Origin of the sequence: Lentzea indica (assembly GCF_012184385.1) — a bacterium.
GTDB lineage: Bacteria > Actinomycetota > Actinomycetes > Mycobacteriales > Pseudonocardiaceae > Lentzea > Lentzea indica.
In genome coordinates, this window is sequence record NZ_VSRL01000035.1 from 1 (window position 1) to 56,853 (window position 56,853).

General features: G+C 68.5%; 53 protein-coding genes and 2 pseudogenes (1 of these 55 only partly in view). 27 read left to right on the forward strand and 28 right to left on the reverse strand.

Annotated features, from left to right (window positions below):
- From rhaD to FXN61_RS12635, 7 genes are all read right to left on the reverse strand, one after another.
- Positions 1 to 1,336 (reverse strand): bifunctional rhamnulose-1-phosphate aldolase/short-chain dehydrogenase (gene rhaD / locus FXN61_RS12605; RefSeq protein WP_167973477.1); only part of this gene is annotated, 1,336 nt, incomplete at its 3' end.
- 1 nt (position 1,337) lies between these two features.
- Entirely contained in the window at positions 1,338 to 2,492 is a 1,155-nt protein-coding gene (gene rhaI / locus FXN61_RS12610; RefSeq protein WP_167973479.1) for an L-rhamnose isomerase, read from the reverse strand.
- Between the two features lie 17 nt (positions 2,493 to 2,509).
- Entirely contained in the window at positions 2,510 to 2,821 is a 312-nt protein-coding gene (locus FXN61_RS12615; protein ID WP_167973481.1) for an L-rhamnose mutarotase, read from the reverse strand.
- Position 2,822: 1 nt separating this feature from the next.
- A complete protein-coding gene (gene rhaS, locus FXN61_RS12620) occupies positions 2,823 to 3,884 on the reverse strand; it encodes a rhamnose ABC transporter substrate-binding protein (protein ID WP_223165411.1) in 1,062 nt (353 codons plus the stop codon).
- Positions 3,881 to 4,840: an ABC transporter permease gene (locus FXN61_RS12625; RefSeq protein WP_167973483.1), complete on the reverse strand. Its 960-nt coding sequence runs from the start codon at positions 4,838 to 4,840 to the stop codon at positions 3,881 to 3,883. The genes rhaS and FXN61_RS12625 overlap by 4 nt, the downstream gene beginning before the upstream one ends.
- Complete coding sequence (locus FXN61_RS12630) at positions 4,833 to 5,867, reverse strand: ABC transporter permease (protein ID WP_167973485.1); 1,035 nt, start codon at positions 5,865 to 5,867, stop codon at positions 4,833 to 4,835. The genes FXN61_RS12625 and FXN61_RS12630 overlap by 8 nt, the downstream gene beginning before the upstream one ends.
- Entirely contained in the window at positions 5,864 to 7,363 is a 1,500-nt protein-coding gene (locus FXN61_RS12635) for a sugar ABC transporter ATP-binding protein (protein WP_167973487.1), read from the reverse strand. The genes FXN61_RS12630 and FXN61_RS12635 overlap by 4 nt, the downstream gene beginning before the upstream one ends.
- Positions 7,364 to 7,556: 193 nt before the next feature.
- On the opposite strand from FXN61_RS12635, the gene FXN61_RS12640 reads away from it, so the two are divergent.
- Positions 7,557 to 8,273, forward strand: coding sequence for a LacI family DNA-binding transcriptional regulator (locus tag FXN61_RS12640; RefSeq protein WP_376770637.1), 717 nt, complete (start codon positions 7,557 to 7,559; stop codon positions 8,271 to 8,273).
- A pseudogene (locus FXN61_RS56275) lies at positions 8,156 to 8,509 on the forward strand (substrate-binding domain-containing protein); the annotation flags it as partial. The gene FXN61_RS12640 and the pseudogene FXN61_RS56275, both read left to right, overlap by 118 nt.
- On the opposite strand, the gene FXN61_RS12645 reads toward FXN61_RS56275, so the two are convergent.
- Together FXN61_RS12645 and FXN61_RS12650 are read right to left on the reverse strand one after the other, a co-directional pair.
- Positions 8,502 to 8,978, reverse strand: coding sequence for a hypothetical protein (locus FXN61_RS12645; RefSeq protein ID WP_167973489.1), 477 nt, complete (start codon positions 8,976 to 8,978; stop codon positions 8,502 to 8,504). The pseudogene FXN61_RS56275 and the gene FXN61_RS12645 sit on opposite strands and share 8 nt — an antisense overlap.
- 21 nt (positions 8,979 to 8,999) lie before the next feature.
- Positions 9,000 to 9,380, reverse strand: a complete 381-nt coding sequence (locus FXN61_RS12650; protein WP_312877685.1) for a winged helix-turn-helix transcriptional regulator — start codon at positions 9,378 to 9,380, stop codon at positions 9,000 to 9,002.
- Between the two features lie 65 nt (positions 9,381 to 9,445).
- Between FXN61_RS12650 and FXN61_RS12655 the strand changes: the two genes are divergently transcribed.
- The gene (locus FXN61_RS12655) at positions 9,446 to 10,039 is read left to right on the forward strand and encodes an NADPH-dependent F420 reductase (protein WP_167973491.1); all 594 of its coding nucleotides are present in this window, start codon (positions 9,446 to 9,448) and stop codon (positions 10,037 to 10,039) included.
- A gap of 77 nt (positions 10,040 to 10,116) precedes the next feature.
- Positions 10,117 to 11,223 carry a serine/threonine-protein kinase gene (locus tag FXN61_RS12660; RefSeq protein ID WP_167973493.1) on the forward strand — a complete coding sequence of 369 codons (1,107 nt, stop codon included), beginning with the start codon at positions 10,117 to 10,119 and terminating at the stop codon, positions 11,221 to 11,223.
- A gap of 4 nt (positions 11,224 to 11,227) precedes the next feature.
- Here the strand turns inward: FXN61_RS12660 and FXN61_RS12665 are convergent, their stop codons facing one another.
- On the reverse strand, positions 11,228 to 11,458 hold the full coding sequence (locus tag FXN61_RS12665) for a hypothetical protein (RefSeq protein ID WP_167973495.1): 231 nt from the start codon (positions 11,456 to 11,458) through the stop codon (positions 11,228 to 11,230).
- Between the two features lie 235 nt (positions 11,459 to 11,693).
- Here FXN61_RS12665 and FXN61_RS12670 point away from each other — a divergent pair, with 235 nt between their 5' ends.
- Both FXN61_RS12670 and FXN61_RS12675 read left to right on the forward strand, forming a co-directional pair.
- Positions 11,694 to 11,942 (forward strand): hypothetical protein, encoded by a 249-nt coding sequence (locus FXN61_RS12670; RefSeq protein WP_246291379.1) that lies wholly within the window; start codon positions 11,694 to 11,696, stop codon positions 11,940 to 11,942.
- Entirely contained in the window at positions 11,939 to 12,142 is a 204-nt protein-coding gene (locus FXN61_RS12675; protein WP_167973497.1) for a cold-shock protein, read from the forward strand. The genes FXN61_RS12670 and FXN61_RS12675 overlap by 4 nt, the downstream gene beginning before the upstream one ends.
- 3 nt (positions 12,143 to 12,145) lie before the next feature.
- On the opposite strand, the pseudogene FXN61_RS12680 reads toward FXN61_RS12675, so the two are convergent.
- The 4 genes and pseudogenes from FXN61_RS12680 to FXN61_RS12695 form a co-directional block, all read right to left on the reverse strand.
- Positions 12,146 to 13,736 (reverse strand): annotated as a pseudogene (locus FXN61_RS12680) (CocE/NonD family hydrolase).
- Positions 13,733 to 14,311, reverse strand: coding sequence for a TetR/AcrR family transcriptional regulator (locus FXN61_RS12685; RefSeq protein ID WP_167973499.1), 579 nt, complete (start codon positions 14,309 to 14,311; stop codon positions 13,733 to 13,735). Before FXN61_RS12685 ends, FXN61_RS12680 begins: the two are co-directional and overlap by 4 nt.
- Positions 14,312 to 14,358: 47 nt before the next feature.
- Positions 14,359 to 15,282, reverse strand: coding sequence for a sphingomyelin phosphodiesterase (sph, locus tag FXN61_RS12690; protein ID WP_167973501.1), 924 nt, complete (start codon positions 15,280 to 15,282; stop codon positions 14,359 to 14,361).
- A gap of 76 nt (positions 15,283 to 15,358) precedes the next feature.
- On the reverse strand, positions 15,359 to 16,051 hold the full coding sequence (locus FXN61_RS12695) for a FadR/GntR family transcriptional regulator (protein WP_167973503.1): 693 nt from the start codon (positions 16,049 to 16,051) through the stop codon (positions 15,359 to 15,361).
- Positions 16,052 to 16,128: 77 nt separating this feature from the next.
- On the opposite strand from FXN61_RS12695, the gene FXN61_RS12700 reads away from it, so the two are divergent.
- The 4 genes from FXN61_RS12700 (at position 16,129) to FXN61_RS12715 (ending at position 21,027) form a co-directional block, all read left to right on the forward strand.
- Positions 16,129 to 17,307 carry an ABC transporter substrate-binding protein gene (locus FXN61_RS12700; protein ID WP_223165412.1) on the forward strand — a complete coding sequence of 393 codons (1,179 nt, stop codon included), beginning with the start codon at positions 16,129 to 16,131 and terminating at the stop codon, positions 17,305 to 17,307.
- Positions 17,308 to 17,391: 84 nt separating this feature from the next.
- Entirely contained in the window at positions 17,392 to 18,219 is an 828-nt protein-coding gene (locus FXN61_RS12705) for a carbohydrate ABC transporter permease (protein WP_167973505.1), read from the forward strand.
- Position 18,220: 1 nt separating this feature from the next.
- Positions 18,221 to 19,030 carry a carbohydrate ABC transporter permease gene (locus FXN61_RS12710; RefSeq protein ID WP_167973507.1) on the forward strand — a complete coding sequence of 270 codons (810 nt, stop codon included), beginning with the start codon at positions 18,221 to 18,223 and terminating at the stop codon, positions 19,028 to 19,030.
- A complete protein-coding gene (locus FXN61_RS12715; RefSeq protein WP_167973509.1) occupies positions 19,027 to 21,027 on the forward strand; it encodes an alpha-galactosidase in 2,001 nt (666 codons plus the stop codon). Before FXN61_RS12710 ends, FXN61_RS12715 begins: the two co-directional genes overlap by 4 nt.
- Positions 21,028 to 21,239: 212 nt before the next feature.
- Here the strand turns inward: FXN61_RS12715 and FXN61_RS12720 are convergent, their stop codons facing one another.
- Positions 21,240 to 21,830, reverse strand: coding sequence for a bifunctional 4-hydroxy-2-oxoglutarate aldolase/2-dehydro-3-deoxy-phosphogluconate aldolase (locus FXN61_RS12720; protein WP_167973511.1), 591 nt, complete (start codon positions 21,828 to 21,830; stop codon positions 21,240 to 21,242).
- 72 nt (positions 21,831 to 21,902) lie between these two features.
- On the opposite strand from FXN61_RS12720, the gene FXN61_RS12725 reads away from it, so the two are divergent.
- The 16 genes from FXN61_RS12725 (at position 21,903) to FXN61_RS12800 (ending at position 39,847) form a co-directional block, all read left to right on the forward strand.
- The gene (locus tag FXN61_RS12725) at positions 21,903 to 23,915 is read left to right on the forward strand and encodes a DUF8189 domain-containing protein (protein WP_167973513.1); all 2,013 of its coding nucleotides are present in this window, start codon (positions 21,903 to 21,905) and stop codon (positions 23,913 to 23,915) included.
- A 10-nt stretch (positions 23,916 to 23,925) separates the two neighbouring features.
- Complete coding sequence (locus tag FXN61_RS12730) at positions 23,926 to 24,606, forward strand: SDR family NAD(P)-dependent oxidoreductase (RefSeq protein ID WP_167973516.1); 681 nt, start codon at positions 23,926 to 23,928, stop codon at positions 24,604 to 24,606.
- Entirely contained in the window at positions 24,603 to 25,745 is a 1,143-nt protein-coding gene (dgoD, locus tag FXN61_RS12735) for a galactonate dehydratase (RefSeq protein WP_167973518.1), read from the forward strand. The genes FXN61_RS12730 and dgoD overlap by 4 nt, the downstream gene beginning before the upstream one ends.
- A gap of 114 nt (positions 25,746 to 25,859) precedes the next feature.
- Entirely contained in the window at positions 25,860 to 26,948 is a 1,089-nt protein-coding gene (locus tag FXN61_RS12740) for an FAD-dependent oxidoreductase (RefSeq protein ID WP_167973523.1), read from the forward strand.
- A gap of 37 nt (positions 26,949 to 26,985) precedes the next feature.
- Positions 26,986 to 27,555 (forward strand): XRE family transcriptional regulator, encoded by a 570-nt coding sequence (locus FXN61_RS12745; protein ID WP_188134987.1) that lies wholly within the window; start codon positions 26,986 to 26,988, stop codon positions 27,553 to 27,555.
- Between the two features lie 91 nt (positions 27,556 to 27,646).
- Entirely contained in the window at positions 27,647 to 28,384 is a 738-nt protein-coding gene (locus FXN61_RS12750) for a class I SAM-dependent methyltransferase (RefSeq protein WP_167973527.1), read from the forward strand.
- Entirely contained in the window at positions 28,381 to 29,457 is a 1,077-nt protein-coding gene (locus FXN61_RS12755; RefSeq protein ID WP_167973531.1) for a DUF1684 domain-containing protein, read from the forward strand. The genes FXN61_RS12750 and FXN61_RS12755 overlap by 4 nt, the downstream gene beginning before the upstream one ends.
- A gap of 10 nt (positions 29,458 to 29,467) precedes the next feature.
- Entirely contained in the window at positions 29,468 to 30,010 is a 543-nt protein-coding gene (locus FXN61_RS51975) for a ribonuclease FAU-1 family protein (protein ID WP_167973534.1), read from the forward strand.
- A gap of 76 nt (positions 30,011 to 30,086) precedes the next feature.
- Positions 30,087 to 30,935 carry a helix-turn-helix domain-containing protein gene (locus tag FXN61_RS12765; protein WP_167973537.1) on the forward strand — a complete coding sequence of 283 codons (849 nt, stop codon included), beginning with the start codon at positions 30,087 to 30,089 and terminating at the stop codon, positions 30,933 to 30,935.
- A complete protein-coding gene (locus tag FXN61_RS12770; protein WP_167973540.1) occupies positions 30,910 to 31,083 on the forward strand; it encodes a DUF397 domain-containing protein in 174 nt (57 codons plus the stop codon). The genes FXN61_RS12765 and FXN61_RS12770 overlap by 26 nt, the downstream gene beginning before the upstream one ends.
- 196 nt (positions 31,084 to 31,279) lie before the next feature.
- Positions 31,280 to 37,177, forward strand: coding sequence for a hypothetical protein (locus FXN61_RS12775; protein WP_167973542.1), 5,898 nt, complete (start codon positions 31,280 to 31,282; stop codon positions 37,175 to 37,177).
- Positions 37,171 to 37,584 (forward strand): hypothetical protein, encoded by a 414-nt coding sequence (locus FXN61_RS12780; RefSeq protein ID WP_167973544.1) that lies wholly within the window; start codon positions 37,171 to 37,173, stop codon positions 37,582 to 37,584. Before FXN61_RS12775 ends, FXN61_RS12780 begins: the two co-directional genes overlap by 7 nt.
- Positions 37,585 to 37,704: 120 nt before the next feature.
- The gene (gene arsM / locus FXN61_RS12785) at positions 37,705 to 38,478 is read left to right on the forward strand and encodes an arsenite methyltransferase (protein ID WP_167973546.1); all 774 of its coding nucleotides are present in this window, start codon (positions 37,705 to 37,707) and stop codon (positions 38,476 to 38,478) included.
- 39 nt (positions 38,479 to 38,517) lie between these two features.
- A complete protein-coding gene (locus tag FXN61_RS12790) occupies positions 38,518 to 38,847 on the forward strand; it encodes a hypothetical protein (protein WP_167973548.1) in 330 nt (109 codons plus the stop codon).
- On the forward strand, positions 38,844 to 39,164 hold the full coding sequence (locus FXN61_RS12795; protein WP_223165413.1) for a MerR family transcriptional regulator: 321 nt from the start codon (positions 38,844 to 38,846) through the stop codon (positions 39,162 to 39,164). Before FXN61_RS12790 ends, FXN61_RS12795 begins: the two co-directional genes overlap by 4 nt.
- 347 nt (positions 39,165 to 39,511) lie before the next feature.
- Positions 39,512 to 39,847 carry a YnfA family protein gene (locus tag FXN61_RS12800; RefSeq protein ID WP_167973589.1) on the forward strand — a complete coding sequence of 112 codons (336 nt, stop codon included), beginning with the start codon at positions 39,512 to 39,514 and terminating at the stop codon, positions 39,845 to 39,847.
- Between the two features lie 6 nt (positions 39,848 to 39,853).
- On the opposite strand, the gene FXN61_RS12805 is transcribed toward FXN61_RS12800, so the two are convergent.
- The 13 genes from FXN61_RS12805 to FXN61_RS12865 form a co-directional block, all read right to left on the reverse strand.
- Positions 39,854 to 40,555: an ankyrin repeat domain-containing protein gene (locus tag FXN61_RS12805; protein ID WP_167973550.1), complete on the reverse strand. Its 702-nt coding sequence runs from the start codon at positions 40,553 to 40,555 to the stop codon at positions 39,854 to 39,856.
- Positions 40,556 to 40,571: 16 nt separating this feature from the next.
- Positions 40,572 to 41,255 carry a cation efflux transmembrane domain-containing protein gene (locus FXN61_RS12810; RefSeq protein WP_167973552.1) on the reverse strand — a complete coding sequence of 228 codons (684 nt, stop codon included), beginning with the start codon at positions 41,253 to 41,255 and terminating at the stop codon, positions 40,572 to 40,574.
- The gene (cmtR, locus tag FXN61_RS12815; protein WP_167973554.1) at positions 41,252 to 41,596 is read right to left on the reverse strand and encodes a Cd(II)/Pb(II)-sensing metalloregulatory transcriptional regulator CmtR; all 345 of its coding nucleotides are present in this window, start codon (positions 41,594 to 41,596) and stop codon (positions 41,252 to 41,254) included. Before cmtR ends, FXN61_RS12810 begins: the two co-directional genes overlap by 4 nt.
- 66 nt (positions 41,597 to 41,662) lie before the next feature.
- Positions 41,663 to 42,025, reverse strand: coding sequence for a hypothetical protein (locus tag FXN61_RS12820; RefSeq protein WP_167973557.1), 363 nt, complete (start codon positions 42,023 to 42,025; stop codon positions 41,663 to 41,665).
- Positions 42,026 to 42,039: 14 nt separating this feature from the next.
- Complete coding sequence (locus tag FXN61_RS12825; protein ID WP_167973559.1) at positions 42,040 to 43,704, reverse strand: AbeC-like domain-containing protein; 1,665 nt, start codon at positions 43,702 to 43,704, stop codon at positions 42,040 to 42,042.
- On the reverse strand, positions 43,701 to 44,249 hold the full coding sequence (locus FXN61_RS12830) for a hypothetical protein (protein WP_167973561.1): 549 nt from the start codon (positions 44,247 to 44,249) through the stop codon (positions 43,701 to 43,703). The genes FXN61_RS12825 and FXN61_RS12830 overlap by 4 nt, the downstream gene beginning before the upstream one ends.
- A 115-nt stretch (positions 44,250 to 44,364) precedes the next feature.
- A complete protein-coding gene (locus FXN61_RS12835) occupies positions 44,365 to 46,005 on the reverse strand; it encodes a phospholipase D-like domain-containing protein (RefSeq protein ID WP_167973563.1) in 1,641 nt (546 codons plus the stop codon).
- 124 nt (positions 46,006 to 46,129) lie between these two features.
- Positions 46,130 to 46,525: a hypothetical protein gene (locus FXN61_RS12840; RefSeq protein WP_167973565.1), complete on the reverse strand. Its 396-nt coding sequence runs from the start codon at positions 46,523 to 46,525 to the stop codon at positions 46,130 to 46,132.
- Positions 46,526 to 46,718: 193 nt separating this feature from the next.
- Positions 46,719 to 47,714, reverse strand: coding sequence for an RHS repeat-associated core domain-containing protein (locus tag FXN61_RS12845; protein ID WP_167973567.1), 996 nt, complete (start codon positions 47,712 to 47,714; stop codon positions 46,719 to 46,721).
- Positions 47,690 to 51,640, reverse strand: a complete 3,951-nt coding sequence (locus tag FXN61_RS12850; RefSeq protein WP_167973569.1) for a DUF6531 domain-containing protein — start codon at positions 51,638 to 51,640, stop codon at positions 47,690 to 47,692. Before FXN61_RS12850 ends, FXN61_RS12845 begins: the two co-directional genes overlap by 25 nt.
- Positions 51,641 to 52,065: 425 nt before the next feature.
- Positions 52,066 to 53,475, reverse strand: a complete 1,410-nt coding sequence (locus tag FXN61_RS12855; protein WP_167973572.1) for a sensor histidine kinase — start codon at positions 53,473 to 53,475, stop codon at positions 52,066 to 52,068.
- Positions 53,472 to 54,143: a response regulator gene (locus FXN61_RS12860; RefSeq protein WP_167973574.1), complete on the reverse strand. Its 672-nt coding sequence runs from the start codon at positions 54,141 to 54,143 to the stop codon at positions 53,472 to 53,474. The genes FXN61_RS12855 and FXN61_RS12860 overlap by 4 nt, the downstream gene beginning before the upstream one ends.
- A 253-nt stretch (positions 54,144 to 54,396) precedes the next feature.
- Positions 54,397 to 54,786 carry a hypothetical protein gene (locus FXN61_RS12865; protein ID WP_167973576.1) on the reverse strand — a complete coding sequence of 130 codons (390 nt, stop codon included), beginning with the start codon at positions 54,784 to 54,786 and terminating at the stop codon, positions 54,397 to 54,399.
- A gap of 164 nt (positions 54,787 to 54,950) precedes the next feature.
- Between FXN61_RS12865 and FXN61_RS12870 the strand changes: the two genes are divergently transcribed.
- The coding region annotated (locus tag FXN61_RS12870) for an AfsR/SARP family transcriptional regulator (RefSeq protein WP_167973578.1) crosses the window boundary (this coding region is incomplete at its 3' end): on the forward strand, positions 54,951 to 56,853 show 1,903 of its 2,798 nt. The annotated region continues 895 nt past the right edge of the window.

Genomic DNA, 56,853 nt, shown 5'->3' on the forward strand with positions numbered 1-56,853 from the left:
CGGCGACCACCACGCACGCGCCCTCGGCGGCCAGCCGTCGCGCGATGGCCCGGCCGATGCCCGACCCGCCGCCGGTGACCAGCGCGACACGGGTGGCGAGCGGCTTGGGCTTCGGCATCCGTTGCAGCTTGGCTTCTTCGAGCGCCCAGTACTCGATGCGGAACTTCTCGCGTTCCTCGATCGGCGCGTACCGGGAGATCGACTCGGCGCCGCGCATCACGTTGATGGCGTTCACGTAGAACTCGCCGGCGACGCGCGCGGTCTGCTTGTTCTTGCCGAAGCTGAACATGCCGACGCCTGGCACCAGCACGATGGCCGGGTCCGCGCCGCGCATCGGAGGGCTGTCCGCCTCGGCATGACGCTCGTAGTAGGACTGATAGTCCTCGCGGTAGGCGACGTGCAGCTGTTCCAGCCGCGTCACGACGTCTTCGAGCGGTGCGGTCGGCGGCAGGTCGAGCACCAGCGGCCGGACCTTGGTGCGCAGGAAGTGATCAGGGCACGACGTTCCCAGCGCGGCCAGCTCCGGATGCCGTTCGCGCGCGAGGAAGTCCAGCACGACGTCGGTGTCGGTGAAGTGGCCGACCTGGGGGCTGTCCGTGGAGACCAGGCCGCGGATCACGGGCGCGAGCTCGGCGGCCCTCAGCCGTCGTTCCTGCTCAGGCAACGGTTCGTGGATGATCGGACCGAACGGTTCGGAGCGGCCGTGCGCGTCGAGGTACCGTTGCGCGGTCTGGATGATCTCCAGCGATTGAGCCTCGCACTCCTCGCTCGTCGTGCCCCACGCGGTGATGCCGTGCCCGCCCAGGATCACGCCGATGGCCTGCGGGTTGTCGCGCTTGACCGCCGCGATGTCCAGTCCCAGCTGGAAACCGGGCCGCCGCCATGGCACCCACACCACCCGCTCGCCGAAGCAGGCCTTGACCAGCGCCTCGCCGTCGGCGGCGGTCGCGAACGCGATGCCCGCGTCCGGATGCAGGTGATCGACGTGCGCCGCGTCCACGAGACCGTGCATGGCCGTGTCGATCGACGGCGCAGCGCCTCCCTTGCCGTGCAGGCAGAAGTCGAACGCGGCGACCATCTCGTCCTCGCGCTCGACCCCCGGATACACCTCGGCCAGCGCGCGCAGCCGGTCCAGCCGCAGCACCGCCAGCCCGGCCTCGGTCAGCGTGCCGAGGTCACCGCCGGATCCCTTGACCCACATCAGTTCCACCGGCTGCCCGGTCACCGGGTCGAGCTGTTCGCCCTTGGCGGAGGTGTTGCCGCCCGCGTAGTTGGTGTTGCGCGGATCGGATCCCAGCCGGTTCGAACGGTGGAGGAGGGCTTCCACCTGGTTCATCTCACGCACCCCATCCGGCGGCCTCGCCGCCGACTCGTTCACGGACGATCTGCTCGGCGTACCCGGATCGCCGGTACGCGGCCATCGGGTCGGGATCGAGGCCCATTTCCTCGCGCAGTTCACGCAGGAGTGGCCGCACATCGGTGTTGTAGGCGTCCATCAACGCGCCGTTCGCGCCGAGAACGTCCCCGTCCTGCTGCGCCTGGGCGAGTGCCTCGTGGTCGACCAGCAGAGCCTTGGCCGTGGCCTCCTGGACGTTGAGGACCGAGCGGATGATCGCCGGGATCTTCGGCTCCAGGTTGTGGCACTGGTCGAGCATGAACGCGATGCCCGCCGCCGGCTTCAGCGCGTCGGCCAGCACGATCTCGTGCATGATCCGGAACAGCTGGAACGGGTCGGCCGAGCCGACCATCAGGTCGTCGTCGGCGTAGAAGCGCGAGTTGAAGTCGAACGCGCCGAGCTTGTTCGCCCGCAACAGGAACGACACGATGAACTCGATGTTCGTGCCTGGCGCGTGGTGGCCGGTGTCGATCACGACCTGCGCTTTCTCCCCAAGCTGCAGGCAGTGCGCGTACGCCGTGCCCCAGTCCGGGACGTCGGTCGTGTAGAACGCGGGCTCGAAGAGCTTGTACTCCAGCAACATCCGCTGATCGGCGCCGAGCCGTTCGTACGTTTCCCGCAACGCCTCGGCCAGCCGGTCCTGGCGGGCGCGGATGTTGTCCTGGCCGGGGTAGTTGAGACCGTCGGCGAACCACAGCTTCAGGTCCTGCGAGCCGGTCTGGTCCATGATGTCGATGCATTCGAGCAGGTGCCCGATCGCCTTGCGCCGCACAGAGGCGTTCGGGTGGCACACGCTGCCGAGCTTGTAGTCGTCGTCCTGGAAGACGTTGGAGTTGATGGCACCGAGCGCGACCCCGCGGTCCCGTGCGTACTCGGCGAGCTTGCCGTAGTCGTCGACCTTGTCCCACGGGATGTGCAACGCGACCGTCGGCGCGACGCCGGTGAGCCGGTGCACCACCGCCGCGTCGTCGATCTTCTCGTACGGCGTGCGCGGAACTCCCTGCTGCGCGAACACCTTGAACCGGGTGCCCGAGTTGGCGTAGGCCCACGACGGCGTCTCGATCCGCTGTTCTCGCAAAGCGTCTTTCACGCTCATGTGTTTCTCCCCAAAACTCAGTCGAGGTGGAAGACCTCGTCGAGCGGCCGCATCCGTTCGTCGGCGTTGCCATCACCGACGAAGAACTCGGCCATCTCGGCCTGCCAGCGGGCGTTCACCTCGGTACGCGCCATCTCGGCGAGTGCGGCGTCGAAGTCGTCGCACTCGAGGTACCCGATCAGCAGGCCGTCCTCGGCGAGGAAGAGGGAGTAGTTGCGCCATCCCGCCTTGCTGAGGGCGGCCCGCATCTCGGGCCACACCTCGCGGTGCCGTGCCTTGTACTCGTCGATCCGGTCGGGCCGGACCCGCAGGGTGAAGCAGATCCGCATGTCAGAAGTCGAACTTGTCGATGTTGTCCTTGGTGAACACGGTGGGCGGGCCGAGCACGACCTCACCCTTGGCGCCGATCGTGTACTCGCCGAGGTCACCCGCCTTGTACTTCTCGCCTTCCGCACCGGTGATCTGGCCGGACGCGAGCGCGGCCGCGGTGTAGGTGGCGAGGTAGCCGAGCTTGCTCGGGTCCCACAGCGCGAACGACTTCACCGTGCCGTCCTGGACGAACTTGCGCATCTGGTTCGGCGTGCCGAGACCGGTCAGCTGCACCTTGCCCTTGTACTCGCTGGAGCTGAGGTAGCGCGCGGCGGCCGCGACGCCGACGGTGGTCGGCGAGATGATGCCCTTGAGGTTCGGGTGCGCCTGCAGCAGACCCTGGGTCTTCTGGAACGACGTCTGGTCGTCGTCGTTGCCGTACGCGGTTTCCACGAGCTTGAGGCCGGAGTACTCGGGCTTGGCCAGCTCGGTCTTCATGACCTCGATCCACGCGTTCTGGTTGGTGGCGTTCGGGGTCGCCGACAGGATCGCGATCTCGCCGGACCCGCCGATCGCCTCGGAGATCAGCTTCACCTGGCCGGCGGCGATCTCGTTCGAGGTGGCCTGGTTGATGAAGACGTCGCGGGCGTCCGGTGCGGCGTCGGAGTCGAACGTGACGACCTTCAAACCCTGTCCACGCGCCGACTTGAGCGCCGGTGCGACGGCGTTGGCGTCGTTCGCCGAGATCACCAGCGCGTTCTGCTTCTGCTGCGCGGCGGTGTTGATGTAGGTGACCTGCGAGGAGGCCGCGGCGTCGGACGGGCCCGTGGCCTTCACCTCGGCCTTGATCGCCGTGCCCGCTTGTTCGGCACCCTTCTGCGCCACCGTGAAGTACGGGTTGTTGACCTGCTTGGGCAGGAACGTGATCTTCAGGTTCTCCTTGAGGGGTGCGTTCGGGTCGGCCTTGGCGGCGTTGGTCGCGCCGCCGGTCTGCTGGCCCGCGCTGTCCTTCGTGGTGCCACCGCAGGCGGTGAGCGCGACCGCCCCGGACATCACCAGGGCGAGCACTAGACGTGTGTTCATGGCGTGGCCTTTCGCAGAGTCCCGAAGCGTCGGGTGATCGAAGGGGCGAGAACGCTCACCAGCAGCAGGAGGCCGGTGACGATGGTGAGCACCTCGGTGGAGGTGTCCTGCAGGATCAGCAGGTTGCGCAGACCGCCCAGCAGCAGCACGCCCGCGAGCACGCCGAAGAGCGATCCCTTGCCGCCGAAGATGGACACGCCGCCGAGCAGGACGGCGGCGACGACGGCCAGTTCGAGCCCGACGCCGTTGTCCGCGCGGGCGCTGGAGAAGCGGAACGTGTAGACGATGCCCGCGATCGCGGCCACCGCTCCGGCGAGCACGAAGAGGGTCAGCTTGATCCGCTTGACCCTGATGCCGGAGAAGCGCGCGCCCTCTTCGTTCGCGCCGATCGCGTAGACGGACCGGCCGAACGAGCTGGCGTGCAGTGCGACGCCGAACAAGATCGCGAGGACGATCGCGAGCACGATCGGGTAGGGGATGTTCGTGCCGGGCAACGGCGTTGTGCCGAACTCCGTGTAGCTGGAGGGGAAGTCGGCGACGGCCGTGTCGCCCAGCACCACGAGCGCGAGGCCGCGGTAGAGGGCGAGCGTGCCGATGGTGACCGCGAGGGACGGCAGTCCGAGCCTCGTGACGAGCAGTCCGTTGACCGCTCCGCACACCGCGCCCACCACGATGACGGTCGGCAGTATCGTTTCCAGTGACCAGCCCGCGTTCCACAGCCAGCCGATCAACGCGCTGGACAGGCCGAGCACCGAGGCCACCGACAGATCGATCTCACCCGCGACGATCACCAGCGTCAACGGCAACGCGATCAACGCGATCTCGCCGATGTCGAGGCCCAGGTAGAAGAGGTTGCCGCCGGACAGGAACGAGCCGTCCGTGCTGACCTGACCTGTCAGCGCCACGACGATCAGCAGGAACACCAGCGCGGTCTCCCACCGCAGGAGGTTACGCATGGCTGGTCCCTTCCGTTTTGCGCAAGGCCTTCGCCAGCCGGAGCGCGAGGAGCCGGTCGACCGTGATCGCGCTGAGGAGGAGGGCGCCCGCGATCGCCTGCTGCCAGAACGCGGGAATCTGCAGCACCACCAGGCAGCTGGTGATCGTGCCGAGCAGGAGCGCGCCGAGTGCGGCACCGGCCACGGTCCCGGATCCGCCGAAGATCGCGACGCCGCCGACGACCACGGCCGCGACGACCTGGAGTTCGAGCCCGGTGCCCGCCGCCGCGTCGACCGTGCCGTAGCGGGCCACCCACAGCGCGCCGGCCAGACCGGCGATCAGTCCGGAAAGGACGAACGTGGTCAGCGTGCGCTTGGCGACCGGAATGCCGGCGAGCGTTGCCGCTTCCGGGTTCGAGCCGATCGCGTACAGCTCGCGGCCGGACCGGTAGGAGCGGAGGTAGACGGCGGCCACCGCGATGACCACGACGGTGACCAGGACGAGGATCGGGATGCCCAGGATCCGGCTGCTGCCGAGGTCCAGCAGCGCGTCCGGCAGGTTCGCGGCGTTGACCTGCCTGCCTTGGGCCAGCGCGTAGTCGATGCCGCGGAACACATAAAGCGTGCCGAGCGTGACCACGAGGCTGGGCACGTTGCCGAGTGCCACCAGCAGGCCGTTGAGCAGGCCGCACGCCAGGCCGACGACGACGCCGAACCCGATGCCGGCCAGGAGCGGGGTGCCGGGGTGGTCGGCGAACTGTTGCGCGGTGAGGAAGGCGGACAGACCGAGGACCGACCCCACGGAGAGGTCGACGTTGCGGGTGACGACCACGAGGGTCTGGCCCACGGCCAGCAGCGCGACGATCGAGGCGTTGAGCAGGAGATCGCGGAGGCTTTGCGGCTGGATGAACCGCGGGTTCACGATCGCGGTGGGGATGACGACGAGGGCCAGCGCGACGACGATGCCCAGCTCCCGGACTCGCCCGACCCGGTTCGAGAGGCGGCGGGCTGCCGTGCCGCGAGTTGCCACTGCGGTGGCGGCGGTCATCGCGCCACCTGCCCGGCAGCCGCCAGCGCCACCCGTTCCTCGGTGGCCTCATCACGCGAAAGTTCCTCGACCAAACGGCCTTCGTGCATCACCAGCACCCGATCGGCCATGCCGAGCACCTCCGGCAGTTCCGACGAGATCATCAGCACGGCGACGCCCTGCCCGGCCAGCTCCGACAACAACCGGTGCACCTCGGCCTTCGTACCCACGTCGATGCCCCGCGTCGGCTCGTCGACGATGAGCACGGACGGCTTGCGCGCCAGCCACTTGGCGAGCACGACCTTCTGCTGGTTGCCGCCGGACAGCACGCCGACGGGGTCGCTCAGCCGCGCGAACTTCAGCCGCAGCTTGACCGCCCAGTCCTGGGCGAGCGCGCGTTCGGAGCTGCGCCGCAGCAGCCCGAACGTCGACAGCCGGCTCAAGGACGCAAGAGCGGTGTTGCGTTCGATCGACGCGTCCATCACGAGCCCCTGCTGGCGGCGATCCTCCGGCACGAACCCGATACCGGCGGCCATCGCGGCGGTGGGGGAGCCGTACTTCAACTTGCGACCGCGCACGTGCACCGAACCGCCGTCTGGCCGGTCGATGCCGAACACCGCCCGCGCCACCTCGCTGCGTCCGGCACCCACAAGACCTGACAGCGCGACGATCTCGCCCGCCCTGACGTCGAACGACACGTCGGTGAACACGCCTTCGCGGGTCAGCCGCTGCACCGAGAGCAGCACTTCACCCGCGGCAGTGTCCTGTTTGGGGAAGAGCTGCGACAGTTCGCGGCCGACCATCCGGCGCACCAAGGAGTCCGGCGTTTCACCGGAGAGCTCGCCGGACCACACGAACTCGCCGTCGCGCAGCACCGTGGCCCGCTGGCACAGCGCGAACACCTCGTCGAGCCGGTGCGAAACGAACAGCACCGCGGCGTCCTGGTCGCGCAACGCCCGCACCACACCGAAAAGCCGCTGCACCTCGTGTGCCGACAGCGCCGCGGTCGGTTCGTCCATGACGATCACGCGGGCGTCGAACGACAGCGCCTTGGCGATCTCGACGAGCTGCTGGTCCGCGATGGACAGTCCCCGCGCCGGACGGGCGGGGTCGAGCCGGACACCCAAGCGGGAGAACAACTCCGCCGTGCGCGCGTGCATCGACGCGACATCGATGCGCCGGCCGAAGCCGAGCGGCTGGCGGCCCATGAAGACGTTCTCCGCCACCGACAGGTCGCCGAAGAGCGTCGGCTCCTGGTAGATGATCGCGATGCCGGCGGCGAGCGCGTCGGCAGGGCCGGAGAACCGCCGTGAGGAGCCGTCGACCAGCACCTGCCCCGCGTCGGGCCGGTGCACCCCGGCCAGCGTCTTGATGAGCGTCGACTTGCCGGCGCCGTTCTCCCCGAGCAGCGCGTGGGCCTCGCCAGGCAGCAGCTGCAGGGACACCCCGGACAACGCGCGGACGGCGCCGAAGGACTTGCTCACCTCGTTCAGCGCCACCACGGGAGGTCGGTCCACGTTCCGTCTCCTCGATGTTGAAACGTTTTAACGGCTGAGTTACGTGCACTCTGGGTGCGTTACGGCGGCATGTCAAGGGACTCGGGGTACGATTCGTTGTCACGTTTCAACAAAGGAGCCGCCCGTGAAGCCGTCTGTGGGCATCCGCGACGTCGCGCAGCACGCCGGCGTGTCGAACGCGACCGTCTCGAACGTGCTGAACAGGCCGGACGTCGTCGCGCCCGCCACGCGGCAACGGGTGCTGGCCGCGATCGCGCAACTCGGCTTCGTGCGCAACGAGTCCGCGCGTCAGCTGCGCGCGGGCCGCAGCCGGGTGCTCGCCTACGTCGTGCTCGACGCGGCCAACCCGTTCTTCACCGATGTCGCGCGTGGCGTCGAGGACGCGGCGCGGGAAGCGGGTTTCGCGCTGTTCCTGTGCAACAGCGCCTCCGATGACGGCCGCGAGCGTGAGTACCTGGAGCTGCTGCACGAACAGCGCGTCGAGGGCATCCTGATCACCCCTGTCGACGCCGACAGCGCGCGCTTCGCCGAACTGGTGAACCGGGGCACGCCCGTGGTGCTGGTCGACCGTGAGACGACGGACGGGACGCGCTGCTCGGTGGCCGTCGACGACGTGCTCGGCGGTGAGCTCGCGGTGACTCACCTGATCGAGAACGGCCACACCCGCATCGCGATGGTCGGCGGCCCGATGTCCATCCAGCAGGTGCGCGACCGTCACGAGGGGGCGCTGCGGGCACTGGCGAACGCGGGCCTGCCCGCCGGCGCGTTGACCGTGCTGGACACGAAGGGCCTGCAGGTGGCGGAAGGCCGCGGCGCGGAGAGAGGCTGGTTGGCCTGCCCGCCTCGCGCCGTCCCACGGCGGCGTTCTGCGCCAACGACCTGCTCGCGCTCGGCCTGCTGCAGTCGATGACGCAGCAGGGCCTGCGTGTGCCGGACGACCTCGCCGTCGTGGGCTACGACGACATCGAGTTCGCCGCGGCCGCCGCTGTTCCGCTCACGTCGGTGCGCCAGCCGCGTGAGCAGCTGGGCCACACCGCCGCCCGGCTGCTGCTGTCGGAGAACGAGCCGGACCACGAGCACCGGCACGTGAAGTTCCAGCCGGAGCTCGTGGTCCGCGCGTCCACCGCGGTCAGGCGTTCTACCTGACGAGCATCATTTCCCGGTCTTTTTCGACAACGCGCGAATTGTCCGGCGGGAGATAGACGTTCAGCGACGCCGACGTGAATGCGACACCCGGCCGGAACGCCTTCGTGCGCGACACCACGGTGACGTGGATCTTGTGGAATTCACCCGTGCACGGAACGCTCGACGTGTATTTCTCGCCGATCGCGAGCTCGCCGCGCACGTTTTGGGTGACCTGCACCCACAACGACCCGGATGCGCCGTTCTGGCACATCACGCGCATCGGCACGGTGACAGCGGCGCCGCGCGCCTCCAGCCGTGCCTGCGACTGAAGGGCGACGGCGGCCTCCACCTGTGCCGACGCCGGCAATGCGGTGGCCACTATTGCGGCAGCGGTTACCACGAACGTCGAAATAGCACGCACGTTTTTCACCTCGTTCTTGTGGAAGGGCTGAATGCGGCCGCAAGCCGACATTAGCCATGAGGTGATCAACCGAGCGAGGGGCCAAACAAATCAGGCCTCGTCGATCTCGCCGAGCATCGCGGTGCGAACGGCGTCGCCGTGCCGGTCGGCCCAGGCACCGAGAGCGAAGATCGGCACCAGCAGATCCCGTCCTGCGTCGGTCAGCGAGTACTCGACCCGCGGCGGCGCCTCGGCGTACCGGCGGCGTTCCACGAGGGCCATCCTTTCCATGCGCCGTAACGTCTGCGTGAGCATCTTCTGGCTGATGTGGCCGATGGTCGCGCGCAACTCACCGGGTCGCATCGGGCCGTCGCGCAACGTGTAGACGATCACCGTCAGCCAGGAGTTGCTGAACAGGTCGACCGCGATCCTGGCCGGGCAGTCGGCCTCGAAGTCGCCGTACGGCCCCAGGTCCATCTGTTCAGGTGTCACGGTTTCAGCTTGCCAGCGCTGTTGCGCACCTGTGGGTGCCTTTCGGGCTTCCTACCGTCTGCGGCATGCGAATTGGAATCATCGGTGCCGGGCAGATGGCACGAGCACTGGGCAACGGCTGGGTCGCGGCCGGTCACGAAGTCCGGTACGGCGGGCGTGGCGAGGTCCGTGACGCCGCGGAGTTCGGGGACGTGACGCTGCTGGCCGTGCCCGTGTCCTCCCTGACAGACGTGCTCGCCGAAACGACGTTCGACGGGAAGACGCTGATCGACTGCACGAACGCGTTCGCGCCGGACGAAGGCGAGATGGTCCTCGCCGAGGACGCGGTGGCTGAGCGCGTGGCGAAGCTGGCGCCGGGTGCGCGGGTCGTGAAGGCGTTCAACCTGTGCGCCGCCGAGGTGTGGGAGTCGGACGAGCGGGAGTTCGAGGGACGCCGGCTGGTCGTGCCGCTGTGCGGCGACGACCCGGATTCACTCGTCCAGGTCGAAGAACTCGTCCGCGATCTGAAGGCGCAGCCGGCGAGAGCGGGCGGACTGCACCGCGCCCGCTACCTCGAAGCGATGTCGGTCTTCGTGGTCGGACTGTGGTTCACGGGCACCGACGCCCGCGCCGTGCTGCCACCGCTGGAGGCCGCTTTCGCGGTCCCCGATGGAGGCTGATCCTGCACAGCCACGGTTAGCTCACCCGTTCGGCGGGCACCCACCGGGTGTTCCGCCCGAACGGAAGGGCCCTGGTCATGCCGCCGGACAGACAGCTTCTCGCAGAGAGGTATCAGCTGGGGGAAGTGCTGGGCACCGGCGGCGTGGCGGTGGTGCGCAAGGCCAGGGACACCGTGCTGGGACGTGATGTCGCGATCAAGCTGTTCCGGCCAGGTCAGGACACGGCTGACGCACGGCGGTTCGACAACGAGATCTGCACGCTCGCCGGGCTGTCACATCCGGGTCTGGTGTCGGTGTACGACGCGGATCTGAGCGGCGAGACACCGTTCATGGTGCTCGAGCTGGTCGAGGGCCGGACGTTGCGCGACCGCGTCGACGACGGACCGATGGCCGTCGGGGACGTGCGCCGGTTGGGTGCGGCGCTGGCCGACGCGCTCGCCCACGTGCACGCGCACGGCTTCATCCACCGGGACGTCAAGCCCTCCAACATCCTGCTCGATGACGACGACGTTCCGCGCCTGGCCGACTTCGGGCTGGCGCGTCTGGCGGACGGCGCTCGTCTCACGCGGACCGACCAGGTCGTCGGGACGGCCGCCTACCTCGCGCCGGAACAGGTGCGCGGCGAGGAGATCACGGCGGCGGTGGACGTGTACGCGCTGGGGCTGGTGCTGCTGGAGTGCCTGAGCGGACACCGTGAGTACGAGGGCGCGGAGATCGAGTCGGCCGTCGCCAGGCTGCACCGGCCACCTGTCGTGCCGGACGATCTGCCGTTCGGCCTCGTGCGATTGCTGACGCTGATGACTTCACTGTCCGCTGATCGTCGCCCGACAGCGCGTGAATGTGCAGACGCTCTGCGCGCGCCCGCTTCGGATCCGCCGACTCTCGTCGCACCTCTGCCGGACCGTTCACGAGGACTGCTCGCCACCGCGTCGGCTGCGGTGCTGCTCGCCGCCGTCGGCATCGGGATCGTCGTGCAGAACCGCACCGCCCCCGTGGAGTCGGCACCACCGCCGGCCACCATCGCGCCAGCCTCGACCCAGCCGCGCACCGCGCAGTGGACTCCGGCGCCCGTCGTGGAGCAGACGGCCGTACCGACCACGGCGCAGCCACCGGTGCAGGCGGGGGACAACAGCGGCAAGGGGAAGTCCGGCAGGGGAAACGGCAAGGGCAAGGGCGGACGCTGAGCCGTCAGCGGTTGGACGACGGGAAGTGGCCGCCGCTGCTGCCGAGCGCGAGCAGTTCGGTGTACTGATCCTGCCAGGACCGTTCGGTGGCCAGCAGGTCAGCGAGCCGTTGCACCCAGTCGGCGTCGACGGGCTCCGTGCCGCCGGTCTCCAGGTGTCGTTCCGTCTCCTCGCGCGCCTTGCGCCACTCGGACAGTGTGGGGCCGACCGACGGGCCGCCTTGCTCTTCTGACATGCGACGACAGTACTGTGCACGCCACTGGGTCCGCCTCTGCTGTAGAGTCTGGCCGGTCGGGGTTCGGAGTTGTCGGCAACCAGCCGGTGCGGTCCCCCGATCCAGTCCGGCCCGTTGGCTCTCCGGCCGGAGACAGGAGCACCGGCTTGTCGCCGGATCATCAGCTCTCTTTGGTTCCCCAGGTCTTTCAGGTCAGCGAATCTCGAAACTCGTCCTCTGCGCGGCTGATGCCCGGATGACATCCATCGAATCGTCTGGCCGTACGCGCCACGCAGCCGCCGACTTCGCCGAGGCGAGGATGGCCGCCGAGCGGGCAGAAGCCGTTCAGCAGCACGCGGCAGCGCGCAGAGTCGCCGAACGCGCCCACGACGTGGGCGACTGCCGGGAACTCCTCTCGATGCTCGGACTCACGGGCGTGCGCACCAAGTCACTCCTCCCGGATGCGCTCAGTGTGTTCCGGCCGATCGAAGGACCACGCGAATGAATCAAGGCACCATGAAGTGGTTCAACGGCAGCAAGGGCTTCGGCTTCATCGCGCCGGAAGGCGGCGGAGCCGATCTCTTCGTGCACCAGTCCGAGATCGCCGGCTACGACCACCAGGGCATCCCGGACAACCAGCCCGTCGAGTTCGAGATCGGCGAGGGACGCAAGGGACCGCAGGCGGTTTCCGTTCGCGTCCTCTGAGCTTCACCGCACCGGAAGCGTGATCGCGGACGGCCTGACTGATCCACAGTGGACGGTCTGGTCGGCCGCGATCATCCTGATGGCCGTGGCGCGTGGTTCACCGGTACCGGGGTTGCGGGCGTAGCGCGGGAAAGCACCGCTCGAGACCTGCACACGGATGCGGTGCCCACGCCGGAAGCGGTGCGCCGTCGGCCACAACCGGACGGCGGCGCACTGCGCTTCGGCCGCGTTGGTCAGGCTGACCAGGCCGTCGCACACGTTCCACGACCGTCCGTCCTGGTCGACGTCGCAGAGCCGCACGAACACGTCGGCGTGGGAAAGGCTTGAGGAGAACCAGATCTCGGCACTCACCTCACCGACGACCTCGACGTCCTGGTCGAGAACGGGCGTCGTGTAGGTGAGCACGTCCGGACGGGCCTCCAACGCGGTGTTGTCGACGCGCCCGCAGTCGGAGACCAGGCGCACACCACCAGCGGCCGGCGTGGGATCGGCCGGGTCGTAGCGGTAAGAGTCCGTTGAGGACTCTTCGGACGGCTCCGAAGTCAGCACGCCGCCGGCGCCGAGGTGGAACCGCTGCGGCGTGTAGCCCTCAGGCGGCCACGACTCGAAGTCGCGCCAGGCTTCCTCTCCCATGACGAACAGCCGAACGGGTGCGCGGTCCGCTGGTTGCTCGCCGCGGGCGTGGGCGAGACCGAAGTCGACCGCTTCGTCGATCGGCGCGGAGTTGAACTCGGCGTGCGTCCACGGGCCGACGGTCAGCCGGGCGGGGCGTCCGTTCTCCTGCAGCACTTGGAAGTCGCGCAGCTGGCCGGGCAGGAAGATGTCGTACCAGCCGCCGATCGAGCTGACCGGCACGGCGACGTCAGCGACCCGGTGGCTGTGATCGAACCCCTCCCACCGCGCGGAGCCGGCGTCGTGGGTGAGAATGTCCTGAATGTACGCGGAACGCTCTCCGAACGCCGCGATGTCGGCCTCTCGCAACGGAAGCGTGCTCAACGCCCGCGCCGTCTTCTTGCTCTGGAACGCCTGGCGCACCATGGCGAGGGGACGCTCCTGAGTTCCGACCAGCACGCCCCACCCGAACGGCGTCTCGAGCGACATGCCGTCAGAGCGCAGGAACTCCAGCGTCAGCGCCGACTCGGTGACGATCGGGATCATCGCCTTGACCTGCGGCGGCAGCTGGTCGGCGACAGTCCACTGCACGTGTCCGAGGTAGCTCAGGCCGTACAGCACGATGGCGTCGCTCCAGGGCTGCTCCACCAGCCAGTCGAGGGTCGCGAGCCCGTCCTCGCGCTCCTGGCGCATGGGGTCGAACGCGCCGGCCGGAACCGAAGCTGCCGCGCACGCTCTGGATCAGCACCTGGTACCCGCGCTCGGCCAGCGGCCGCGCCAGGATCTGACCGATCATGCCTCGGCCGTAGGGGGAACGGATCAACGCGGTCGGCAGCCCGTCACCTCCTGATCGCGGCATCCACCGGTCCGCCAGCAGTTCGACGCCGTCGGGCATCGGTACGCGCAGATCCCGCTGCACCACCACGTTCCTGGTCAGCGGCGGCGAGAGCTTCAGCTTGCGCTGGACGAGATGGCTGATCATCGAACCTCCATCAGTACGGACATGACGTCCAGCAGCCGGTCGGTGAACGCCTCGGGGTCGGGCGCGCCCTCGACGACCCAGGCGGTGACGAACGATCCCGCGCCGCCGGTGAAGAAGACGGCGAGGTCGTCGATGGCCTGCGCCGTGAGCCGATCGCCGTACTGGTGCTCGATCGCCTGCCGGTTGACCGGCAGGAGCAGGCTGATCAGCCCGCGGTCCAGTGCGAACGCGCACGAACCGGTCAGCAGGGCGCCGTAGAACACCTGGTGTTCGGCGAAGTGCCGGGCCATGACGAGAGTCTCCGCACGCCCGTCCACGGGTTCTTGGAAACCCGAAAGGCAGGGCAGCAGCTCACGCCGTGCGAGGTCGAGCCCGGCCTCCAGCAGCACCGTGTCGAGGTCCCCGAAGTGCTGGTAGACGACACGGCGGCTCACGTCCGCGGCTTCGGCGATCTCCGAGAGCGTGACCGCTGTCGTGCCGCGTTCGGTGACCAGGTCGAACGCGGCTTGCAGCACGGCCGCGCGGGTGCGGCGCACCCGGCGATCGCGCGCAGGCTCGACCTCGTGCAGATCCATACCCGCAGATCCTGCACACGTGTTACTAACTAGTCAACTGTTACTTTTCACTCGGCGAACACGGGATAGTGGTCGGAAAGATCCGTGTAGGTGGACTTGCGGCCCCACGACCAGGTCGACCACTCAGGACTCTTCGCACGCCGCGTTTCGTTGCGCAGCACCGGTCCCTGGACCGCCAGCACGTAGTCGAGGTGCTCGGACGCGTACTCAGGCCCGTACTGGTCGCGGCAGATGCTGTTGTCCGCGCAGTCCCACGAGAACGGGTGTCCCGTGAACGCAGGCGTGGAGGCGCCCAGTTCCTGCACCATCCGTGGGAACTCGTCGCTCGCCTGGACCACGTTCAGGTCGCCCGCGACGTACACGGGCTCGGTCGCTGGGACGTTCCGCGCGGTCAGGAACGCCTTGATCTCCGCGCGCTGGGAGGCCCGGTACCCCGACGGCGCACTCGTGCAGGAGGATTCCTCGGCCTGCATGTGAGTGCCGATCACGTGCACCGGCCCGGTCGGCGACGCGACCCGGACGTACGCGAAACCCTTGTTGGAGAACCAGTCCGCGCCGCACGCGTCGCGGTAGACGTGCTGGACGCGGGTGGTGATCGGCCACCGGCTCAGGATCGCGACCCCGCCGTCCTCCGGCGTCGAGTCGCTGTAGGCACCGCTGGTCACGTCCCATCCTGCACGGCTGCGGCCCAGCACGGGGGTCTGGTGGGGGTAGGTGTCGCGCAGGTTGGCGAGCAGCCGGTCGGAGGCGGTGTTGTCGAACGCCTCGTTGAGCACGACCACGTCCTGCCCGGCCAGCACACCCGTGCTGTCGATCAGGTCGGCCCTCGTGAGCTGGCCCCAGTTCGGGTAGAGGTTCCTGGACAGCATGAAGACGTTGTAGGTGGCGATCTTCGGGGCGGCGGGGGCCGCGACCGCGGGGGCGGCCGAGATCGTGAGCGCGACGGCGGCGGCGAGCGTGATCAGGCGCATGGGGCCCGATGGTGAGGGACGTGAAAGTCCTTCACAACCGGGCGGGTGTGTCGTACCGATCAAGAGCCGATGAAGTTCATCGACCTTGCAGGCGTTCGAGGTCCGCACCCGACTTGTCGACCAGGGCACGCATCGCCGTGTAGGCGGCCTCAGGTTCGCGTGCCGCGATCGCGTCCACCACCGCACGGTGCGAGGGCACCGGGTCGTCCTCGACGCTGCCGTGCACGAGCTTGTCGCGTTCGGCCAGCCCGATCGCGATGATCCGCTCGACCTGGGTCAGGAACGCGTTGTGCGTGGCGGCCATCAGCAAACGATGGAAGTCGAGGTCTGCCTGAACGGTCGCGGCCAGGTCACGTGCGGAGGCCATCCGGTCCAAAGCGGCGGAGAGCGCCTCGATGTCGGCGTCCGTCGCGCGCTCGGCGGCCAGCCGGGCGGCGGCGGGCTCGACGATGACCCGCATCTCGGTGAGTTCGTCGAACAGGCTGTGGTCGGCGTTGGCCTGGGTCTGCCAGCGCATCACGTCGGTGTCGAGCAGGTTCCACGACGAGCGCGGCTGCACGAACGTGCCGCGCTTCTGCCTGGCGTCGATCATGCCCTTGGCGGAGAGCACCTTCAGCGCCTCGCGCAGTGCCGTCAGGCTCACGTCCAGTTCTTCGCGCAGCGCAGGGAGATCGAGGGTGTCGCCCTCGCTGATCTCGCCGGCGAGGATCCGGCCCGCCAGCGCCTCGACGGTCTGGCCGTGCACGCCACGCAGACGCTTCTCGCTCATGGGGCCAGATCATACGGCACATCATAAATTATGAATTATTCTTGACATGATCATGACGTGCGCGCAATCTGTCCGCCATGGACAGGCGTCACTTCCTCCGCGTCACCGCTGCCGCGGGTGCCGGGTTGCTGGTCAGCGGCACGGCTTCCTGCGCCACGTCGGCGTCCTCCGGCCCGGTCACGCAGACCGCGGGCACGGTCTCGATCCAGTCCAACCTCTCGGCGCCCGCGGCGAAGGCGGCGATCGAGGCACTGGTCAAGGCGTTCAACGACAGGAAGGGCTCGCAGGCGTCGGTCAACACCGTGGCGTCCGAGACCTTCCGCACCCAGTTGCCGAGCTACCTGACTTCGGCGAACCCGCCCGACCTCTACACCTGGTACCCCGGCGCGTTGCTCACCGGATACGAGCAAAAGGGACTGCTGCTCGACGTCAGCGACGTCTGGCAGACCATGGGCGACTATCCCCAGGCGTTCAAGACGTTGAGCGGCAAGGTGTTCGTGCCGACGACGTACTACTGGTGGGGCTTCTTCTACCGCAAGTCGAACTTCGCGCGGTGGGGCGTCACCCCGCCGAAGACCTGGACCGAGTTCGTCGAGCTGTGCAAGACGTTGCAGGGCAAGGGCGTCATCCCGCTCGGCATGGGCGCGGGATCCGACTCGCCGTGGACGGCGTCGAGCTGGTTCGACTACTTCAACATCCGCGTCAACGGCGCGCCGTTCCACCGTGAGCTGCTCGCCGGCAAGCAGCGGTTCGACGACCCGAAGGTGAAGGCGATCTTCACGCCGTGGCGCGAGGTTCTGCCCTTCACCGACCCGAACGGCACCGCGATCGGCTTCCAGGAGGCCACCACCGCGTTGCTGCAGGGCCGCACGGGCATGCTGCTCACCGGCGCGTTCTTCGCCGACGCGGCACCGAAGGACGCGCTCGACGACATCGACTTCTTCCGGTTCCCGATCATCGACCCGAAGGTGCCGCTCGCGGAGGAGGGCCCGACCGACGGCTTCTTCGCGAGCTCCAAGTCGCCGCACGTCAAGGAGCTCAAGGAGTTCCTGACCTTCGCGGCGACGGCGGAGGGTCAGGAGATCTACATCAGGAACTCCTCCGGCACGATCCTGCCGACGCACCCGAACGCCAAGGACTCCGGCACGCCGCTCGTGCAGAAGGGGCGTCAGCACCTCAAGGAGGCCGCGGAGATCACGCAGTTCTTCAACCGCGACTCCAGCGACGCGCTGCAGCCCACCGCGGACGCGCGCTGATCAAGTTCCTCCAGCAGCCCGACCAGCTGGACACGATTCTCGCGGACTGGCAGAAGGCAGCTCAGCAGGTGTGGTCGGCCTGAGATGCGTCGCCGGATCCCTCCTGTCCTGCTGCTGTTCGTGCTCGTCCCGTTGCTGGTGGAGGGTTTCTGGGTCTTCTGGCCCGCGCTGCAGGGGTTCTGGCTCGCGCTGACGAACTGGGACGGCGTCTCGCCGCCCCGGTTCGTCGGGGCCGACAACTACGCCCGGATGCTCGGCGACCCGGTGTTCCACACCGCCGTCACCAACACTGCGATCTGGCTCGTGCTGTTCGGCGGGCTGTCGGCTGTCGGCGGTCTCGGGCTGGCCGTGTTGCTGCAGAAGGAACGTCGTGGCGTCGGGGTGTATCGGGCGGCGTTGTTCGTGCCGGTGGTGTTCTCGCTGGTCGCCACCTCGTTGATCTGGCAGGTGCTGTACCAGCCGGGCGGCATCTTCGACAGCTCTCCGCTGGCCGACCCGGACACCGCGCTGTACGCGGTGCTGGTTCCTGCGCTGTGGCGGCAGGTCGGGTACGTGATGGTGCTGTACCTGGCCGGGCTCAAGGGCATCGACCCCGGGCTCTACGAAGCGGCCACTTTGGACGGTGCCACCGCGTGGCAGAAGTTCACGCACGTCACCTGGCCGCAGCTGCGGTCGGTGAACTCGGTGGTGCTGTCGGTGATCGTGATCGACTCGCTGCGGTCGTTCGACGTGGTGTGGTCCATGACGCGCGGCGGCCCCTACCACTCGTCCGAGCTGCTCAGCACGTACATGTACTCGACGGCGTTCCAGTCGTTGAAGCTCGGCTATGCGAGTGCTCTGGCCGTCGTCATCTTCGTGCTGGCGTTCGGCGTGATCGTGACCTACCTCGTCCGCGCGTTCCGGGAGAACTGAGATGTCCAACCGCGTCTTCCATGCCGTGGCGGGCACGATCTCCGTGCTCTGGCTGCTGCCGATCGTGGCCGTCCTGATCACCGCGGTGCGTAGCTTCGACGACATCGCCGCCAACGGCCTCGCGTCGTTGCCCCGGTCGTTCACTCTCGCCGGGTTCGCCGACGCGTGGACGAACGGCGGCGCGGGCGCCATGTGGAACAGCGTCCTCGTGACGGTGCCGACGGTGTTCCTGTCGCTCGCGCTGAGCTCGGCGGCGGCGTACGCGTTGAGCCGCTTCGAGATCCCCGGCCGGCGCTCGGTCATCCTGCTGATGCTCGCGGGCAACCTGCTGCCGCCGCAGATCCTGCTGGTGCCGGTGTCGAAGCTGACCGAGCTGCTCGGCATCTACGACACGCTCATCGCGCTGATCGTGGTGCAGGTCGGGTTCGGGCTCGGCTTCTACACGTTCGTGCTGCAGGGCTTCATGCGCGCCATGCCTAACGAGGTGCAGGAGGCGGCGACCATCGACGGTGCCGGTCCGGTGCAGATCTTCTGGCGGATCGTGCTGCCGATGACCAGGCCGGCGCTGGCCGCTCTGGCGGCGCTGGCGTTCACCTGGATCTTCAACGACCTGCTGTGGGCGATCACCGTGCTGCGGTCGTCGTCCGTCATGCCGGTGACGCCGGCGCTGCTCGCGTTGCAGGGCCAGTACGTCTCCAACTGGAACGTGATCGCGGCGGGCTCGGTGATCGCGGCCATCCCGACCGTGGTGGTGTTCCTGCGGTTCCAGCGGCACTTCATCTCCGGACTCGCGGTGGGAGCGGTGAAATGACCTGGACGCTGAGGATGGCCACCACCTCCTACACGGTGGCCGTCGAACCCGGCGGCCGGTGGGCGGAGCTGGTGGCGTGGGGCCCGCACGGTGTGGAGCGCGGCCCGTCGCCGCTGAAGAACCTCGGCGAGATCCACTTCATCACCGAGGCCGACGCGGCACCGGTCGAGTACGTGCCGCGCGGGCAACGTCCGTTCACCGGCGCCGACCTGGAGCTGGACGGCGACTCGTGGTTCACCTTCGACGGCGCCACCGAGTCCGACGGTGTGCTGCGGCTGGCCTTCGTCGACTCGGTGGCCGGCCTCCGCGCCGTGCTCTGCTACTGGCCCGAGACCAGCGTCGACGTGCTGTCGCGGTGGGTCGAGCTGACCAACACCCGAGACGAACCGTTGCGTCTCGACAGGATCGGATCGGCGGGCGTGTGCCTGCCGACGGCGAGCCCACGGCTGTCCTTTCTGCACGGCGAGTGGGCTCGCGAGTTCCAGCTGGACCACGTTTCCCTGCCCGCGGGCGGGTTCCGAATCGGCAGCTCCTACGGCGTTCCCGGGCACAATTACGCGCCCTGGTTGTCCGTGGACGACACGTGGGGTGTGTCGCTGGCGTGGTCCGGTTCCTGGGAGATCACGGCCGAGGTCGAGCCTTCCGGACTGACGCGCGTGCGCGCCGGAATACTCGGCCCGGTCGTGGTCGAGCCGGGGGAGACCTTCACGACGCCCGAGGTGGCGCTGGCGTACAGCGCAGACGGTCTGGCACGGGTGTGGCACGCCTACGACCGGTTGCGATCAAGGCCCGCCCGCAAGCCCGTGCTCTACAACTCCTGGGAGGCAACAGGGTTCGAGGTCTCGCCGCCTGGGCAACTCGAACTGGCCAGGATCGCCGCCGACATCGGCGTGGAGCTGTTCGTGGTCGACGACGGCTGGTTCGTCGGCCGGCACGACGACACCGGCGGCCTGGGCGACTGGTACCCGGAGTCACCGGACTTCGGCACGTTCGTCGAGGACGTGCGGGCGATGGGCCTGGAGTTCGGCCTGTGGGTCGAGCCGGAGTGCGTGAGCCCGAAGTCGCGGCTCTACGCCGAGCACCCGGACTGGGTGTACAGGCTTCCTGGTCGTGAGCCCACGCTGATCCGCAACCAGCTGCTGCTCAACCTCGGCCTGTCCGAGGTCCACGAGTTCGTCGTGTCCACTCTGGACAGGTTGCTGACCGACCACCCGATCAGCTACCTGAAGTGGGACATGAACCGCCCCGCTACCGAACGGCCTGGCGAGCTCGACAACGCGCACGTCCGCAACTACTGGCGCGTGCTCGATCACCTTCGGGAAAGGCACCCGCACGTGCTGGTCGAAGGCTGCGCGGGTGGCGGTGGCCGGACCGACCTCGCCACCACGGGCAAGGTGGACGTGGTGTGGCCCAGCGACAACACCGCGCCGCTGGACCGGCTCAAGATCCAGCACGGGTTCCTGCACATGCACGCGCCGCACCTGATGTCGTCGTGGGTCACCGACGCGCCCGGCATGTTCGACGCCCGCCCGCGTTCGCTGAAGTTTCGCTTCGTGCTCGCGATGGCCGGTGTGCTCGGCATCGGCGCGGACGTGCGGCACTGGACTCGCGAGGAACGTGAAGAAGCCGCGGTACTCATCAAGCGATACAAGGACATCCGCGACGTCGTGCACGGCGGCGAGGTGCATCTGCTGAACGACGCGATCCAGTACACGGGCGCCGATCACGTGGTCGTGCTGGCCTGGCACACCGGATCGCTGACCGGTGTGCCGGTGGTTCCCGGACGGTCTTCGCGGGTGAAGCTGAAGGGGCTGACTGCGCAGTCCTATGTGGACGAGAGCGGTTTCGTGTACTCGGGAACGCACCTGACTCACGTCGGGCTGCCGTTCGACTGGTCGCCTGCGAACGACGCCGACGTGGTCGTGCTCAGGTCCGTCCAAGCAGGCTGCCTGAAGTCCTGTCCGTTAACCGGCGAGCCACCCCGCGCCTGGCTCTGATGGCGTCTGCAAGTACCACCAACTCAACATCAACAGGCGCGTAACTACTACCAACAGGCCGCTTCGGGCCCCAGCTCACGGTGCCGGGTTCTGCTGATGCGGAACAAGTTGGCTGTAGTTGAGGGCGATTCGATCATGAGTTGGTAGTACTTGCAGATGCTCTCGGCGCCAACGAGCCGGTGAGGTTGCGGACAAGGCTTCTGGCCAAGTGCTTAGGAGCGCAAGAGTGCCTTGATGTCTTCGATCGGCGTGCGGGCGAGGGCCGATCCGACCCCGCACGCCACCGCGCCCGCCTCAAGCCATGCGGGAACGTCGGCCGGTGCCACCCCACCTGTCGGTACCAGCGGCGCGTACGGCAACACCGCCAGCACGTCCTTGACCCACTGAGGCGTGGGCGCCGGAAACACCTTCACCGCGTCCGCGCCGGCTTCCAGCGCTTGCACGACCTCGGACACGGTTCCGGCGCCGGGCAGCACGGCCGCCCCGTACCGGTGCCCGGCCCGGATCACCGACACGTCCAGGTTTGGTGCGACCAGGAACTGCGCCCCGGCGCGCACCGCGGCCACTGCCGAAGCCTCGTCCAGCACGGAGCCCGCGCCGATGGTCGCGGACGGGAAGTCGGAGCGCAGCTGCCGGATCGCGTCCAGCGCACCGGGATTCGTCAAAGGCAGCTCGAGCGACGTGAGGCCCGCGTCCAGCAGCGGAACGGCGGCCTGAAGAGCGGAAGAGGTGTCGCCGGTGCGGATGATCGCGATGATGCCCTGCCGCACGACTGCCTGGGTGATCTCGTAGCGGTAGCTCACGCGGCCAAGCCTACTACACATAAATTAGGAATTATTCTTGACACCCAACGGTCGCAAGGGGAGGCTCACCGCATGTCCGTTCGCAGAGTCGCGTTGGCCATCGCCTTGATGTCCCTGGTCGCGACACCCGCATACGCCGGTGACGACCAGGGAGCGCCCACTTACTACGACAGTGGTGTCGCCAAGACCCCGTACATGGGGTGGAACACGTACTTCGGCCTTGGAGCGCCGAACGAGAAGGACGTGCGCGGTGTCGCGGACTTCCTTGTGAGCAGTGGCCTGCGCGACGCGGGCTACAAGATCGTGTGGATCGACGGCGGCTGGAACGCGCCGACACCGCGTGACGCCGGGGGAAACCTCGTGGAGGACCCGGCGAAGTTCCCCGGCGGCCTCGCGAACCTGGTCGAGGACCTGCACGCCCAGGGTCTCAAGGCCGGCATCTACACCGACGCCGGGCCGTCCGACGGCAAGAACTGCGCCGCGGGCAGTGGCGGCGGCTACTACGAGAAGGACGCGAAGCGGTTCGCCGACTGGAAGTTCGACGCGATCAAGATCGACTTCCTGTGCGGCATCGTCGCGAACCTCAAGCCCGCGCAGGCGTTCGCGGACTTCAGCAAGGCCGTGCAGAAGGCAGGCCGGCCGATGATCCTCAACCTGTGCAACCCGGTCACCGACGAGTGGGGCGTCCCGCACGAACCGGACCAGGTCGCCGGCATCTCCTACACCTTTGGCCCGCTGATCGCCGACTCGTGGCGCACCAGCACCGACGTCGCGTTCGGCACGCCCTACGAGGGCATCTGGCGTGACGTACTGCGCAACATGGACCGCAACGCCTATCACCCCGAGGCTCAGGGACCTGGCCACTACAACGACCCGGACTACCTGATCCCGATGCGCAAGACGCAGCAGGGCACCTACGAGCTCAACGAGGAGGAGTCCACCTCGCAGTTCGTGATGTGGGCGCAGATGTCCTCGCCGTTGATCATCGGTTCGGACCCGCGCACGTTGCCGCCGTCGATGGTCTCGACGCTGAAGAACCCGGAGATCCTCGCGGTCAACCAGGACCCGCTGGCCATCCAGGGCGTGCGGGTGGCGTCGACCGGTGACACCGACGTCTACAGCAAGGTGTTGTCCCGCAAGGGCGAGCGTTCGGTCGTGCTGCTCAACCGCCGTGACGTTCCCGCGGAGATGACCGTCAACTTCGCCGACGCAGGCCTCAAGGGTGACGTCAGCGTCCGCGACCTGCGGGCACGTGGTGACCGCGGGACGGCGACCGACAAGTACACGGTGACGGTTCCCCCGCACGGCACGGCGATGTTCAAGCTGCGCGGCCAGGACCTCGTGCCCGGTGAGGCTGTCGGCGACAACGCGACCGCCTCGCCTGCGATCGCTCGTGTCGGCGACGAGGCGCTGGTGTTCTCCCGCAGCACCGGCGGCGAGCTGAAGGTGCTCCGCAACGGCAGGTGGTCCAGCCTGGGCAAGGCGATCCAGGGTCAGCCCGCCGTTCGCACCGTTGGGTCCGATGTCGAGGTGACCGTACGCGGCACGGACAACCGCGCCTGGCAGCGGACACTCCACAACGGACGGTGGGGCTCGTGGAAGTCGCTGGGCGGCAAGCTCACCGACGCGCCTTCGGTCTCAGCGGATGGCACGATCGTCGCTCGCGGTGCGGACGGCAAGGTCTGGCTCCACCGAGGCTCGTGGACCTCGCTGGGCGCGCCCGGTGACGCCCCGATCTACGGCAGGCCGAGCGTCGCCGGTGGCCAGGTGGCCGTGCGGACCGCGGACGACAGCGTGTGGGTCCGCTCGACTGAAGGTGGCACGTGGACGTCACTCGGAGGCGTGATCTCCGGCAGCCCGACCATGGTCGAGTACCAGGACCGGATCTACCTGTTCGCGCGGGCGAGCGACTACACGCTCTGGCAGGTCAACCGGTCCGCCGGCACGTGGGGCGGCTGGTTCAAGCGCTCCGAGTTCCCGAGCAACTCGCTCGTCGGCGCCGTCGGTGCTACTGCTGGACCGGACGGCTCTGCGTGGACAGTGGTGCGCGGGCCGGACAACAAGGTCTACCGGCAGAAGCTCTAGGAGAACGTGCATGAAGTGCGCGGTGGTGTCGGGTGCGGCAGCGGGAATCGGTGCCGCCACGGCACAGCACCTGACGGACAACGGCTACCGGGTGATCGGCATCGACCTGACGGGTGATGTCGCCGTCCGGGGCGATGTCAGCGACCCGGAGACCTGGCAACGGGCAGTGGAGCTGAGCGATGGCGGCGTGGACGCGTTGGTGAGCAACGCCTACACGGTCAACGTGATGCCGGTGGACCTGACCACGCCCGCCGAGTGGGACCGCCAGATCGCGGTCAACCTCGGTGGCGCGTTCCTCGGCGTGCGGGCCTGCCTGCCGTCGCTGCGTCAGCGGAACGGCTCGGTCGTGCTGGTCTCGTCGGTGCACGCGCACTTCGGCATCCCAGGACACGGCGCGTACGCGGCCTCGAAGGGCGGGCTGGTAGCACTGACCCGCCAGCTCGCCGTCGAGTACGCGCCGGACGTCAGGATCAACGCGGTGCTGCCCGGTCCCGTGCTGACGGCGGCATGGGACCGGGTCTCCCTCGAGGATCGGGAACGCAGTGCCCGAGCCACCCCGGCGGGACGCCTCGGCGACCCGGCCGAGGTGGCCTCGGTGATCGGTTTCCTCTTGTCTCCGGCGGCGTCGTTCGTGACGGGCGCGGAGATTCTGGTCGACGGCGGCTGGTCCGCGGCTAAGGATTCTTCATGAAGGTGACGGCGGTCGAGACGTTCCTGGTCGAGCCCCGCTGGTTGTTTCTCAAGGTGAGCACGGACGAGGGGGTGACCGGCTGGGGTGAGCCGGTCGTGGAAGGCAGGGCCGAGACGGTCCGCGCGGCCGTGCACGAGCTGGCCGAGCTGGTGATCGGCCAGGACCCGCTGCGAGTCGAGGACCACTGGCAGGTCCTGCGCCGCGGCGGTTTCTACCGCGGCGGCCCCGTGTTGTCGTCGGCGCTGTCGGGCTTCGACCACGCGTTGTGGGACATCGCGGGCAAGGCGCGCGGGCTACCGGTGCACGAACTTCTCGGCGGCCCGGTGCGTGATCGGGTGCGCGCGTACTCGTGGGTGGGTGGCGATCGACCCGACGGCATCTTCGAGGCGGTGGCGCGGCAGGTCGAGGCCGGCTTCGGCGCGGTGAAGATGAACGCCACCGCCGAGATGCGGCCCATTGCCACGCCCGCGGAGGCCAACGCGGTGCTGGACCGCGCACGGGAGGCCCGTGAGGCGCTGGGCCCTGACGGTGACCTCGCGATCGACTTCCACGGCCGCGTTTCGCCCGCCATGGCACGGCGTCTGGTGCGGATGCTCGAAGAGGTGCAGCCGATGTTCGTCGAGGAACCGGTGCTGCCCGAACTCCCGCCCGAGGTCCTGGCGTCCGTGGTGTCGGCGTCGACGGTCCCGATCGCGACGGGGGAGCGACTGTACTCGCGGTGGGAGTTCAAGCCCGTGCTGGACGCGGGTGTCGCGGTCGTGCAGCCCGACCCCTCGCACGCGGGCGGAATCTCGGAGCTGCGGCGGATCGGGTCGCTCGCCGAGGTCTACGGCGCGTCGATCGCGCCGCACTGTCCACTCGGGCCGATCTCGCTGGCGGCGTCGCTGCAGGTGGCGTTCACGACGCCGAACTTCCTGATCCAGGAACAAAGCGCGGGCATGCACTACAACGGCACCGACCCCACCTACCTCGTGGACATGGCGCCGGTGCAGGTCGTGGACGGCTGGATCGCCCGCCCGACCGGGCCAGGGCTGGGGATCGAGGTCGACGAGGCGGCGGTGCGACGGGCCGCCGAGATCGGGCACGCGTGGCGGTCGCCGATCTGGCGGCACGACGACGGCGGCTTCGCCGAGTGGTGACTGACAGGGTCTGTCAGCCGGGTACCAGCGGCGTGTGCGGTCGGTGCCAGCGGCTTCGGTGAGTCTGATCGTGCCGTCCCGAGAACCGGGCGGCACGACCTTCAAGGAGCCCCAATGCACGTCACGATCATCGGTGCCGGCCTCGGCGGACTCACGCTCGCCCGCGTGCTGCACGTCAACGGCATTCCGTCCGTCGTCTACGAGGCGGAGGAGTCGCCGACGTCGCGAGCGCAGGGCGGGATGCTCGACATCCACGACTACAACGGCCAGCTCGCCGTCGAGGCCGCGGGTCTGATGGACGAGTTCCGCGGCCTGGTCCTGGAAGGGCGCCAGGCGATGCGGGTCCTGGGCTCCGACGGCACCGTCCTGCTCGACAAGGCCGACGACGGCACGGGCGGCCGTCCCGAGGTGCAGCGCGCCGACCTGCGGCAGATGCTCCTCGACTCACTCCCGGCGGGCACCGTCCGGTGGGGTCACAAGGTGACGAGTGTCGAGGGCCGTGAGGTGACGTTCGCCGACGGCAGCACTGTCGTCGCGGATCTGCTGGTCGGCGCGGACGGCGCGTGGTCACGCGTGCGGCCGCTGCTCACCGACGCCACGCCCGAGTACACCGGCATGGCGTTCGTCGAGACCTACCTCTACAACGCGGACACCCGGCACCCGGCCGCCGCGAAAGTCGTGGGCGGTGGCTCCATGTTCGCCCCAGGCCAGGGCAAGGTGATCTTCGCGCACCGGGAGGCCGGTGACACCCTGCACGCCTACGTGGAGTTCAGCCGGCCGCTGGACTGGTTCGACACCATCGACGTCACGGACCCCAGGCAGGTAGCGGCGGAGTTCGAGGACTGGGCACCGGAGCTGACCGCGTTGATCACCGATTCCGACACGGTTCCGTTGCTGCGCCCGCATTACACGTTGCCTGCCGGGCACCGCTGGAGCCGAGTGCCCGGTGTGACGCTGGTCGGGGACGCCGCCCACCTCTCGGCGCCCAACGGCGAAGGCGCGAACCTGGCCATGCTGGACGGCGCCGAACTCGGAAAGGCACTCGCCGCGCATCCCGGCGACGTCGAGGCGGCGTTGGACGAGTACGAGCAAGCCATGTTCGTGCGCTCCACGGAGACCGCCGCGGACTCCGAGGTTCTCATGGAGAGCCTGTTCGGCGACAACCCTCCGGAGAAGCTGCTCGAAATGCTCGAACAGAACTGACGACCATGCCTTGCAGTTGAGGCATACGATCATGCGCATGACGCAAGACGACGGCGATCTGGACAGCCTCGTGCGCAAGCGGATCCGCGCCCTGCGCGTGGCCCAGGGCTGGTCGCTGGACGAACTCGCCACCCGCGCCCGGCTGAGCCCGTCGTCGCTCAGCCGCATCGAGAACGGCCAGCGCCGGCTCGCCCTGGACCAGCTCGTCGTCCTGGCCAGGGCGCTCGACACGTCACTCGACCAGCTCGTCGAGACCGACACCGACGACGTGATCGTCAGCCCGATGATCGACGGCGCGCACGGCCTGATGCGGTGGCCGATCAAGGCCGAACCCGGCATGACCGTCATGCGCCAGCGCATGACGAACCCGCCGCCCGACAACCCTTCCTCGCTGCGCGCGCACTCGGGGCGCGAGTGGCTCGTCGTCCTCTCCGGCACTGCCGTTCTGCTGCTGGGCAACCGCAGGTTCCGCGTCGAGACCAACCAGGCGGCCGAGTTCCCGACGATGCTGCCGCACGCGATCGGCACCGCGGGCGGACCGTGCGAGATCCTCGGCATCTTCGACCGCGAGGCCCGGCGCGGGCACAACGCCGACAAGAAGGGCTGATCTTGCGCGATCGGCAGCGTGAGGCCTGACCGTCTTGCCGAATGCGCAAGTGATCGTGCCTCAGGCGCAGGGTCGCCCTACCGTGAGGTTCATGAACGACCACGGACATGGCCACGGGCACGGGCACGATCAGGCAGAGGTTCTCGACCTCGACGCGGAGATCCTCGCCGAACACACCGCCTCCATCATCGAGTGGCTGCCCATCGAGAGCCCACGCCAGATCGTCGACCTGGGCTGTGGCACGGGCGCGGGAACGTTCGCCCTGCTGGCCCGCTTCCCCGAAGCGCACATCACCGCCGTGGACGCTTCGGTCGACCACCTGCGGCGGTTGCGGGAGAAGGCCTGCGAGCAGGGGTTGACCGACCGTGTGAGCACCGTGCAGGCCGACCTGGACGCGGAATGGCCGGACCTCGGCAGCCCCGGCCTCGTGTGGGCATCGGCCTCCCTGCACCACATGGCTGATCCCGACCGCGTCCTGCGCCAGGTCCACGACACGCTCGCGCCCGGCGGCCTGCTCGCCGTCGTCGAACTCGCCGGCATGCCCCGGTTCCTGCCGGACGACGTCCCCGAGAGCCGCCTGGAACAACACCACCACGACGAGCGCGTACCCCACCGGGGTGCCGACTGGGCTCCCTTGCTGACCGCCGCCGGATTCACCGTCGAAGGCGAGCGGACGGTCACCGTCCACATCGAACGGTCCGCCGCCGTGGAACGTTACGCGCACGCCAGTTTGCGCCGCCTGCTGGACCCGGAGGCCCTGCACCGCGTCCTGCAGCGCGACGACATCGCCCTGCGGACCGAACGCACGGTGTGGGCGGCCAGGAAATGAGCTACGAGGAATGGCGCAAGGCCAGGTGGAACGAGATCGCCGGCCAGGACGGCAAGGCGAAGGTCGTCGCCAGCGGCACCGTGACCGGCCATGAACCCCAGGTCGTCCCAGGCGTTGCGGGGGAGTGGCGCGTCAACGAGGCGGGTGCCTTGACCCGCACAACGGACGGCGTGACCACCGAAGTCGGCGGTACCTTCGAGCTCCCTGACGGACGGGTGGGTGTCGCGGGCGGCGCTGACGGCCACTACGGCGTTGTCGTCATGGATCCGGAGGCACTCGGCCGATCCGGCCTGAGCGGCATCGACACCTACCCCTATGACCCGGCCTGGGTCTTCGAAGGTGAAATCCGTGCCGCGCCAGAAGGCCGACGCGTCGACGTGGAGCGCCTGACGTCTCCCCGCACCACCGACTCCGTCCTCGCACCCGTCGACCTCGTCGTCACGATCAACGGCACCGAGCACGTGCTGACGATCATCGAAACCATGCCGGGCCAACGACTCGTCGTCTTCACCGACGAGACCAACGGCACCGAGACGCCCGGCATCGGCCGCTGGCTGGTGCTGCCACTGCTGGAACCCGGCAGCAAGTTGTCCGTCGACTTCAACCAGACCACGCTCTCGCACCACCATCTGGTGCCGGCCGTCTTCACCTGTCCGCTCTCACCTCCCGGTAACCACCTCCCCATGCGGGTCGAAGCAGGAGAACGCGCATTCATGTACGACCTGAAGTCCAAGGCGACCGCCTACCTCCGCCACCTGGAGAACCGGGAGTGGGCCGACGCGCGGGCGATGTGCTCGTCGGCAGCCACGGTCTGGCACAACGACGGCAAGGGCGACTCGACGATCGAGGAGAACATCTCCGGCATGGCCGCCCAGATCGAGCCCGTCGAGTCGATGCGGTACGACATCACCCGGCAGTTCTCCCAGCAGGGAGAGGTGCTCCAGCAGCACGTCGTGAACGTGGTGATGAAGGACGGAGCGCTCTTCCAGGTCGATGCCGCCGTGTACTTCCGCTTCGAGGACGGCCTGATCACCCGGATCGAGGAGTACGCGAGCCTGCCTGACCACGGGTAGAACAGACCCTGTGGAACGCATCGAGGTCTGGCGCGAGTCGTTCGGTCCGTTGCCCGGCGTGCGGGACGGGGACTCGCTCGCTTACGAGTTCCAGCTGCCCGACCGGTTCGAGCCGTGGCCAGGCGGCACGTTGCTGGAGCGGGTGTTCGTGTTGCTGGATCTCGGGGTGAGCATGTCCGTGCCCGTCTGGCGGCGGGGCCGGCACACGGACCGCTCCGCAGCGGGGCACACGACCTGGTACGTCGACCTGGTGAAGGTGGAGGAGAAACCGGGTTCGATGATCGTCCGCGACCTGTACGCCGACGTCATCGTCCCGGTCGACGGGCGGCACCAGCGGATGCTCGACCTCGACGAGTACGCTGACGCAATCGAGGCAGGAGAACTGTCCGTTGTGGACGCCATCGACGGACTGCGGCGGTGGCAACGGTTCCTCGACCGGCACCTGCACTCCGACCGCGAGCCGCGGGGGGAGTGGACGGACTTCCCGCCGCGAAGGCTGAAGGCGTTGGCAGCGCTTCCGGCTCCGCTCGGGCCGGTGGTCACGGCACCCTGAGCCCGGCTCGGACCGAGCTTGTTTTCACCCGAATGAGCAGATTCGTGCTCGAAGAGCAAGCTCTAGCGTCGACGGCATGGCCACGACCACTCCATCCACCGCGTACAGCCGGGATCTGGGCGACGAGCTGCGCAAGCTGCGCGAGACCTGCACCGGTCTGACCGGTGCAGCGCTTGCCGTCCGGCTCGGCTGGGACCCGAGCAAGGTGTCGACTGTCGAGCACGGCAAGTTCCGCGCCAGTGAGATCGACCTGGTGCAGTACCTCTCGATGTGCGGCAAGGACATCGACTTCTTCGAGGACTTCAAGCGGAAATGGCGCAACACCTTCGAGGAGTACATCGTCCAGGTGCCGGACAACCTCCGCACGCTCGCGCGGGCGGAGTCGACCGCCAAGACGATCACCAGCTACGACCCGCAGGCCATGCCAGGTCTCATGCAAACGCCGGAGTACGCCGACGCTCTGTATCGGATGGGTGGATACATCGCGGAGGAGCGAATCTCGGCAGTTGTCCAGTTCCGGATGGACCGTCAGACGATCCTGCGACGCCACAATCGCCCGACTTGCTTGTTCTACGTCCACGAACATGCGTTGCAGACGCAGGTGGGCGACAGCCGGATCATGGAGGAGCAGTACGCCCGCTTGCTGTTCAACACTCACGTTGTCCGGATCGTGCCGGCGGATGCGCCCTTGGTCGCCACGGGTTGTGTGCTGTGGGAGTACGAGAAGTCGAAGCCGGTCGCTTTCACCTCGACCGACTTGGCGAAGGTGTTCGTGCAGGATCCGGGTGCCATCGCGCGGATCAGGCTGCTCTTCGACCGTTTGGCCGAGGTCGCCTTGGATGAGGAACAATCGCGGAGCAGGCTGGCGGAGTACGTCGGCCGACCGCGAGAGGACCTCGATGACCCAGGCACGCGAATGGCGTAAGAGCAGTTACAGCGGCGCGACCGAGGACGACAACTGCGTCGAGGTGTCGGTTGCTCTCGACGCGCTCGTCCGTGACTCGAAGAACCCCTCTGGAGGCGTGCTGACCTTCGGTTCCACGGCTTGGAAGAACTTCATCGAAAGCCGTTGAACCGTCTCCCGTCTCGCACCCAGCCTGACTCGTGGAGCACGTGACGATCACTCTGTTTCTGCTGGTCACAACACCTGTCGTGCTAGGCCGTTCGAGTGGAGCTGACGAGTAAGAGCTGTGCTCCATTCGCGTCGTGTGCTTCGCTCCGTCTGCCGTAGAGCTAGGGGAAAGCTCTATCGACATTGGGGGAGTCGTTGTGGCTTCAGCACGCCTGCGCATCAGCACGTTCGCCGCGATCACCGCATTGGCAAGCACGCTCCTCGTTGCGCCCGCCCACGCGGAGCCGACGCCAACGGCACCACCCGCACCACCGCCGCCGACGACGACAACGACGCAACCGGCTCAGAACCCCGCGCTGACCGAGGACAGACTCGGGGCGCAGGCGACAGCGACGCCTCCGGTGGCACCGGGTCAGCTCGGCCAGATCGATCCTGGCAGGGACGGCTCGCCGAACATCGAGAACAAGCCGTCGAAGGCGCAGCCCATCGCGCCGTTGCCCGCGCTGGACCCCGGACCCGACGGCCGCGTGCCGGTCGACCGTGTGCCGATCGCGCCGAGTCCTCCGGTCACACCGTCCAAACTGGACCTTCCGCTGCGGCCTGGGCAGGAGCTCGTCGACGCCACCAGCGCCGAGGCGCTGGCCACGTTGGCCAAGGCCGGCCGCACCACGCCGGACGGCAAGCCCGCGCTCGACGCGAACGCGTTGCAGCCGCAGGTTCGCTCCGCGCAGGTCGTCGACCCCGGCAGACGGGCCACGCTGCAGGAGCTGATCGACGCGTTGACCTCGGGCAACCTGCCGCCGCCGCTGCCCGTCGACCCGCTCGCGTTGCTGCAGCAGCTGCCCGACGGCATCCCCAGGATCACCTACCGCGTCTGTTCCGAGTCGCGGACCAAGGCGGTGTCCTGCTCACTCACGCTCCCGCTCGGCGTGCCCGCGATCGTCGACGTCACCGGTGACCGCACGCCGGACGTGCTGACGGACCTCGTGCCCGTCGCCGCGCCGGGCGACATCGCCGCGGTGGTCAGGGAGATCACGAACCTCGACCGCGAGATCGCGCTCGCCACCAACCGGCTCAACGTCGTCAACGAGCTGCTGAAGGACCCGCTCAACGTCATCCTGCATCCCGAGCTGCTGGTGGAGAAGCTCGACCTCGAGAGGCTGTTGCGGGACCTGGGGAACACGCTCCAGACCAAGATCGAGGCGTTGCTCAACCTCGTGCACCTCGGTCTCGGCGTGGTCAACCTGCGTCTGCCCACCAGCGAGTTCGCCGGGCGCGACCTGCCCGCGCACGTGTGGGCCGTCTACGACCTCCCGACGCACAAACGGCTCTCCGTCGGCTTCGACGGCTACCGTCGTGGTGCGGGTCTGCCCACGGCCGCTATCGGCGTCTACACCTTCGCGCCGTTGCAGGTGTTGCGCGGCATCTTCGACATCAAGGCGAGCGTGCTGCAGGTCGGCGCGGCGAGCTCCCTCGCGGTGACCGCGGGCCTCGCGAACGTCACCGATGACAACCAGGGCCTGCCCTACGACCCGACCGTGGCGAGCGCACGGTTCGAGCCCGTGCCGACTGTCTTCACCGCACACGCGTTCATCGATCCCGGTGCGAGTGACCGCGACCAGAGAGCGACCGTTGACGCGCAGGTCACCACACGCACCAAGCTCGACGTGCAGGTGCTGTCGAACTCCAGTGCCGCGAACCGGTTCGACCAGCTCGTCGTCGACCAGCTGCCGAACACGGTGTCGGCCGCGCTGATCCGTCCGAGGGACGGCGGCGACGACATCGTCGACTACACCGCGAGCGACTCGATCAACGATGTGCTCTTCGCCGACTTCGTCTACGCCGGGGAGCAGCTCGACGCTTCCGTTCGTGCTGTGGCGAAGAACCTCCCCACCCAGTGGCGTGGTGCGCTCAACTCGGCGAACGACCGGGTGACGCTCGACTACGACTCTGCAGGTCCACTGTCCAGTTTGGACGTCTCGTTCTTCGACCGGTCACCTGCCATCGTGCTGCGCGGTGCGCTGCGTGAGCTGCCGACCGTCATCAACGTGGACGCGAACCTGCCTGGCAGGCACGTCCTGTTCGACGCCAACACCCCGCTCGGCTCGGCTGAGGTGTTCGTGTCGAAGGAACTCGGCGACTACGCGCCGCTGGACGGCGACCACGCAACGGCGGTGCTGAGCGGGACCAAGCTCGGCGCCAGCGCTCGCGTCACCGGCCTGCGCAAGATCGACGTGTACTTCGACCAGCATCCGCGTGGCGGCACCGAGTTCACGCCGGGTGGCCAGCCGTTCGTCGCCGCCGGCGTGGTCGACGGCAAGCAGAAGACCCGCCTCGACGTGTCGAACCTCCCCGCCACACTCGGATTCGACCTCGACACCGTTGCGCGGCGTGTGCAGTTCAACGCGAGTTCCGTGGTGCAGCGGGTGAAGGCCGCCTACGTCGACACGGCCGCCGGGCCGAGCGCGGTCGCCGCGATCAACGGGCTGCCGCAGACCGTGGACGTGCGCTACGACCTCGGCGACAAGCCGAAGGTGAGCTACCGGGCGTCGAGCGCGGTGCCGAGGGCCGAGCTGTTCGTGAGCCCGCAGGGTGTCGAGCAGCTCGATCCGATCGGCCACCACTACCTGTCCACGGCGCTCACCGATCTGCCGACCGAGGTCGACGTGCTGATCGACCTGCCGGCGCGGCACCTGGACGGCACGTCGTCGGCGGCGCTCGGCACGATCACCGCGGTCGCGCGGGTACCGTTCGCCGGCCGCGACTACCTCGCGATCGGTGAGCTCACCGGTGTCCCGGCCCGGTTCGACGCCGACTTCGGCGACGGCCTCATGCGGTTCCGTGGCCTGTCCGGCGCGCTCGCGGCGGCACGGTTCTCCGTCACGAACCACCGCGGCGCGACCATGCCGGCCGGACAACACGTCTCGGCGCACTACCGCCAGGTCACCGGTGACTTCGACGGCAGCGTCAGCATTCGCAACCTCACGCTCGCCGAGTACGCCCGCGGCCCGGCGAGACAGGTGGCGAACCTGCGGCTCGACACCGACGGCCAGCCGGTGTTCGTCGACGCGGACGTCGTGCTTGCCGCGAACGGCGCCGACGACACCCGCCTCGCGGTGACGTCGCGCATCGACCGCCTGCCGACGAACCTCACGCTCACGATCGACCTTGCCGACGGCAAGCTCACCTACACCGGCGACAAGTCGATCGGTCTGCTCGCGGACGTGCACGTCGGCAAGGTCGCGGCGCTGAACGGTCTCGGCGCACCGCTGTTCGACAACGGCGTGGCGGTCCGGGCGCGCGGCTGTGCCGAAGGCACGGGCTGCGTGAAGGACGACTCGCCGATCTGCACGTTGTTCGGCCGGTGCCTCGGGCTCGTGGGCACCATCCGGCTGCCCGGCCTGCCGACCGCGCTCGCGGTCGACCTGGTGGGCAAGGAGATCGAGCTCACCGGGTACACCGCCACCGCACCGCTGACGGCGTACCTGGAGATCAGCGGTCTGCTGCCGAACCTGCCGAGGCTCGAAGGCCAGGTCAGCCTGGACGGACTGCCGTCCAACGTGGACCTCACGGTGGGGCCGATCACGGTCGACGGCAACCCCGCCCGTGTCGATGTCGGCTACCGCGCGTCGGCACCGCTCGGGGTGCTGCGAGTCGCCGCCGAGGCCGACACCCAGACCTCGTTCGGCACGCTGAGGGCACGAGCATCGATCGACAAGCTGCCGGCGACCGTGCACGTCGTCGGCACGTTCGACGCCCGCACGACGCTGGGTGTGCACAACTCGGCCCCCATCAACGAAATCACGGCCGCACTGTCCGGAGTGGACGCCGGATACCTCTCCGCGTCCGCGAACGGTGTGCCTGCGGATCTCGACGTGGTGGTGGACGCGCCGGCGAAACACTTCGAGTCGTCGGCGTCGTCCGCGCTCGGGGGCATCACGTTCCGCGCGGCGAGGGTGCCGTTCGGCGGACGCGAGTACCAGGCGTTCGCACAAGCGCTGAACATCCCCGCGAAGATGACGGCGGACTGGGCAGACGGCAACTTCCGTTTCCAGAGCACGTCCGGAGCGATCGGGTCGGCCGCGTTCGCGGTGACCAACCGCGCGGGCGCGACCGCGCCACGTGGTCAACACGTCGCCGCGCACTACAACCAGGGCAACGGCGATCTCGACGCCAGCGCCGCGGTCGGCTCGCTGTCGCTGGTCGCGGTGGCACCCAAGCCCGACGGTGTCGGGTTCGACATGCGCTCGGGTGATGGCACGTTCGCGTTCGACGGCGACTTCCTGCTCGGCGCCGACAACCGGTACACGGCCTTCGGCAGGGTCAGCCTGCCGAGCTCGCTGGACGTGCGCTACGGCGACGGGAAGCTGAGCTACCGCACCGACCGCCCGGTGGGTCTGCTCGCCGAGGCCAGGGTCGGCAAGGTGGCGGCGCTCGGCGCGATCGGACAGGTCCCGTTGTACGAGCACGGCATCGCCGCCGAAGCCAGGTCGTGCACCGGGGCGGGCTGCGCCCGCGACGACGGGCCGATCTGCTCGATGCTGGGCAAGTGCTTCGGCCTCGTGAGCACGGTGTCGTTGCCGGGTCTGCCCACGGTGGTCGAGGTCGACATGGCGGCCAAGAAGATCGACGTCGTCGGCTACCGCCCGCCCGCGGGCGTGCCGCTCGACGCCTACGTACGCCTCGACGGCCTGTTCGACGTCGCGCCGTACGCCGCGGCGAAGGCCACCCTGCGCGGCCTGCCGTCGCCGTTCGACCTGCACATCGGCCCGTTCGGGTTCGACCAGACCGATCCGAACCGGGCGCACGATCTGCAGGTGCAGTACACCGCGTCCGGCGGCATCGACGTGCTGGAGCTGCGGGCCGAGGCGAACACGACGACCCCGTACGGAAACCTGCGCGGAGCGGCGGACGTGCACGGCGTGCCGTCGAGCCTGCAGGTGACGGGCGAGTTCGGCAAGAACAGCCACGTTCGGGTCGCGGCGAACAGTCCGATCAGCATGGTGAACGCCCACGTGACCGGAATGTTCGGCGACGGGCCCGCTTCCGCGCGAGCCCGGCTGACGGACGTCCCGGCATGTGACGCGGGCCCGAACGCGCCCTGCGTGGACGTCGACATCAAGGGCACCGACGAGCGGGGCAACGCGCTCAAGGTGCCGGTGATCACGGTGGTGTCCGCGGCCGCGGGACTGGACGCCGAGGCGTACGTGCAGGGCAAGTTCGCCCTGGCTGGCGACCCGCTGCGGCTGCAGACCAACGACGTGTTCGCGAAGCTGCTCGACCTCGGCGAGAAGGTCACGGTCGACATCGCGGAAAACGACATCGGCACGTTCAGCACCCGCCTGCGCTCCGAACCGAGCCCGACCGGCTCGATGCTGGTGGGCGGATCGTTCGTGCTCAAGCAGACCCAGGCGTTGCCCATCAAGGAGTTCGAGCAGAACATCGTGGCCTGCGGCCCCATCCCGATCCTCACGCTGCACGTCAACGACGGCCACGTCCAGGCACCGGACGTGCGCATCGGCGGCGTGTACGTGGTGGCCGACGGGGTGCGCGACATGACGATCCGGCCGGGCCTCGGCTACGTCGCGTTCGGCGTCGAGGGTACCTACGACAGGTTCAGCATGGTCGCGCCGGACGTGCACGCCCAGCTGGACATCGACCTGAGCCTGCAAATCGAGAAGTTCGACCAGCCGCTCTTCCCGTTGTACAAGTTCGCGTTCAAGACGAACCCGAGCGACGTCTACAGTGGACTGCGCTTCCACGTGTTCGACATGAAGAAGCGGACGAACGCCGAGTTCCAGGTGCGGATCGGCCCGATCCCGATCGCGGTGTACCCGGACGAGTCGAGCCCCGGCAAGCTGGGCTACCAGATCCCGGCCGATCCGGGCATCGCCGGCATCACGGTGCTTCCGCCGCCGAACATGGGCGACCCCGCCACGCGGAAGTTCGTGTTCAGTTTCATGGATCCGGGCAAGGTGGTGGACGGTCAGATGCGGTACCTGGACGGCGAATCGGCCCAGCTGCTCGACATCGCCGTGTCGCGGGCGTTCAGCCCGTTCCCGCCCGAGGGCGACAGCGGAGGCGGTCCTTGCTGAGGAAGACCCGTGTGGCGGCGCTGGCACTCGTGCTGGCGTCGCCCGCCGCCGTCACCGCGTGTGGTGGCTGCGGCTACCACCTGAGCGTCGAGCCCGTGACGGCTCGAGGATCCGACCTCAGCCTCACGGCCCGGCTGACCGGTGACGGCCCGCTCGAGGGCGTGAAGATCGAGTTCTCGGCGCTGGGACCTGAGGGCGTCGTTCTCGGTCTTGTCCCGGCGGGTGCCGATGGCGTGGCGAAGCTCGAGTCTCGCAACTCGATCGGCCCGGACTCGGTCAACGGACGTGCCGTGTCCGGATGGACCGAATACCGGGCCAAGGTGTGGTACCTGCAAGACACGGACCAGGCGGCCGACGCGGTGTGCGCCGAGCCCGCCACGGCGTCGTTCCGTTACGAGTCCCGGTAGGGCTTTTCTGGTCACCGTCGCAGCAGCCCTTGCTTCGACATTTTTCAATATTGACGGCGCTTCAGGTTCTGCGCAACACTGTATCGACAGACGTCGATACAGCCTGGAGGAGTGTCACCGATGAGCCAGCAGACTGAGCTGCGTGAGACCGTCCGCGCCCGTTACGCCGCAGCCGCGACCGCCGTCGCCCAAGCGGGAGGCGGGTGCTGCGGTCCGGGGGGCGTGGAGGTCGACGAGAACTTCGGCGCCACGCTCTACGCCGCGGCGGACAGGGACCAGCTGCCAGCGGAAGCGGTCGCGGCCTCGCTCGGCTGCGGCAACCCCCTCGCGGTCGCCGAGCTCCGCGAAGGGGAGAGGGTGCTCGATCTCGGCTCCGGAGGCGGCATCGACGTTCTGCTGTCCGCTCGCCGAGTCGGACCGACCGGCAAGGCCTACGGCCTGGACATGACCGACGAGATGCTCGCGCTCGCCCTGGCCAACGCCGGCAAGGCAGGCGCCACCAACGTCGAGTTCCTGAAGGGCAACATCGAAGCCATCCCGTTGCCCGGCAACACCATCGATGTCGTGATCTCCAACTGCGTCATCAACCTCTCCGTCGACAAGCCCGCCGTGTTCGCTGAAACCTTCCGCGTCCTGCGCCCTGGCGGCCGCATCGGCATCTCTGATGTGGTCGCCGACGACCACCTCACGCCCGCGGAGCGGGGTGAGCGCGGGTCCTACGTCAGCTGCATCGCCGGAGCCCTCACCTTCACCGAGTACCGCGAAGGGCTGCAGGCCGCGGGCTTCACCGACATCGAGATCACGCCGACCTTCGAGGCCGCGGACGGAATGCACTCCGCGATCGTGCGCGCGACCAAGCCGGCCGAGTCCGCTGCCGGCTGCGGCTGTCAGTGACTTGCATCTGGTACCCAGGTACAGGCTTACCGTCGAGGCATGAGCACAGAAGCTGAGCCTTGGGCCCCGCAGGCCTGCACGTTGCCCACCGAGGAGCGTCCTCTGCGCGTCGCCGAATTCGACGCGTTGTTCACGGAGGCGGTGCGGAGCGTTCGGCGCATCGACGTCACGTCCGTGTCGCTGGAACTCGAGCCGCACGCGGCCTCGCGGGCAGCTGACCTCGTGGTGCGGGAGACCGGATGCTGTTCGTTCTTCACCTTCAGCTTGGTCGCGACCGGCGGCAGCCTGCACCTGGAGATCAGGGTTCCCGCCCAGCACGCCGACGTGCTCGAGGCGCTCGCGGCGCGAGCTGAAGGGATGTCGTCATGACCGGGTTGCGTGCCGGGGAGGTCGCCGATGCCGCGGGCGTGAACCGGCAGACACTGCGGTACTACGAGAGGGTCGGCCTCCTCGCTGAACCTGACCGGACGCTGGGCGGGCACCGGGTCTATCCGGCGGAGACGGTGACCGTCATCCGGGTCATCAAGGCCGCCCAGCGGCTCGGCTTCACCCTCGACGAGGTCGCCGAACTGCTCGACCTCGGCGCGCACCGGCACGGCAAGTCAGGGCTGCAGGCTCGCGCGACGACCAAGCTGACGGAGGTCGAGGCCAAATCGCGGACCTGGAGATCATCCGGGACACGTTGAAGGCCGCGGTGGCGGCGGGTTGCGACGACCTCATCGCGTGCTCGCACATTCCGTCCTGTCCGTTGCCGTTCGCTGGTCTTGCCGAGGGGAAGGCCGCCGATGCCGGCTCCTGCTGCTGACCAGACCCGCCGGTTCGTGTGGTTGGCCGGTGCAGCGTGCCTCGTGTGTTGTCTGGTGCCGGTCCTGGGCGTCGCCGGGGTGGCGGGCTTCCTCTCGGCGATCGGCTTTCGAGACGTGTTGACCGGCCTTCTCGTCGCCGCGGTTGCCGGCAACGGCGCGTGGTTGGTGGTTCGGCGTCGGCGGCGGCACCGCTGCGCCGGTGACGGTTGTGGCTGTCAGACTTCCTGATCATGACGGTTCTGCGTTCGGTGGTGTTGTTCGTGCTCGCCGCGGTGGCGGAGATCGGTGGCGCTTGGCTGGTGTGGCAAGGGCTGCGGGAACACCGCGGTCTGCTGTGGATCGCCGGAGGTGTGCTGGCGCTCGGCGCGTACGGGTTCGTCGCGACGTTCCAGCCGGATCCGAACTTCGGCCGCATCCTCGCCGCGTACGGCGGAGTCTTCGTCGCCGGGTCACTGGCGTGGGGCGTGGTGATGGACGGTTTCCGGCCGGATCGATGGGACTACATCGGTGCGGGCATCTGCCTGATCGGCGTTGCCGTGATCATGTACGCGCCCAGGGGCTGACTCGGGTCATTGAGCGGCTGACTTCGCACCCCGCTCACGCAACCAGAGCACCAGGTCGGTCGCCTCACTGCGCTGTGCCGCGTCCAGCGGTGTCATCGGTTCCCACGGCGGTATCCAGTTCAGCTCGGCACCGTGGCCGAGAAGGTATTCCGCGCACTGCCGTTGACCGCCATGGCACGCGCCCCAGAACGCCACGTTCACTTCTTCGCTCGTGGCACCGGGGAAGTAGGTCTTCACGCGATCGAGGAGGCCGAGCGTTGCGGCGTCGGTGAGGGTGGTCGTGGCACCGCGCTCAACGAGCCGACGGGCGGCGCGCCACTGCGCGAACGCTCGCGCGTCGGCCAGCGGGGTACCGCCGGCGATGACGGCGCCGTCGGTCTCGATGTCGGCTCCGGCGTCCAGCAACGCGTCGAGCGCCTCGACGTTGTCACTGCTGGCTGCCCAATGCAGCGGTGTTTCCGTGTGTGAGCCTTGGAATCGTGCGTTCACGTCGGCACCAGCGTCGACGAGGGCGACGATGGTGTTCGCGACATCCGGAAAGTGGCCCGGCCAGTCCGTTGCGATGTGCAGCGGCGAACGGCCGTTGATGCGTGCAGTGGCGATTTCGGGATGGTCGTGCAGCAGCTGTCGGAGACCGTCAACGTCTCCGGTGTGGATGGCAGTGGTCAGTGCCGTTGCGAGTCGGTCGTGAGCAGGCAGCGTCGTCATTGCGTCTCCCCATGATCTAGCAGCAGTGCTCGCCTCGCCACGCTTCGCGGCCTTCCTTCACCGCGACCGCCGCGATCACCAGCGCCGCGAGCGGATCGGCCCACCACCAGCCGAACAGGCTGTTGACCACGAGTCCGACGAGCAGCACGCCGGACAGGTAGGTGCACAACAACGTCTGCTTCGAGTCCGCCACCGCACTCTTGGATCCGAGCTCACGCCCGGCACGCCGCTGCGCGTAGGAAAGTCCCGGCATGACTGCCAGCGAGACGGCGGCCAGCACGATGCCGACCGTCGAGTGGTCCGCTCGTTCCCCGCTCCAGACGGACAGGCTGGACTCGACCACGACGTAGGCGGCGAGTGCGAAGAACGACACCGCGATCACCTTGAGTGTCGCGCGTTCCCTCGCCTCAGGATCCTTGCCCGAGAACTGCCAGGCCACGGCGGCGGCCGAGGCCACCTCGATCACCGAGTCGAGCCCGAAACCGATCAGTGCCGTGGACGACGCCACGGTGCCCGCGGCGATCGCGATGATCCCCTCGATGACGTTGTACGTGATGGTGGCGCCCACCAGCAGGCGAACGCGTCGCGTCAGCACCGACTTGCGTTCAGGGGCGATGATGGCCGCGGGCGTGGATGCGCAACATCCATCCGCGCCGCCGCTCGAATCGACGACAGGCAGTTCTTCGCGCTGCTCGCTCATCGTGCGACGGCTTTTGTGCTCACCGCGTCGTCCACGCAGTCGACATCGGTGTCGACGGCGAGCACGACGTCCACCAGTTCGCGCAGTGCGCGCGCCAGGTGCGGGTCGGCGAGGTCGTAGCGCACCTGCCTGCCCTGGTAGGTGGCGACGACCAGGCCGCAGCCGCGCAGGCACGACAGGTGGTTCGACACGTTCGACCTGGTCAGCTCCAGCTGCTCGGCGAGCTGCGCCGGGTAGCCGGGCCCGTCGAGCAGGGTGACGAGGATCCGGCACCGAGTCGGATCCGCCAGGGCGCGGCCCAGCCGGGCGAGGGCCGCTCCACGCGTTTCACAGGTCAGCATGGGCAAGACAGTACAGCAAGTGGTGAATAGTTCTCTTCGGGGGTGTTGAGCGGCAGCCCTCTGGCGTCAGCCGCCGAACGCCGAATCGACGGACCTGGTCAGCTCGCCGACCGTCTCGACCAGCGGGGCCACGGGCCTCACCATGTTGTTGAGCCGCTCGAGAGTTCGCGCGATCACACCGCGATCGGGCTCGTCCGAGTCCAGCTCGCCCTGCAGTTCCTCGGCGACCGCGACGGCCGAGCCGGGGACCTCCTCGCGGTGCTGTTCCAGCAACGTCATCAGCTGGGTCATCAGCTCACCGGTTGCCGGCGCGGCGGTGAAACTCTGGCCGTGGCTGATCGCGCTGGCGTGCGGGCCGACGGCCTGGTTGCCGACGTTGCTCACGCCGCCGGACTGTTGGATGCCGTAGTTCGGAGAGTTTTCCGGCACTGGCTTCCCTTCTCTCACGCCGGCTTTCCAGCGGCGGGTTTGGGCGCGGGGAACTGCACAGTCGCGGTGGCCTCGCTGCCGATGGCCTGGTTGCCCACGTTGCTGACGCCGCCGGTCTGGATGACGCCCTGGTTGAGGATCGTCATCTGGCGGTTGCGGAACTCGGTGGTGTCCACGCCGCGCTCGTCGAGGAAGTCCAGCAGCGTGGCCAGCGCGTGCCGCTCGATCAGCTTGAGGTGCTTGGCGGCGTCGGTTTTCTGGAAGTAGTTGTGGTAGTTGGCGTCCGCGGCTTCCTCGCGGACGCTGAACCGGGCGCCGTAGTTGTAGCCGAGATCCTGCTGGGCGATCGCCCGTTCCACGGCGCAACGTCGTTCCCAGCGCCAGCGGAAGGTGAGGTCGCGCACCACGCGGACGGGAGCACGCGGCACCGCGCTGGACACCCCGCTCGCTGCCCTGGCCAGAAGGCGACCGATCGCGCCCGCGGTGAGCACCGGGCTCATCCGGTCCACGTCGTGGTACTGCTGCCACAACGGTCCCAGCACGGTCCGGTCGCACTGCAGGTAGAGCAGCCGCCCGTCGGTGGAGAAGTGCAGGAACGTGCTGGCGACCACCTCACCGCCCCACGACGGGACCTGTGCGCAGAGGTAGTGCCTCGCCGAACCGTGCGGGCGCGCGGCGAGCTGAGCCAGGTCCCCGTCGGACAGGTGCTGCAGGGGCGGCTGATCGCGCTCGGGCAGCAGCGCCGGGTGCATGGTGAGCGCGTTGCCGCTGACGAAGGCCCGCTCGGTGAGGAGCAGTCCTGGCAGCTCGTCGGGCTCCGCACCGATGCCGGTCAGCCGGTCCCGGACGTGGGTGACCAGTTCGCCGATGTCGAGCGGCACCACGCTCTCGCCGTCAGCGTCGGTGTCGGAGTCACGTCGCAGCGACGGCAGGGCGAACGACCACGTCGACACGATCGGACCGTGGCCTATGAACGGGGTGAAACCGTCGTAGATCGTCACGTTGCCGCGTTCGGCCTCGTCGATCGCCGCCAGCCGGTCGGACAACCACTCCTGGCTGGACGGCAGCGGCGGCGCCTCTTCTGGCCGGAACGCGGTTCGGGTGAGCTGGCTCAGCAACGTCTGGCGGGTCTGCCACTCGCTCCACACCATCAGCGCGTACAACACCAGGCCTGTCAGCAGCGCGAGCCACGGCAGGCCGACCAGCCAGTCCGCGACCGGGGGCTCCGGCTGCGGGGTTCTTCGCGTCGGCTCAGGTGCGACGCCGAGCGCGGACACGATCGACACGGACAGCAACAGCATGATCGCCAACGCGATCAGGGCGACCACGACGTCGCGCAGCCTGCGGGACTCCCCGGCGCGGCGGGCCAGGCTTCCGCCGATCGGCAGGATCGCCAGCAGCGCGATGATCGTCCACAGTGGAGAGAGAACCAGTGCCAGCACCGTCGCCGCGAGCAGGCACCAGTCCCGCACCCGGCGTTGCCGGACCCCGGCCAGCGCGTGCAGCAGCACAGGGCGCAGCGAGAAACCGACGGACGGCGCAGCCGCGTGCAGGTCGTCGTTCAGCAGCGCCTTGGTCATCCGCTCGGCGAAGCGCTCGTCGGTCCTGGCCGCGATGCACAGATACCGAGTCGTGTCGTCGGGGAGAAGGCGGTTGGCTGGCTCATCGATCCCCTTCACCAGAACGACTTCGGTGCGGTGACACGGCTTTCCTTGCTCACGGTGTTCCGGCGCTGCGAGACGACGACGGCGCCGAGCACCAAGCCGAACAGCACGCCGAACGTGGCCGACGCGCTGAACAGGTTGAGAAAGAACTCGTCCGGCCGGTCAGACCCGTAGTACGGAGAGGTCGACCGCTCGTCCAGCAGAGCCAACCCGACCGCCGCGGAGCCCAGCTCGGCGACCACGGCGCTGAGTGTCGTCAGCCCCACGGTGGTGACGAACAGAGCCGTGCCGCCCGCGGTCACGCTGACCCAGCGCGACATCCTGTTCAGCCCGGCCACCGCCAGCGCCACGAACAGCACCGCCCGCATGTTCGCGAACCAGAACAGGAACGGGCCGACAAGATCCACGTCCACGTGCCAGCTCGGATAGGAGAACATCACGGTGACGAGGCGAAGGGCCGAATCGGCGTCGGACAGCGCGACGATGAGATCCCGGTTCAGCCAGGGATTGCCGACCAGCAGGACGTAGCCGAGCAGCACGGCGACGCCCGGTGCGAGCAAACGCGGTAAGTGAGGATCCCCCTGTCCTGCCACACCAGCAACCTAGAGGTCATACCGGTTCCGGGGCGAGGGCCGATCGGCGTAGGTATGACGAGAAGAAGTGGTCCTGCTGCCATCACCGGAAAAGCAGGCGCTGCCGGTGGCTGGGTGTCGTCGTGTCGTAGTAGCGGCTCACCCAGCCGTCGTCGGGCTTGAGGAACGCCACCTCGTCGGACTTGCCGAGGCGCTGGCGCAGATAGCGGAAGTAGTAGTGGTTGAAAATCCGCATGAACTCGCCGAGATAGATGTCCGCGACCCTGGTGTCGCCCTGGATCACGAGCATGTTCTCGTCGTTCTCGCGGACGGACGGGTCGCTGAAGTTGCCCGATCCGGTGATGACGAGCGGGTCGTCGCTGAGCGGGTCGACGAGCATGAACTTCGTGTGGCTGAACCGGACGTGGCCGTTGAGGCCGGTCAGGTGCTCGCGTGTCCAGCGGTCGAGGATCCCGGTGGTGAGCAGTGAGCCGACGGCGACCTTCACGTCGCGGTCGACGTCGAACCGGATCTCGTCCTCGCCGGGAGGGCGCTCGAGCACCAGGTAGCGCAGCACGTCGGACTCGGGTTCGAGTGCTTCGGCGATCTTGTCGTGCACGCCGAACGCCGCGGTCATGAAGAACGACCGGGTGGCGCCACCTGCCTGCGAGGCGTACCAGTCGATCATGTCGAGCGTGGTGCGCGGGCTGAACACGCAGCTCGTTCCTGCCACGGGCGGGATCGCCGGCGTCGGGCCCGCCGTGGTGTTGGCCGGCCGGATGTCCGCGTAGCCGGGGTCGTCGGCGAGCCGGGTCCAGTAGTCCAGATAGGTGGCGGCGGTGGCAGGGTCGCGCAGCAGGTGACCGACGTTGGACTGTCCGAAGAGGCCTCCCCAGGTGATGTTGGTCGACCCGGTCCACACCGCTTGCGGCTTGTCGTTGCGCAGCAACACGAAGAACTTGTTGTGCGAGATCGAGCTGTTCGTAGTGCGCGGGATCATGTGGCCGGCCAGACCGGCTGCCTCGACGGCGGGTTCGGTGCTCTGCCAGACCTTCCGCTTCTTCGGGTCGGGGTTCGCCTTCCCGCGCCGGTCGTAGATGATCCGCACGTCGACGCCCCTGTCGACCGCGGCCTTGAGCTCTTCGAGCACGTGCGGGTAGTTGAACTCGTAGACAGATCCACGTAACGCGTGGCCGGGCCCCTTGGCGGAACGGACGAACGCGATGAGCGCCTCCTCCAAGCCACGCGAGAGCCAGTCGTACGCAGGGTCCGTCCGATCGTTCTCCCGGGGTTTGCGCTCCCCGAACTCCCGCACGTACTGCTGACCCGCACCCACGCCGCGGTTGAAGTGGATCGCGTGCCCGCCCTGGTCGACCGGCTCGGTCCGCACCTCGACCGTCACCTCGTGCCGGATCTCGAGGTTCTTCGGCTTGCCGTACAGCGCGACGACGCGGTACTCGTAGCGTCGGCCGGGCTTGGCGGTGTAGTCGCCCCACAGGAACGACTGCACGGGGTGCTCCAGCAGGCTCACCGGTGTGCCCGGCGGCACGCCCTTCGAGGTCTCCTCGAAGACCTTCATGCCGCGCAGCCAGTACCGTTCCTTTTCCTTCGGATCCCAGCGCTCGATCGCGAACCCGAGCAGTCCGCGGCTGCTCCTCTTCGCGAGGTCGAGGCCGAGCAGGACGACGTACGAGCCGGCGATCGCGTGGACGCTCAACGGACCGGCGGTGTTCCTGATGCGCATGGTCGTTCCTCACTGCACGGCACGCCGGCCCGCTGTGTCCCCGACAACACGACCAGCACCAGAGGAATCGGTCCTGATGGGTGCCGCATTACAGCGCCAACGAGCACCACGTTCCGCTGGCACCTCACCTCGTTCCGCGCAGTGCGCGGCTGACCACCTTGTCGGCCTCACGGACGTGGGCCTCGAACCTGGCATAGGGGACACCCTCGCCGAGGCTGATGTACTCGAGGTACACGGTGTACTGGCCGTAGCGAGCCCAGAAGACCCATACGGTGCAACCAGATTCCTTCGCACCGATGCACGACAGGTTGGCGGCGTGAGCACTGATCCCGGCGGGCACCTCGGCGTCGCTCGGGGTGGTCACGTAGTCGTCACCCAGGCCGTTCTTGGGGTTGTCGAAGCGGAACGCCCACTCGGCCCGCCAGACGCTGTCGTGCCGCCGGGCGCCCTGCACGAGTCTTGGTGCCCTTCCGTTCCTGTTCCATTCCCGGACGTCGGCCAGCTTCCGTGCACCGTCCACTCCGGATCGCCGTCGACCTCGGCGGGCCCGGGGAGCAGCAGCTGGTCGAGCGCGACGTCGGGGCCGCGCTGCCCGTCGAGAGCCGACTGGTACACCACGGTCGCGGTGCCGAGCAGCAGGACCAGCACGCAACCGAGCCCGAGGGCCAGACGCGCGCGGCGGCCGGCCCTCGGGGTGTTCTCCGGTGTGTCCGTCACTTGCGCGGCACCACGTGCTTTGCCGCATCGGGAACGGGTTTGAGCAGGAACAGCTCGGTGAGCCTGGCGCGGATCCCGTAGTCGATGTGGTCCGGTTCCAGCCGGTCGGGGGCGTACCGCCCGCCGAGGTCGATGCCGATCTGGACCGTGATCACGTCGCCGGGGTCGTTACCGCCCGCCGGTCCGCCTCCCGCCGCGCCCTTCTGCAGGTCGTCGCCGGTGAACGCGGCCTGGATGCCGACGTAGCCGTAGTGGATGTTCGACCACACGTCGTAGAAGATGCGGTAGGGCTTGCCCGGCACGTCGGAGTACAACGAGTCGGGGTCGCCTTCCGACATGCCCCACTTCTCGCGGATCTTCGGCTTGTGGTCCCACGGGCACAGCTTCTGGCAGACCTGCAGTCCCCACGAGATCTCGGCCGCCACCTTGGACTGCTCCTGGTCGTACTTCGTCACCCAGAACTCCCACCACGGCGACTGGTACCGCGAGAACTCCAAGTTCTGTTTGATGCCACGGACCACGTGCGACTGGGCGTTCGTGACCATCTCACTGTGGATGTACATCAGGATCTGACAGTACTCGGACTGACTGAGCCGGCAAGGAGCCTCCCACGGCGCCTTGTCCCACTGCCCGGCGTCGGCCGACGGAGGCAGGGGTTCCGGATCCGTCACGCCACCGCCGCCGTCCGCGATCGGTGCGCCGCCGGTCGGGTCGATCAGCATCGTCGGCCGGTTGAGCACGTAGGCGTAGGTGGACGTGGTGGGCTGCCGCAGCGACGAGGGCTCGGGGTCGAGACCGCCGAAACGTCCCGTCGACGAGTCGTAGACGCGAGCAGGCAGTGCGTAACGGCCGTCCAGCGCGGGATCGGCGTAGGCACCGGTGAACCGCAACGGGTTCGTGCCACCGGCTCCACCCGCGGTGCCGTTGTCCCTCGGCTCGCCGAACGCGCCGTAGTCGTATTTCTCGGTCACCGCGCCGGCGGGTGACAGCACGGCGGCGACCCCGCCGAGCCAGTCCGGTGCGTACGAGCCGACTCCGTTGTCGAGCGTGGCGAGCGCACCGTGGCCCGGCGCGGGCAGGTACCCGCGGGTCGAGTCCGAGGTGAGCCAGGGCCTGTCCCCGTTGACGTCCCAGGACCACGCGCGATCACCCGACGAGATCCGGAGCGCGTCGCCGTCGTAACGGAAGTCCGTCGTGCGACCCGCCACGGTGGCCGATGCGAGCGTGTGGTCCAGGTTGTAGCGGAACGTGTCCTTGCCCGCCCTGATCTGGTTGCCCTCGTCGTCGTAGGCGAACGTGCGGGTCGTGTTGTTGGTCTTCTCCTCCACGAGCTGGTCGGCGTCGTCGTAGTTGTATTTCGTCGTGCTGGCACCCATGGTCCCGGTCTTGACCTGGCTGACCCGGTTGCCGACGGCGTCGTAGCCGAACCGCGCGGTCCCGGTTGCCGACGGGTCGCAGCCCGGTTGTCCGCCGAGCAGGCCGGCGCCGCCGTAGCAGCGGCGATGACCCGATCGGCCTCGTCGTAGAAGTAGCCGGAGGTCTCGGAGGCGTCGCCGCGGGTGGTGATGATCCGGGTCGGGTTGCCGACCGGGTCGCGGGCGATCTGGTACGCGGCCACGCCGTGCGTGTTCATGTCGACCAGGCGACCCGCGTTGTCGTACGCCCGCTCGGTGACCAGCCCTGGAGCTGTGGTCTTGCGCAGCCGGCCGGACGGGTCGTACTCGAAGGCGTAGGTGACGGGTGTGGTTCCCGCCCTGCCGCCACTGGCGGTGAGCTGGGTCAGCTGACCGGCCTTGTCGAACCCGGACGACACGGTGGTGCCGTCGGGCCAGGTCCGCGTGGCGACGTTGCCGTCCCGGTCGTAGGTGTAGCCGTACACCTGGTCTCCGCGGGTGACCTTGGTCAGCCGGTCCCGCTTGTCGAACTCCTGGACGCGCACGCCCGCCGGGTCGGCGATGCTGGTCGGCCGGTTGCGGGCGTCGAAGCCGTAGGCGTAGACCGGTCCGTCGACGCCGAGCTGTCGCCGCACCCTGCGGTTGAGCGAGTCGAACGTCTCGATCGTGGTGCGCGCCTTGGCATCCCCGCGACCGGCGTTGACCGTCTTGACGAGGTTGCGTTCCTCGTCGTAGCCGAACGTCCGCGTCCGCTCCAGCGGATCGGTGACGGAGACGAGCTGGCCGAGCCGGTCGTGGCGGTACTCGGTCTCCCTTCCCAGCGGATCCTTCCTGCTGACGACGGAACCGTCCGCGCCGTAGCCGTAACGGGTGGGCTCGTGCCCGTCCGGTCCGGTCACCGCGACGAGCTGGCTGGCGTCGTCGTACTTGTAACGGGTGACGTGGTTGTTGGCGTCGGTGGAGCTCGTCACCCTGCCGTTGGAGTCGTACTCGAAACGCGTGGTGTTGCCGAGCGGATCCGTTGTGGCGACGAGGTTCCCGTCCACGTCGTAGCCGTAGCGGACGGCGAAGGCCGACGGATCCGCACCCGGCGCGTTGCCCCGCGGATCGGTCTTGGTCACCACCCGGCCGTCGTCGTTGTAGGACCACGTGGTGGTGCCGCCGGTCATCGACACCTTGCGCAGCGGGTTTCCCGCTGGGTCGTAGACGACCTTCGACTCGCCGCCACCCGCCGTCTTCACCGCGGAGGGACGGCCGTTCGCGTCGTAGTCGATGTCGGTCCTGTTGCCCAGCGGGTCCACTGTGGACGTGACGTTGTCGGTGTTGTCGTGCCGGATGGTGGACTGGTTGCCGAACTCGTCGGTGGCGGTCTCCCTGCGGTCCAGCGCGTCGAACCCGGAATCCACGTCGGCCGAGCCACCGCCGGGGTAGGGACGGGACGTCCGCACCAGGTTGCCGTTGTTGTCGTAGAAGTACCGGGTGGTGAACTGTGCCGGGTCGGCGCCCGGTGCGTTGCCCCGCGGCGACACCGTGGTCGCAAGCCGACCGCGGTGGTCGTAGGTGTACGTCGCCCGGTTGCCTTCCGCGTCGACGCGGGAGATCTCCCGGCCGGCGGGGGAGTAGCCGGTCTTCGTGACGCTGCCGCGCGGGTCGATCACCGAGATCCGCCTGTTCAGCACCTTGGCGTAGGTGTAGAGGGTCGTCCTCTCCAGCGGGTCGATGGTGCGCACGAGCTGGCCGGCGTTGTCGTACACGTTCTCCTGCGGCCGCTCGTGGCCGGGTGAGTGCACCGTGCGGACGCGGTCGAGTGCGTCATAGCCGTACTTCGTGGTGAAGTCGTGCGGGTTCGCGCCAGGGACGTTGCCACGCGGCTTCGTCTCGCTCAGCCGCCGTCCTGTCTTGTCGTAGGAATACGTGGTGCGTGCACCAGTGGGCGCCGTGCGCGCCACCATGTTTCCGGCTTGGTCGTAGCCGAAGGTGGTGACCTTGCCGCGCGGGTCGGTCATGCGCGTCACCAGGCCACGGCTGTCGCGCTGGTAGGTGGTCTTGTCGCCGGAGGCGGCGGTCTCCTGTTCCACCTCGTCGTACGGCGAGTGACCGAACTGCGTCGTGTGCCCTTCGCCGTTGGTCAGCGAGGTCGGGTTGTTGCGTCCGTCGTAGGTGGTGCGCTCGGTGAAGGAGAACGGTTCCGGCGCGATGGCCGAGGTCCTGTTGCCCGCCGCGTCGAACCCGCGTTCGCGCTGGTTGCCTCGCGCGTCCACGGTCAGACTGGGATCGAGCGCGGCGGAGTAACGGGTGTTGACCGCGTCACCGTTGCCGTTCTGCGTGTACACGAGGACGTTGCCGCGATACCCGTCGAAGACCACGACACCGTCGGGGTCGGTCACCTTCGACTCCTGACGCCCGGCGTCCCACTCGAACGTGGTCCTGGCGCCGTCCGCGTTCGACTGCGCCACGACACGACCTGCCGCGTACTCGTTGGTGATCTGCGCGTGGCCACGGGGATCGACCACTTTCACCAGCACTCCGCCGGCGTAGACGTGCGACCAGGTGTGCCCCTGCGCGTCCTGCACCGCCGACAACCGGCCGTCCTCGTAGCTGTACTGGGTCTTCCGCCCGTCCGGCAGGGTGATCTTGCTGACCAGCCCGGCCGCGTTGAGCGAGACCACGACGACCCGCCCCGCCGCGTCGGTGATCCGCCACTCCGCCGCGGAGTGTCCGATGTGGACGCCGTGCCCGCGGGCGTTGGTGATCGACGTCAGCTTGCCGGCGGCGTCGAACGCGTACACGATCTGGCCGGGCGTGGTGAGCCGCCACGTGTTGTCCGGCAACGCGGTGAGCGTCGAACGCACACCGGGTGGCCTGGTATAGGAACCGTCGGCGTTGCGTGTGTAGGTCACCTGCGCGCCATCCTCGGCGCGCACCGACACGGACGTTTCTCCACTGGCGGGCGGGAACACGCGGGCGTCGTAGGTCCACGCCCATCCCTTGCCCAGCGTCCCCGAACCCTGGTTGGCCGAGGAGTACGTCCTCTTGACCTGGAAGGGAACCGCGAAGGACGCCATCTGGAAGTCCTGCTGCGACCAGTGGAACGCGCCGGTCGCGGTGTTGACGCCGACGCCGCGCACGGACTGTCCCGGGACGGATGCCGCCAGCGCGTTCGGGCAGCCACACCCGGCCGCCTGTGACGCTGGCATCTCGGGCGGCACCTCCGTCCGGCGCGCCACAGCCTGGTTGGACGGCGCCGAGACGACCTCACTGCCGTCCTGGCGCGTCACGGTGATCGTCACGGAGTAACGCTTCCCCGCCTGCAGCACCCACCCCGCCGATGCGCCGAACGCACGGCAGAACCGGCGCGGCTCACCGCACCTGGGCAGCTCCGACGTCGGCTGGGAGTGCTGCTCCTGACCCGTTTCCGGATCCAGGACGGTGGCACGCCACTCTCGCCACGAATCGGTGTCCGTGCCGTTGAAATAGACGACGAGTGACGTGTCGCCGAGTTCGAAACCCGGTCGTGCCAGCATTTCTTCCGCGCCACCGGCATCGGCGTCGCGCCTCGCAGCGGCCGGCTTCGGATCACCTTGTGCGGCAACCAGCGGAGGTGTGATCGGCGGCCTTTCCCCATTCTTGCCGCCGTGGAATGGCAATGCCTGCGGCGGTAGTGCCCGTTGCTGTGGCGCGGCCCCGGCAGGCGCGTTGACCTGCGGCGCTGCTGCAGCATATGGTAAGGCCACAGTGGACTGTGATAAGAGCGCAAGCGCGCATAACAACACAGCATGGCGCATAAGTGATTCCCCCAAGAGTCACATGCTTTCCCCGTCTCGGACCATACGCCCGCCGAGATCACGGCCGGTACCGTCATGTGGCCCCAACGACGTGGCGCGCACGGGTGAAGATCAGGACTGGGGGCCAGGACGCGGATTGGCCGGAAAGCCGTGGCTGCCTCAGCTCACGAGTGCACCGGCTGGTGCTCGCCGAAGATGAGATCCCAGTCCAGCTCCGGCCGGGGAACCGGGCGTGGTTCGGGGATGTGGCCGTGTGTCGAGATGATCGAGCCGTTGAGGTACTGCCACACCTCGTCGCCCACGCGCTGTTGCGCCATGACGGCGGCTTTCCTCGGTTGCGGGATGCCGGTCGGAATCGTTGCCACGAAACGGATTCCGCGGAAACCTTCGGCGTCGGTGGCCTCGAGCGTGCCGTGATGCCTGGTGGCGATGCGACGGGCGATCGCGAGCCCGAGACCGGCGCCACCCGCGGCACGGGTGCGGGCCTCGTCGAGCCGGGTGAACCGGTCGAAGACGCGTTCCCTGTCCGCTTCGGGGATGCCGGGACCGTCGTCGATGACCTCGAGCGTCGCGGAAGGCCCGCCACGCAGGCGCACGATCACCGCCGTGCCCGCGTGGCGTTCGGCGTTGTCCAGCAGGTTGCCGAGCAGCCGGGACAGCTGCGCGCGCCGCCCAGGAACGAGTACGTGGTCGTCGGCTTCCAGGGTGACCATCCCCCGGCGGGAGATTTCCCGCTGCACCACGGCGGTGAGGTCGACGGTGTCCTGTTTGTCCAGTGCGTCGGCGTCCAACCTGGCCAGCAGCAACAGGTCCGTGGTCAGCTCCTGCAGCCGTTCGGTGTCCTCCAGCGCCGCCTTCACGACGGTGGGCCAGTCCGCCATGTGTGGATGCGACAGCGCGATCTCCAGCTCGGCCCGCAGCGCGGCGAGCGGGCTGCGCAGCTCGTGCGAGGCGTCCGCGACGAACCTGCGGGTGTCCTCGACGGTGCGGTGCACCCGGTCGAGCGTCTCGTTCAGCGTGGCGCCCAGCCTGGCGATCTCGTTGTCGGAGGACGGCACAGGGACGCGCCGGGTGAGGTTGTGCTCGTTGATCTCCGCCACCTCGGCACGCATCACCTCCACCGGCCGCAACACCCGGCTGGCCGCGGCCAGCACCGTGACCGACACCAGCACGGTGATCGATGCGAGCACGCTGAGCAGGGTCGTTGTCGCGCTGTTCAGCTGCAGCTGCGCCTCGTATGCGGTCGACCGTGCCTCCTCACTGCTGCGTTGCGGCCCTTCTCCGATCAGCTGATACGGGGTCTCGCGGAGGTCGGTGAACGGCCACAGCGACAAGTCCGGCCGCACTTCGGTGCTGGCGTACCGGACCAGCATCCCCGGCGTGGCGACAGGCGTCTGCTCGTGCAGCTGGACGCAGTTCACGCTGGAACACATGTAGTGCAGGCGCGAACTGTCCGCGGTCTGGGTGATGATCTGCTGGCGTTGTGACACCAGCATCAGTGCCCCGGCGAGACCGATCAGCAGTGCGGTGATCACCGTGGCCAGAACGGTCACCTTGACCTGCAAGGATTTCATCGATCCACCAACCGGTAGCCGACGCCGCGCACAGTGGTGATGCTCCGCCGGTCGAACGGTGTGTCGATCTTGCGGCGAAGCGCGCTGATGTAGACCTCGACGAGGTTGGGGTCGGGGTCCTGCGCCGCGTCCCACACGCCGTCGATGATCTCCGACTTGGTGACGACCTCGTTGGTGTGCCTGAGAAGGAAGTTCAGCACCGAGAACTCCTTGGCCTTCAAGTCGATCCGCGTGGTACCCCGGTGGCACTCCCGGCTGACCGGATCGAGCACCAGGTCGCCGGCCCGCAGCACCACCGGCTGGGCGGTGCGCGACCGCCGGGCCAGCGCCCTCAGCCGGGCCACCAGCACCACGTAGGAGAACGGCTTGGTCAGGTAGTCGTCCGCGCCGGTGTCCAGGCCCTCGGCCTCGTCGAACTCGCCGTCCTTCGCGGTGAGCATCAGGATCGGCGTCCACACGCCCGCGTCCCGCAGCTCCTGGCAGACCCGGTAGCCGTTGAGACCGGGCAGCATGATGTCCAGGACGATCACGTCGTACGGGTGCTCCCTCGCCCGCCACAGCCCGTCCGTGCCGGTGCGCTCCACGTCGACGGCGAACCCTTCGGCGGTCAGGCCGCGGGTGAGCAGGTCGGCGAGACGGGGATCATCTTCCACGACGAGCACGCGCATGTGGGCAGCCTGCCGCATCCCTCGTGATCGAGTCCTGAAATTCGGTTCAGGATCGTTCAGCGTCCCTTCAGGTTCACCCTGGCAAGCTCTGCGTCGTGGACGAGGGGATCCACGATCGGGGGAGAAGGTGGCGGCGCCGCTGGGGGAGCAGTGCTGCCACCTTCTGATCCGTTGCCGGATTCGGCGGGAGGAAACGGCCGTGAGGGCCAGGACGGCGGCTGCTCGCCTCGTCCTGACCCTCAATGCCGATCGATCAGGAGTAGGCCCCGCAACCGTTGCTGTTGCAGGCACGAATCAGGACCGACGTGGCGCCTCCGATGTAGAAGTCGAAGTGCGGCCTGGTGGAGGACTGCAGCACGGCGATGCTGCCGTTCGTGTACCTGACCCTCACCTGCACGAAGGTCTCGCCGTACACCGTTCCCCAGACGCTGCCGTAGTACGCGTTCCCGATCTTCCCCAGGTCGTCGCAGACCTCCAGGTAGGCGCCCCCGGGAGAGGTCCGCACACCACAGTCCACCTGTGCCGCCGACGCGGTCGCAGGGTCGCCCGCGGTGGTGCTCGCCTGCGCTGGGCCCACGAGTGCGACCAGGGCGGCGAAAACGAATCCGAGGACCACGAAGACCGACTTGCGTGAACTCGTCACGGTTTTTGTTTCCTTTCGGCTGAGTTGCCAACGACGGGACGTCCCCCCATTGGTCTTGCGGTCGAAAGGCTCGGCGAAGCCGGTTCAATCGAGGTCCAATCCAGGTTCAGCCATCGCGGGACGAGCTGGTCGACCGTGGACTATCGTCGAACGCGGGGGTGGGGATGTTCCGGGTTCTCGGCGCGGTCGACCACGTCGCCTCTGACGGCACCGGGCTGAGCTTGGCGGCGAAACCGAGGGCTCTGTTGGCGGCGTTGCTGTTGCACGCCAACAACTGGGTCCGAACCGAACGGCTGATAGAGGCCGTGTGGCCCGACGGCCCGCCGCGTTCGGCGCCAGGACTCGTCAAGACCTACGTGTGGACTCTGCGCGGGCAGCTCGACGGCGAGCGGATCGCGGCCGGGCCGGGTGGTTACCGCATCCTGGTCGATTGCGGTGAGCTCGACGCACGTCTGTTCGAGGAGCGCGTTCGCGAAGGCCGCGCGGCGTTGCGGGCAGGTCGGGCGCAGGATGCGGCACAGGCGCTGGGAGCGGCACTGGAGCTGTGGCGGGGCGAACCGTACCCGCAGCTGGGCGTCGCTGACGCGGAGCCCGTGCGCGTGCGGCTGGTCGAGCAATGGCTCGGCGCCCAGGATGATCTCGCCGAGGCGAGGATGGCGCTGGGGTTCGCCGAAGAGGTGATTCCCGTGCTGCGCGGCCTCGTCGCCGAGCACCCGTTCCGCGAGCATCTGCGGGCGTTGCTGATGACGGCGCTGTACCAGACGGGCCGCCAGGTCGAGGCGCTCGACGTCTACGACGAGGGCAGGACGCTGCTCGACCGCGACCTCGGGCTGTTGCCCGGTGCGGAGCTGCGCGAGGTGCAGGCCAGGATCCTGGCCCAGGACCTGGGCACGCGGAGAAACCACCGGCCCCCCGCCCAGACACCTTGCGCGCCCGCCGGGTTCACCGGCCGCGCCGACACCATCGCGGCGCTGGACCAGCTACCGGAACGTGGTGGCGTCTGCGTGGTCACGGGCCTGGCAGGGGCAGGCAAGACCGCGTTGGCCGTGCACTGGGCCCACAGCGTCCGCTCACGGTTCCCCGATGGGCAGCTGTACCTGGATCTGCGTGGCCACAGCGTTCCGGTGATGCCGCTGGACGCACTCATCCGGCTGCTGACGGCGCTCGGCGTCGACCGCGACTCGCTGTCCACCGACGTCGACGATGCGGCCGCGACGTACCGCACCGTTCTGTCCGGCAGGCGGATGCTCATCGTGCTCGATGACGCCCTCGACGCCGATCAGGTCCGCCCGCTGCTGCCTGGCACTCCGAGCTGCCTCGTCATGATCACCAGCCGGACTCGTCTCGACGGTCTGGTCGCCCGTGAAGGCGCCGACCAGATCGTTCTGGACGTCCTCACCCCGTCCGACGCCCGCGCCGTGCTCGAACAGGTCCTGGGGCCGGCCCGCGTCACCGCCGAACCGGACGAGGTCGACGAACTCGTGGAACTCTGCGTGCGGCTGCCCCTGGCCCTGCGCATTGCCGCAGCCGCGCTGCTCGCCAGGCCGGAGCGCTCGATCGGTGACTACAACCGCAGGCTTCGCGAGGCCGACCGGCTCACGGCACTGGCGGTGCCCGGCGACACCAGCACCGCCGTGCACGCCGCCTTCAGGTTGTCCTACGTGGCCTTGCCCGACAGCGCCAGGGAGTTGTTCCGGCTCCTGGGCCGCATGCCCGGCATGGACATCACCGCCGAGGCCGCGGCGGTCCTCGTGGGCAGCGACCCGGATCTCGACGTCCTGTCCGCCGCACATCTGGTGCGTGAGCACATGCCCGGCCGCTACACCTTCCACGATCTGCTGCGCCTCTACGCGGCAGAACGATCCGACGCCGAGGACGACCCGAGCCACGTCGCCACCCGCGTGGGCCGGCTCCTCGACTGGTACTCCAGGACCGTCCGCGACGCCGCGGACACCCTCGACCCGACCCGCCCCCGGCTACCAAGTGAAACCGCACCGACCGCGACGACCTTCCCGGACGCGACCGCGGCGAAGTCCTGGCTCGACGCAGAAGGACCCAACCTCGCCG

Excerpts from the sequence above, each read along its gene's own strand:
- dgoD (WP_167973518.1), top strand. The coding sequence starts at position 24,603 with ATGAAGGTGACGGCGGTCGAGACGTTCCTGGTCGAGCCCCGCTGGTTG.
- arsM (WP_167973546.1), top strand. The coding sequence starts at position 37,705 with ATGAGCCAGCAGACTGAGCTGCGTGAGACCGTCCGCGCCCGTTACGCC.
- FXN61_RS12740 (WP_167973523.1), top strand. The coding sequence starts at position 25,860 with ATGCACGTCACGATCATCGGTGCCGGCCTCGGCGGACTCACGCTCGCC.
- FXN61_RS12625 (WP_167973483.1), bottom strand. The coding sequence starts at position 4,840 with ATGCGTAACCTCCTGCGGTGGGAGACCGCGCTGGTGTTCCTGCTGATC.
- FXN61_RS12730 (WP_167973516.1), top strand. The coding sequence starts at position 23,926 with ATGAAGTGCGCGGTGGTGTCGGGTGCGGCAGCGGGAATCGGTGCCGCC.
- FXN61_RS12835 (WP_167973563.1), bottom strand. The coding sequence starts at position 46,005 with ATGCGCATCAGGAACACCGCCGGTCCGTTGAGCGTCCACGCGATCGCC.
- cmtR (WP_167973554.1), bottom strand. The coding sequence starts at position 41,596 with ATGCTGACCTGTGAAACGCGTGGAGCGGCCCTCGCCCGGCTGGGCCGC.
- FXN61_RS12765 (WP_167973537.1), top strand. The coding sequence starts at position 30,087 with ATGGCCACGACCACTCCATCCACCGCGTACAGCCGGGATCTGGGCGAC.
- FXN61_RS12660 (WP_167973493.1), top strand. The coding sequence starts at position 10,117 with ATGCCGCCGGACAGACAGCTTCTCGCAGAGAGGTATCAGCTGGGGGAA.
- FXN61_RS12860 (WP_167973574.1), bottom strand. The coding sequence starts at position 54,143 with ATGCGCGTGCTCGTCGTGGAAGATGATCCCCGTCTCGCCGACCTGCTC.
- rhaI (WP_167973479.1), bottom strand. The coding sequence starts at position 2,492 with ATGAGCGTGAAAGACGCTTTGCGAGAACAGCGGATCGAGACGCCGTCG.
- FXN61_RS12630 (WP_167973485.1), bottom strand. The coding sequence starts at position 5,867 with ATGACCGCCGCCACCGCAGTGGCAACTCGCGGCACGGCAGCCCGCCGC.
- FXN61_RS12705 (WP_167973505.1), top strand. The coding sequence starts at position 17,392 with ATGCGTCGCCGGATCCCTCCTGTCCTGCTGCTGTTCGTGCTCGTCCCG.
- FXN61_RS12665 (WP_167973495.1), bottom strand. The coding sequence starts at position 11,458 with ATGTCAGAAGAGCAAGGCGGCCCGTCGGTCGGCCCCACACTGTCCGAG.
- FXN61_RS12755 (WP_167973531.1), top strand. The coding sequence starts at position 28,381 with ATGAGCTACGAGGAATGGCGCAAGGCCAGGTGGAACGAGATCGCCGGC.
- FXN61_RS12615 (WP_167973481.1), bottom strand. The coding sequence starts at position 2,821 with ATGCGGATCTGCTTCACCCTGCGGGTCCGGCCCGACCGGATCGACGAG.
- FXN61_RS12855 (WP_167973572.1), bottom strand. The coding sequence starts at position 53,475 with ATGAAATCCTTGCAGGTCAAGGTGACCGTTCTGGCCACGGTGATCACC.
- FXN61_RS12745 (WP_188134987.1), top strand. The coding sequence starts at position 26,986 with ATGACGCAAGACGACGGCGATCTGGACAGCCTCGTGCGCAAGCGGATC.
- FXN61_RS12700 (WP_223165412.1), top strand. The coding sequence starts at position 16,129 with ATGGACAGGCGTCACTTCCTCCGCGTCACCGCTGCCGCGGGTGCCGGG.
- FXN61_RS12715 (WP_167973509.1), top strand. The coding sequence starts at position 19,027 with ATGACCTGGACGCTGAGGATGGCCACCACCTCCTACACGGTGGCCGTC.
- FXN61_RS12695 (WP_167973503.1), bottom strand. The coding sequence starts at position 16,051 with ATGAGCGAGAAGCGTCTGCGTGGCGTGCACGGCCAGACCGTCGAGGCG.
- sph (WP_167973501.1), bottom strand. The coding sequence starts at position 15,282 with ATGCGCCTGATCACGCTCGCCGCCGCCGTCGCGCTCACGATCTCGGCC.
- FXN61_RS12770 (WP_167973540.1), top strand. The coding sequence starts at position 30,910 with ATGACCCAGGCACGCGAATGGCGTAAGAGCAGTTACAGCGGCGCGACC.
- FXN61_RS12655 (WP_167973491.1), top strand. The coding sequence starts at position 9,446 with ATGCGAATTGGAATCATCGGTGCCGGGCAGATGGCACGAGCACTGGGC.
- FXN61_RS12675 (WP_167973497.1), top strand. The coding sequence starts at position 11,939 with ATGAATCAAGGCACCATGAAGTGGTTCAACGGCAGCAAGGGCTTCGGC.
- FXN61_RS12795 (WP_223165413.1), top strand. The coding sequence starts at position 38,844 with ATGACCGGGTTGCGTGCCGGGGAGGTCGCCGATGCCGCGGGCGTGAAC.
- FXN61_RS12805 (WP_167973550.1), bottom strand. The coding sequence starts at position 40,555 with ATGACGACGCTGCCTGCTCACGACCGACTCGCAACGGCACTGACCACT.
- FXN61_RS12790 (WP_167973548.1), top strand. The coding sequence starts at position 38,518 with ATGAGCACAGAAGCTGAGCCTTGGGCCCCGCAGGCCTGCACGTTGCCC.
- FXN61_RS12670 (WP_246291379.1), top strand. The coding sequence starts at position 11,694 with ATGACATCCATCGAATCGTCTGGCCGTACGCGCCACGCAGCCGCCGAC.
- FXN61_RS12710 (WP_167973507.1), top strand. The coding sequence starts at position 18,221 with ATGTCCAACCGCGTCTTCCATGCCGTGGCGGGCACGATCTCCGTGCTC.
- FXN61_RS12685 (WP_167973499.1), bottom strand. The coding sequence starts at position 14,311 with ATGGATCTGCACGAGGTCGAGCCTGCGCGCGATCGCCGGGTGCGCCGC.
- FXN61_RS12725 (WP_167973513.1), top strand. The coding sequence starts at position 21,903 with ATGTCCGTTCGCAGAGTCGCGTTGGCCATCGCCTTGATGTCCCTGGTC.
- rhaS (WP_223165411.1), bottom strand. The coding sequence starts at position 3,884 with ATGAACACACGTCTAGTGCTCGCCCTGGTGATGTCCGGGGCGGTCGCG.
- FXN61_RS12810 (WP_167973552.1), bottom strand. The coding sequence starts at position 41,255 with ATGAGCGAGCAGCGCGAAGAACTGCCTGTCGTCGATTCGAGCGGCGGC.
- FXN61_RS12750 (WP_167973527.1), top strand. The coding sequence starts at position 27,647 with ATGAACGACCACGGACATGGCCACGGGCACGGGCACGATCAGGCAGAG.
- FXN61_RS12850 (WP_167973569.1), bottom strand. The coding sequence starts at position 51,640 with ATGCTGGCACGACCGGGTTTCGAACTCGGCGACACGTCACTCGTCGTC.